Origin of the sequence: Amycolatopsis samaneae (assembly GCF_039541975.1) — a bacterium.
In the GTDB taxonomy this organism is placed as follows: Bacteria; Actinomycetota; Actinomycetes; order Mycobacteriales; family Pseudonocardiaceae; genus Amycolatopsis; species Amycolatopsis samaneae.
Window position 1 is genome coordinate 1 of the sequence record NZ_BAABHG010000004.1, and the last position, 56,165, is coordinate 56,165.

Sequence of the window (56,165 nt, forward strand, 5' to 3'; positions counted from 1 at the left end):
CCGCTTGCCACCTCGATCCACCCATTCCCGTGAATCAGGCTGCCCTCAGCTTCACCGAACTGCTGTGACAATTCAGCGTCAGAGGCCTTTCACCTCCACTCGGATACTCACGCGCCTCATGGCGCACAAAAACAATGTGATGCGCCGTGCATTGGTAGGCGGGTGCTTCGCAGGCGGGGAAGGCGCATCCGCGGTCGCGGTGGTTGAGGGCGCGGCGGATGGCGGGGGTGACGAGCCGCTGCGCCCGCCCGACGTCGAGGGGTTCGCTGTGCGTGCCGAGAACCATGGGGATGATTTTGGCGTCGCAGGCCAGTCGTCGGGCTTGGGTGGCGGTGATCTCGCCGAGTGGGTCGAGGGTGGCCTGCCCGATGCCGGTGCGTAGTTCCTCCAGGCCGACGGTGACGACGATGTGGGTGGCTTCCCCGGCCTGGGTCGGCAGGTCGGGATGTTCGGCCCACATGCGGACGAGTTCGGAGAGGGCGTGTCCGCGTCGTTCCCACGGCGACCGGGTGTCGCGGCCTTCGGTTTCGGTGGCGGGCCGGGGTTTCGCCAGCGGATCCATCATCGCTTGTAGCCGTGCGGAGGTCTCGTCGTCGACGCGGGCCTTGATCTGGTGTCCGCCGTCGCGGTGCGGGGCGATGGAGAACTCGGGCCGGAAGGGTTTCGGGTCCGGGTTCTTCGGCTCCGGCCCGTCCGGATCGAGCTGAGCCAGCAACCGCGCCCCGGCCTTGTCGATCTCCCGGGTTCCGGCCGTGCGGGCGAGTTCGGCGAGGATCTTCTCCGCCTCGTCCCGCTCACCCTCCGGCAGTGCCTTCGGGAGTTTCCCCAACACTCGGAGGATGCTGTCGATCTGTGCGGCACCGACCGCGCCCTCCGCCGCCGCGAGCGCCGTCGCAGGCGCGGCGGGCGGTTGCTCACCGGCGGTCAGATCCCGGGTGCCGTTCAACGCCACCGCCCGCGCCGCACGGGCTTTCGCCTCGGAGAACGGAAGCTGCAGCGTCTCACACAACAACCGCGCCAGACTCCCATACCCGGTGACCTCCCGAACGCCCCGGCGTTCCAGCTCGGCCAGGATTTCTCCCTGCCGCGCCGCCAAACGTCGCTGCTGCCGTTCGGTGCGGACGAGTTCGGACAGCAGGCAGTCGGCATCCTCGCGCCACCACTCGGTGCGCGATGCCTGGGTGCCGATGCCGGTACTCACACCATCGACACTACCGACATAGTCGAACGCATGTAGCTACACGATAGCGTGAACATCGGGCGGAGGACCCGGCGGACACACGCCCGCGCCGCCGCACTTTTCCTGCGTAGCAAAGAAATTCCCGGTGCTCCCGGCCCCCGCCGTAGTCAGCCCGCGAACTCTCCGCGTTTCGTCACGCGGTTGGGATCAGAGGTGCGGGGCCATCTCGGTCCTTTGTGGACTCCGACGCTGCGCAGGGGCCCTTGAGGGCTGAACGCCGCGAAGGACCCCTTCACGGCGTTCAGCGCCGGTAAGGAGTCCTTCACAGCATCACGGTGGTGGGGGTGTCGGAACGCGTGCGTCCTGAACGGGCCGTTCGGGACGTTCAGCGCCCCCATCGCGTCATTCGAGACGTCCCGAAAGCAGTAGCGGCGGCGCCCGTTCCCAGGGACGCCCCGGGCGCACTCACCGCACCGAGGGACGCCCCCGTCGCACCCAGCGCACCAACGGCGTCCCTCGGCACACCGGCCACCTGCCCAAGCGCCCCACCCTCACCGAACAACCACCACCGAAACGCTGTGAAGGACCCCTTCAGAGCATGAGGTGCGCTTCGAGAAACCTCAGTGAGAACGCTTCAGTACCACGGTGTTGGCGATGGCCCCGGTATGCGTGTTGATCGTATGGCTGCCGTCGAGGTCGTCAGGGCCGGGATGACGGACGAGAGCGCCGCAGATCCGGCCGTCGACCAGGAACGGTGACAGCACACAGGGCAGCCGCGTCGCTGCCCGGCACCCCGAATCCGGCGCGAAGAACGACATCGTGGTCCGGTCGGCGACCACCCGGCGCTGGAGGACGACGGTGTCCACACTGGACCTTTCGGCCAGCAGAGCCCGCCAGGTGCCACTGTCCACATCGGACCCGAACACCACGCCGTTCCCGCTGGATCCGGTGGCCGGCTTGAGAACCAGGTCCCCCTGTTCCCGTACCGCCGTCCGGAGCACGCCCGCGCGCCGGGAGGAGAGCTGGCCGGGGCCCGTCCACACCGTCCACGGGACGTGCGCCAGCACCAGGTCCCGATCGTGCCGGCCCAGCAGCGGAAGGTCCTCGTGGAGCCAGGCCAGCACCTGCTTGCTGCTGAGCAGGCGCATCGTCTCCGGGAAAAACAGCCGTACGGTGCCCGCCGCCTGCGCGCGGCCGATCGCCTCGACGCCGCCCGCGTCGTCCACGACCCCGGCACTGACGAACCAGTTGAACACGACGTCGACTCGCCGGCCGTCGGCGTACAGCCGGCCGTGCGCGCCGGTGCGCACCCGGCTGAGGTCCGCCACGACGACGTCGACGCCGCATCGCCGCGCGTCCTCCACGGTCGGGCGGAGATAGGCGCGCAGCGCGCGCCGGGTACCGAGCTTGCGTGCCTGCCCGCCCGTACTGCGCCAGGTCGGCACCAGTACCCGGGCCGGGGGCGGCGCCACCTGCCTGAGCAGCGCCGAACGGGCTCGCAGCACCGGCCGCGCCGCGACGAGCGGCTCCCCCGCCCAGAGCCGGACGTACGCGGCGGCCATCCGGTCGAGGGCGGGGATACCGTAGAGGGGGATCGCGATGTTCAGTTCCACGAACCGCGGGATTCCTTGGCAGAGCAGCACATCCGGGCGGGCGATCGGCACCGGCGCCGCGTGGGTCAGCGGCTGCGCCGGATCCAGCAGACGCAGCGATCGCCGGTCGGCCATGACCGCGCACAGTTCGCCCGCCGTGGCGGCGCGGCGGCGGCAGCAGTCCACCGCGAGACGCAGCAGGCGCGACGTCACGGTGCCGAGCGCCGCGTAGGCCGCCGCGTCGAGGACGAGCGGGCGCGAGGGCTGCCAGACGCGGCCGCGCTGCCAGCCCTCCTCGGCACCGAACGGCCAGCGTCCGGCCGCGACACGCCGGGCGAGGAACTCCGCCCGGCGGTCGGCGGACAACGTTTCCCAGCGGTCGCCGAGCACGGCGCTCATCCCGGCGGGCCCATCGCCGCGACCCGGGTCCGGTCGCCGACGGCGGTGAGGCCGACGACCCTGGTGGCCATGGTCAGCAGCGAGGGACGATGCGTGGTCATCACCACCGTCCGGCCGGCGACGAGCCTGGCCAGCGCGGCGACGACGAGTTCCTCGGCGTCGCGGTCCAGGCCGGAGGTCGGCTCGTCGAGCAGCACGATCGGCGCGTCGGCGAGCAGGGCGCGCGCGATGCCCACGCGCTGTCGCTGTCCGCCCGACAGCCCGACACCGCGATCACCGACCCTGGTCCGCAACCCGGCGGGCAGGTCGTCGGCGAAGTCGGCGACCCGCGCCGCCCGCGCGGCCCGCACGACGTCGGCGAGCGCGGCGTCCGGCCGGGAATAACGGATGTTGTCGGCCAGTGTGCCCGCGAACAGGAAGGTGTCCTGCAACACGGCGGTGACCTGCCGGTGCAGCCACTGCGGCGGCAGGTCACCGGTCGCGCGGCCGTCGATCCGCACCACCCCGCCGGTCGGCAGGTACAGGCCGGAGACCAGCGCCAGCGCCGTCGACTTCCCGACACCGTTGGGCCCGGTGAGTGCGATCCGCTCCCCCGCGCCGATGCTCAGGTCGAGCCGGCGCAGCGCGACCCGGTCGCCGTGTTCCATGCTGACACCGACGAAGTCGACGCGGCCTTCGGCCCGCCGGGGCGGCCTCGGCCCGCGCCGAGGGGCCGGCCGGTGCGTGACCGTCGGCTCGTCGAGGATCGCGATGATCCGTTCCGCCGAGGCGTGCCCCTGCGCGAAGACCATCGACACCTTCGACAGTGACCGCAGCGGCGTCACCATGCCCGCCAGGTAGCTCATCGCCACCACCAGCTGACCGATGCTCCACTGTCCACTCAGGACACCCATCCCGCCGACCCACAGCAGGGCCGCGACGCAGACGGCGGTGGCCGACTCCAGCAGGGGCACGCGGCGGGCCTGGATGTCGGCGGCCACGAGCCCCTCCCGCAGCACACCCACGCTCCGGGTGGCGAAGTGCTCGTCGTGCAGTTCGTGACGGCCGAAGGTGTGCACCGTGCCGATGCCGTGCAGGACCTCGGTGACCACCGCGGCCAGCCTTCCCTCGGCCTCCCGCTGGCCGCGGGCCGCCCGGTGGCCGCGCCGGTGGTTGCGGGCGCCGGTCAGGTAGACCACCGGGATGCACCCGAGGCCGATCAGCCCGAACCGCCAGTCCAGCAACAGCAACGCCACCGCGTAACTGCCCGCCGCGAGCACACCGGGGCACAGCATCGAGAACAACACCACCAGGCTTTCCTTGATCCGATCGCAGTCGGTGATCACCCGGCTGGTCGATTCCCCGACGGCCTGACGGTCGTGGTAGCTCATGGGCAGCCGCTGCAGATGGGCGAAGGTCTCGCACCGGATCGACGAGCTCATCCGCTCACCGACCGCGTTCAGCACCCGATCGCCGGCGTAGTCGAAACCCGCGGACACCAGCGCCACCAGCACGACGGCCCCGGCGGCGGTGGTCAGCATGGCCGTGGTGCCGGTGCCGAACGCGTCCAGCAGCGGCGCCAGCGGATTGTGTGATCGGCTGCCGCCGAGCACCCGGTCGATGACGGCCGCGACCGGCCACGGCGTGGCGAGGTCGGCGGCCATCTCCCCGAGCCGGAGCGCGAACCCCGCCACGAGCATGCCGCGATGCCGGTTGCCGAACCTGCCGAACAGCCTCGACACCGGCCCGCGTGGCCACGGTGCCCTCATCGGCCGCTCGCCGCGGGACGCAGCGCCCGGAACCGTTGGCGCAGCTCGACATTGCTCGCGTCCAGCCCGATGCCGTGGTCGGCCATCGCGGCCAGTACCACCGGCGCCAGCCCGCAGTCCGCGGCGACCACGGCCCGCAGCAGCTCGCTGAACTGCGTGCGGCGGAACCGTTCGTCGGGCTGTCGCGCGGAGCGGGCGCCCAGCCCCGCCAGGCCGAGCAGCACCATGCGCAGGAAGCGTTCGGCGTCCCCGCTCGGCACCCGGAGGTAGGCCGTCCACAGCGCCGAGGCCCAGATGGTGCCGTTGGCGTGCGCCAGCCCACCGGAACCCGGCCGCAGGTAGGCCATCGTCCAGCGGCGCTGCAGCAGGCGCCGTCGCGGATCCGAGGCGGGCAGATGGGCGCGATGCCAGCGGTACAGGTCCGGCGTGCCGAGCATGAACGCCGCCAGGAAGTCCGCGGTGCCCTCGTCCAGCGCGACCTTGCCGTTGTGCTGGTCGTCCGCGTGCCGCCACCGGTTGACCCGGAAATCGGCGGTGTGCCGGCAGATGTGGTGGCCGACCTCGTGCAGCACGATCGCCGTGTTGTGCGCGGGCGCGTGGAAATACGCGGCGCCGCGGCCGGTCGTGGGCAGGTACCGCTGTCCGCCACCGAGGTGGACCTCACCGGCCGCCGCCAGCGGGGACGACTCCGCCGGGGACGCCGCCCCCGGCAGCCGGTAGTGGCCACCGCCCCAGCGCCGGGACGGCGAGTCATGCAGCCCGATCCGCAGCGACAGCCGGGGCAGCGGCCGTTGCAGTACGTGGGCCGCGCGCCGCAGCAGTAGCTGCGCCCAGAAAGCGGCGTTGCCGAGGCCGAAGGCCCGCGCCTGCCGATCCGCCCGCGCCGTCGCCAGCGGGCCGCCGCCCGCCGCCGGATCGAAGACGAAATCGTTCCCGCACAACAACTCCCCGCCACGCTCATCGCGCACGGTCACCTCCGCGCAGGCCAGTTCGGCGTGGCCCGTCACGGTCGCGTCCAGCTCGGCTTCGCCGAGCCGTCCCGGACCGGAATGCCCGTCCGGCCGGTACACCGCGATCCGGATCACGCCGCCCCCGCCACGAGTTCCACCGCGCTTCCCCCGGCGAGCTGCCCCGCCGACAGCACCGGCAGCCCGGTGGCCGCGGCGGCCTCACGCGCCCCCAGCGCGCTCGCCGTCACCAGGCCGCTGACGGCCACGACCCGGACACCCAGCTCGGCCAGCAGATCGGCGCCCGCCCGCGCCGCCAGCGCGTCCGCGACGGAAAGCACCGCGCCGCCGCAGAAGCCGGGCAGGGCCGCGGCGAGCCCCCGGGTCTCCGGCTGCAGCAGGCCGTCCGCGATCTCCAGCACGATCGCGTCCGCGCCGTCGTGCCCCAGCGCGTCCCGCATGGCGACCATCGCCGCTTCGAGGCGCGCGGCGGGATAGCCGAAGGTCGAGGCCATGCCGAAGTCGAGGAAGTCGACGACGTGCCGCGCGCCGGCGTCGCAGTACGCCCACCGGTCCTTGCCGCTGCCCGAACCGGTGACCTTCGCGGCCCCAGCCACCAGCCCCGCGCGGGTCCAGCCCTCGACGAGCGCGGCGGCCGTCGTCGTCTTCCCCGAGTTCATCGAGGAGCCGACCACCACGAGGACCCGCGAGACCGGCACGGGTGAGCCCGGCGGAGGCGTGGGCCGCGCGAAATCGTCCAGGGACAGCGGCCGGTCGTCCGCGCCGGTCAGCGCGCCCAGCACGGCGAGCTCCGTCGGCGGGTCAACCCCGGTGCGCCGGGACACGGCGGTGCCGATCACCCCGCCCGTGGTCAGCAACTGGGCCCTCGGCCCGGGACGGTGGTAGCCCTCGTAGGCGTCGGTGGCGTAGCGGTTGCCACAGGCCCCCACCACGAGGTCCCCCGGATACAGCCGGACCCGCCTGCCGCTGGGGTCCTCGAGCCGGTCACGGCCCTCCACGCCGGTCACCTCGGCCACGATCAGGTCACCCAGTCCCGGCGGTTCACTGAGCCCGGTCAACCCGCATTGCCGAGGGTGATCGACCCTCCTGGTGACGTAACTCCATTTCGCGGCACACAGACTTTTCATCAGCGCTCCAGCAAGAGACGGTCTCGTCCGACGAGACCGGTGCGTCAACGGCGAATGTGTCGGCGTTTCGGGGCGTGGGATGACGAAGCCGCTATTAATTCCTCTCTCGCCGGTACCACCGGTACCGGCGCTTCCGGAGAATTGTTCGACAGGATCGGCGCGAACCACAGATACCGATCGGGGTTTTTCGCCGCGGCTGTCACACTTTCGCAGCATCTGCGAGCCGGACAATTCCGCACGGCGCGGAGAGGTCGCCAACAGTGTCAGGGATGGCGCCGGGATCGTTGCGGGAGCAGGACAACGCCGGCGCGGCCGGAAACCTTCGACAGTACAAAGTCTTTCGGGCGCAACCTCTCGGCAGCAACACACTGTGGGCATCACTACCAAGATCCGGACAATCGGCAGCATACCACAGACACCCCGCCACCGAGGCCGGCGAAGACGCGGACACTACCTTCGTCGGACACCCGGACGCGCCAACGTCAACACTTCCGAGACGGTGAAAGAATTCTTGTTGCCTCCGGCCCGAATCCATCGAAACTGACCCGTTCGTGGGAGAATTCCCCCATCCGGTCAACCAGACCGCTTCGCTTCGTACCGGAGAACGGATTCGTCCACGCGGCGGCGGATTCCCAGAGTGCGGGACGCGGATGTCCCGAACGCTCCGTTGAGGACGGTGAACGTCGCGCACGAAGCGTCCGGGACACCGGTGACGCGGCCGCGGGGTCAGTTCACCAGCACGATCTTCCCGCGGGCGCGGCGGCTCTCGCTCAGTTCGTGCGCGGCCGCGGCCTCGGCGAGCGGGAACTCGGCCGCGATCGGCACCCGCAGCCTGCCCTCCCCGGCGAGCCCGGCCGCGACCTCCAACCCGTACGGCGCCATCGCGTCGGCGGACCCGACCGCCGAGTCGTCGGCCGGCGCGCTGTGCGACAGGTGCACGCCGTGCGAGGCCGCGTCGAAGTCGGCGATCGTGACCACCCGCGAGGCGTCCCCGGCGATGGCGACGAGGTCGGGCAGTGCCCCGCCCGCACAGTCGAACACCGCGTCCACCCCGCCCGGCGCCAGCGCGCGGACCCGCTCCCGCAGCCCCGGACCGTACGTCGTGGGCTCCGCGCCGAGCGAGCGCAGGAGGTCGTGGTTGTGTTCCCCCGCCGTGCCGATCACCGTGGCGCCGCGAGCGGCCGCCAGCTGGACCGCGATCGTGCCGACCCCGCCGGCCGCGCCCTGCACCAGCACGGTGTGCCCGGCCCCGGCCGCGAGCAGGTCGAGCACCCTGGTGGCGGTCTCCACGTTGCCCGCGGCACCGCCCGCCTCCGCCCAGCTCCACGCCGCGGGTTTGGGCGCCCACATGCCCAGCACCGCGTGGTCGGCGTTGGCCCCGCCGGGCGGCACGGTCATCGGGATCATGCCGAACACCTCGTCGCCGGGCGCGACACCCGTGACGCCGGCGCCGATCTCGTCCACCACCCCCGCCGCGTCGACACCTGTCGTGTGCGGAAACGGCGTGGCCACGATGCCGGCCAGCCGTCCGGCCCGGAGGTAGGTGTCCGCCGGGGTGAGCCCCGACGCCCGGACGGCGATCCGGATCTCGCCGGGCCCGGCGTGCGGTTCCCCGACCTCCGCGACACGCAGGACGCCGGGCGGGCCGAATTCGGAAAACTGAACAGCTCTCATGAACCCGACGCTAACCAGGCATCCCCGTTCCGAGGTTAAAGTGAGAAAGGTGACGGCAGAAGTGATCACCCCGCTGCGTTCGGACGCCAGCGACAACCGGATGCGCATCCTCGTCGCCGCCCGTACGGCCTTCCTGGCCGAGGGCCTCGACGTGCCGGTCCGCGAGATCGCCCGGCGTGCCCAGGTGAGCGTCGCGACCGTCTACCGGCGCTTCCCGACCAAGGAGGCGCTGTTCACCGAGGCGTTCACCGAGCAGATGTCCCTGTGCTCGGAGATCGTCGGGGACGCGCTGGCGGAGCCCGACCCCTGGCGCGGGTTCAGCATGATGATCGAAAGGGTCATGGAGGCGAACGCCCGCGACCGGGGTTTCCGCGCGTTCCTCGCGCGTCTTCCCGAGGCGATCGGCCGCGCCGCCGACCGCGACCACACCCTGCGCATGGTGCTCGACCTCGTCCGGCGTGCGAAGGAGGCGGGCGAACTGCGGCCGGACATCGTGCTGGAGGACATCGTGCTCGCGCTGATGGCGAACGAAGGCATCCGCGCCTCCTCGCCCGAACAGCGGGCGGCGGCTTCACGTCGCTTCGCGGGCCTGATCCTCCAGTCGTTCCGCGCGCACTCGGTCCCGGCGCCGCTCCCGCCGCCGGTCCGCCTCCCGCTGCCGGTCCTCTGAGGACGTCATCGGTCCACAAAGGACAAGCTCGCCGTGCTCAGCGACTTCCTCGGCCCGTACCGGCGGGCATGAGGACGGTGGAGGTGAACGGACCGGCGTGCGCGGCGGCGTGGCCGACCGCCTCGTTGACCTCGTCGAGGCCGAACCGGGTGATCCGCTCGGCGCCGAGGTCCAGCGTGCCCGATCCGGCGAGCCGGATGATGCCCGTGTTCGCCGTGCGCGGGTACATCCACTGCCCCCGCACGGTGATCGAATTGCGCATGATCCACGGGTACGGCAGGGCGAAATCGTCGCCGCCGAGCATGCCGACGCCGCCCATGAGCACGACCCGGCCGTACTCGCGCACGGTCATCGCCGCCACCCTCGTCACCGCGCTGGGCGCGCCCGGTGGCAGCAGGTCCAGCACCACGTCGACCGGGCCACCGGCCGCGGCGGACATCGCGGCCCGGTCGGCGTCCTCCTCGCCGGTGAGCCCGACCGGGCACACGCGGGGGCCGAACCGGTCCGCGAGCCGGTCCAGCACGGCCCGGTTCCGGCCGGGGGCGACCACCCGGCCCGCCCCCATCGCGAGCCCGACCGCCACCGCCCGGCCGCCGAGGTTCCCCGTCGCCCCACTGATCAGCAGCGTCTCGCCCGCTGCGAGCCCGCCCGCGAGCAGCCCGCCGTAGGGGATGGCGTACACGCCCAGCGTGGCCCAGCGGGCGGGATCCTCCGCCGCCGACGCGGGCAGCGGGTACACGTTCTCGGTCGGCAGGCGCGTGAACTCCGCGAACGACCCGTCGTGCCACTGCCGGGAGAGCCGCAGGCCACCCTCACCACGCGAACTCCAGCCCTGCAACGTGATGTCCGGGGTATGGGCGTCGTCGCGGGCCCGCACCGTCAGATCGCACAGCACCAGGTCACCGGCACGCAGTTTCGTGGCGTCCCGGCCGATGCGCGCGATCCGGCCCACACAGCCGGCGCCGGGCACCACCGGCGGTTCGAGCGGGTAGTTCCGCTTGCCGCCGAACACTTCCCCGGCGTACGGGAACACACAGGTCGCGAGAACCTCGACCACCACCTCACCACCACCGGCCTCGACGTCGGGTACCTCCCCGACCGTCAACGGGCTGCCGAACGCCGTCAGTACCGCTGCTCGCATCTCGATGTCCTCCCTGTCGATCCGCCTTCGACGGTAGAAGCGCACCTGCCATGCGCCAAGCGAAGATCTGGCATAGCTGGTATGCGTGGTACGCATGGACGTGTCGAGTGCCAGCCTGCGGGTGCTGCGCCAGGTCGCCGAATCGGGGAGCTTCACCGCGGCGGCGGTGCGGCTCGGCTACACGCAGTCGGCGATCTCCCGTCAGGCAGTGGCCCTCGAACGGGCCGTGGGCGCCACCCTGTTCGACCGGCGCCCCGACGGCGTGCGGCTCACCCCGGCCGGGCTGACGCTGCTGCGGCACGCCCGCGCGATCCTGGACTCCGTCGCCGCGGCCGAGCACGACCTGACCGGCACCACCCCGCGGGTCGAGCGCGTCCGGCTCGGCGTCGTCCTGAGCGCGGGCGCGGCTCTGCTGCCCGCCGCGCTCACCCGGCTCGCGGCGGCCGATCCCCGGATCCGGGTGAGCACGCGCGAGGGCACCACGCCCGGCCTGGTCCGGGCGCTGCGCGCGGGCTCGCTCGACCTCGCCGTGCTGACCTCGCGCCCGCCGCACCGGCCGCCGGACGGCGAATCGCCGCGTCTGCACCTGGAAACCGTCGAGGACACCGAACTGTTCGTCGCCGCGGCGAGCACCGGCGCGTTCGCCGGGCGCGCGTCGGTGCACGTCGACGAACTGGTCGGCGCGGACTGGATCGCGACGCCCTCGCCGGGTTCGGAACCGACGCTGGGTGTCTGGCCCGGCCTGCCCGGGCGCGCCCGCGTCGTGCACAACGCCCGCGACTGGCTGACCAAACTGCACCTCGTCGCGGCCGGTCTCGGTGTCACCACGGTCCCGGCCGGGCTGGCGCCGGTGCTGCCGCCCGGGGTCACCCTGCTGCGGGTCGACGGCGCGCCCCGCGAAATCCGCCGGGTCCTCGTGGCGCGGCTCCCCGGCCGGACGGCACCGGCGATCACCGCGGTCACCGCCGCGCTCACCGGTCCGTAGTGCGCGGCGGCCCCGGTCAGCGGCCGTTCAGGCGCAGCGTCGCGACGGCGCCGACCGTGACGTGGCCACGCCATTCGAGCGACGCGGCGGCCGAGTAGCTGGTGAAGTCGACGACCCAGCCACCGTCCTGCCGCTGGCCGCGTTCCACCCGGTCGAGATCGTCCGACACCGCTTGGGGATCGAGGAGGCGGCGGACCGGCCGTCCGGGTTCGGGCGCGTAGCCGAGCGGGTGAATCGCCTCGCCCTCGGCGCCGCCGACCACGGCGAGCGAGCCGTCGGCCGGCACGAACCGGCCGAGGTGGTCGAGCAGTTCGTGGGCCTCCGGGTGCGTGTCGGACGCGACGTCGAGGAACTGGAGCGCGAAGGAAAGCACGTACGCGAACGGGATTTCGTCGATGCGGCGGATCGCGTCGAAGCAGTACCGCGTCACCTTGCCCAGCCACGGATGGTCCCGGACGGCCTCGTCCCAGCGCGCGACGCGGTGGGCCTGCGCGGCGACCGCGGCGGTGATCTGCAACGACGACTCCGTGGGGTCCGCCGCGATCCAGAACGGGGCGCACGCCGCGGGATCGCGCACCGGGAGCGCGAAGGGCAGCCCGCCGTCGGGCAGGGTGACCGTGTCCAGCCAGTCGAGCAGGGCGGTGGCGTGCGGCGAGGTCAGCGGACCGGCGTCGGCCATCGCCTCGAACGCGTGCAGCGCGCCGCCCGGCTGGCTTTCCGGCGCGCGCAGGTCCGGTTCGAGGCCCCAGCCATAGCCGCCGTCGGGATTCCGGTAGCCCTCCAGTCCATTGAGGACGGACAGGCGGGCGGCGTCGTCACCGGTGGTGACGGCCTCGAAGCGGCGTCGGTCGAGAACTCGCGCGTGCGCCGCCATGAACGATTCCGCGCGGCCGAGGTTGATGCTCATGGAGAAGACCCTGGCACCACCGGGCCCGGCCCGGCTTGAACGAAACGGCCAAGCCGCGGGAAACTACCCGGCCCGGGTGAGCGCGGCGGGAGTCCGGCCGGTGAGCGACCCGCACTCGCGGGTGAAGTGGGCCTGATCGGCGTAGCCCGCCGTCGCCGCGACCTCTCCGAGCGGTAGTCCAGCGCGCGCCAGGTGCAGGGCGTGCTGGAAACGGTGGATCCGCGTGAGCGTCTTGGGCCCGTAGCCGAAGAGCCGGTTGCTGAGCCGGCGCAGCGACCGCTCCGAGAGGCCGTGCAGCTCCGCCGTTTCCCGGACGTCCCTGCCCTCGCGCGCGGACCGGTCGAGCGAGGCCGCCGTCCGGAGCACGGAGCGCTCCGGGTCCGTCCTCGTCCACAGCGCGAGGAAAACCCGTTCCAACGCGTCGGCCGGGTCGTCCTCGAAGGACCATCCGTCGTTCCCGGGCGGCCGGACGAGCTCGGACAGCTCGACGCGCCGGTCGGTCAGTTCGGCCGTGGCCACGCCGAGCAGCGCGTGGGCCACGCCGGGCGCGAACCGGAGGCCGTGGGTCACCTCGCCGTCGGACACCGGCACCACCGTCGCCCCGGTGTCCGGGCCGGCCACGACGAGCCGGTTCTGGAACCACATCAGATCCAGCACGCCGTCGGGGACCACGCGCTGCTCCGGCCCGTCCGCGGTCACGCGCCACAACGTCGCGCCGGTCCTGGCGCCCCGCCTGGTCGCGTAGCTCCCCATGGGCGTTCAGCCCATCGCCGCGCGGTAGGGGCGGAAGAACGCGCGCAGTTCCTCCGCGTAGAGCTCCGGTTCCTCGAAAGCCGCGAAGTGGCCTCCCCGCGCGGGTTCGGTCGCCCGCACGACGTTCGCCGTGCGGTCCAGCCACGCCCGCGGCGGGCGGACGAGGTCACCGGGGAAGATCGAAAAACCGGAGGGCACCTCGACCCGGCGGGCGAGCTGCGCGGGCGCGATCGCGGCGTTCGCGCGGTACATCCGCATCGACGAGCCGATCGTCCCGGTGAGCCAGTAGAGCGTGATGTTCGTGAGGATCTCGTCCTTGGTGAAGCTCCGCTCGATGTCACCGTCGCAGTCGCTCCACGCCCGCAGCTTTTCGACGATCCACGCCGCGAGCCCGGCGGGCGAGTCGGTCAGCCCGAACGCGGCGGTCTGCGGTTTCGTCCGGTGCATGGCGGCGTAGGCGCCCTCGGCCGCGCCCCACGCCGCGACACTCTCCAGCCAGGCGCGCTCCTCCGGGGTGAGCTCCGCCGGGTCGCCGGTGAACACGGGCACCCCGGCGTCGGTGCGGTGCACGGCGACGACCCGGTCGGCGTGGTCGAGAGCGAGGTAGCGGCTCACGTGGCTGCCGATGTCCCCGCCCGCCGCGCCGAACCGCGAGTAGCCGAGGACGTCCATCAGCTCCGCCCACAGCCCGGCGACCGCGATGGAGTCGAGAGGCGCGGCGGGACGGTCGGAATAGCCGAAGCCGGGGACGTCGGGCACGACCACGTCGAACGCGTCGGCCGGGTCACCGCCGTGCGCGCCGGGATCGGTGAGCAGCGGGATGACCTTGCTGTAGCGCCAGAACGAGTCCGGCCAGCCGTGGGTGAGCACCAGCGGCGGCACGGGCCCGGCCGGCGCGACGGCGCGGACGTGCGCGTAGTGGATCCCCAGGCCGCCGACCCGGACCCGGAAGCGCGGGAACCGGGCGAGCGTCGCCTCCTGGACAGGCCAGTCGAACCCGTCCGCCCAGTAGGCGACGAGCTCGCGGAGGTAGGCGAGGTCGGTGCCGAGCGACCATCCGGCGTCCTCCGGCGCGTCCGGCCAGCGCGTAGCCCGCAGCCGCGCGCGAAGATCCTCCAGCACCGCGGGATCGGTCCGCGGGACGAACGGTTCGGGTGTCTCCGGCATGAACTCAGTCTAGGACCGCGCCACGACACCGGCGGTCTCCCGCAGGTAGGAGTCCAGCAGGGCGAAGGTCGCCTCGGGCTGCTCGATGTGCGGCAGGTGACCGGCGTCCGCGATGACCTCGAACCGGCCGTCGCCGAACGCTTCGGCGTAGGCCGCGCCGTAGGCGGGAGTGACGATGCGGTCGCTTTCGCCCCACAGCACCAAGGTGGGCAGGGCGACCGACCGCAACCTGCGCAGCAGCTTCGGATCGTGCATGGAGGGGTCACCCGCGATCGCGCGCAGCGTGGCCATGTCGGCCTGTCTGCCCGCGAGCTGTTCCGGGGTGAGGCTCGCGGGGTCGACGTAGAAGCGTTGCGAGTCGTGCCAGGCGTACTCGGCCACGCCGTGGGCGTCCAGCGCGAAGAAGTCCCGGATCGGTTCGCCCTCGACGTGCACGCCGACCGCGTCGATCAGCACCAGGCCGGAAAGGACGCCCGCGGTGTCCCGCACGGCCATTTCGGCGGCGATCCAGCCGCCCACCGACGAACCGACCACCACGACGTCGCGCAGCCCCGCGTCGCGCAGGTACCCGAGGTAGGCGATGGCGAGGTCGTCGACGCCGGTCAGCCACGCGGGGCGGCCGGTGCCGCTCCAGCCGGGGTGGATCGGCGTGATCGTGCGCGTGGTGCGGGCGAGGTGCCCGGCGAGACCGGCGACGGTGGCCGGGCCCCCACCGCCGTGCAGGATCAGCGCGGGTCTGCCGGACCCGGCCTCGGAGATCGTGATGGCGAGGTCGTCCCCCAGGACGACGGTGTGTTCGGAAGTCATGCCGAACACTGTAACTAAGGATGTTTATTTAAACAAGCTTAGTTTTGGGCTAGACTCGGTCCGTGCACCACGAACTGCAGGAACTCGGCCGGGCGGTCAAGCAGGCGCAATACCGGCAACACCGGGCGGTGGACAGCGCCCTCGCGACGATCGGCACGACACTGGCCCAGTGGGACGCGCTGCGGGCGATCAGCCGCTCGCCCGGCGCGTCGGCCCGTTCGCTCGCCACGGCGACGTTCCAGAGCGAGCAGGCGTTCGGCACGCTCGCGGGAAGACTGCTGGCCCAGGACCTGATCGAGCGACGGCCGGGTCACGGCCGCCGGATCGAACACCACCTCACCCCGGCGGGCGAACAGGTCCTGAACGCCGGTCACGCGGTCGCCGACGCGGTACTCGCCGACTGCTACGCCGGTCTGTCCACAGTGGAACGCGCCGCCCTGCTCACCCTGCTTCGGCGCTTCACCGCCGACGAGGACACCTGAAATGCGACATAGTTCACGTCTGATTTGTCCGATTACCGGGGTCGCCCGCGCCGCCATGATGCGACGCATGACCGACAAGACGAACATCCCGGACTTCCCGATGCCCCGCGCGGCGGGCTGCCCGTTCGACCCCGCGCCGGAACTGACCACCGGCGCACCGATCTCCCGGGTACGGCTGTGGGACGGCAGCACGCCGTGGCTGGTGACCCGGTACGCGGACGTGCGCGCGCTGCTGGCCGATCCCCGGGTCGGCGTCGACGCGTCCCGGCCCGGCTTCCCGCACACCAACGCGGTGAGCCGGGCCCGCGACACGCGGATGAAGACGTTGATGCAGCTGGACGCGCCGGAGCACACGGCGCAGCGAAGGCTGCTGACCGCGGACTTCACGATCCGGCGGATGAACGCCCTGCGGCCGCGGATCCAGCGGATCGCCGACGAACTCGTGGACGACCTGCTCGCCGGGCCGCGGCCGGCGAACCTGGTGGAGGCGTTCGCGCTGCCGCTGCCGTCGCTGGTGATCTGCGCACTGCTCGGCGTGCCCTACGCCGACCGCGACTTCTTCCAGCGGGTGGCCCGCACGCTCGTGATGGACAAGCCCGACGCCGGGCGGGCCGTGGCCGCCAGCGAGGAACTGAACGCCTACCTCGAGGACCTGGTGACCGCCAAGGCCGCCGAACCGGGCGACGATCTGCTCAGCAGGCTGGCCGTCGAGCAGTTCCGGACCGGCGCGATGAGCCGGCGCGAGATCGCCGTGCTCGGCCAGTTGCTCATGGTGGCCGGGCACGACACCACCGCCGCCATGATCGCGCTCGGCGTCGCCGCGTTGTTCGCGCACCCGGAGCAGCTCCGCGCGGTCCGCGACGGCGGCCCCGACCTCGTCGCGAGCGCGGTCGAGGAACTGTTGCGCTACCTGTCGATCACCCACACCGAGGCCCGCCGCGTCGCGCGGGAGGACCTGGAGATCGGCGGCACGCTCATCCGCGCGGGCGAGGGCGTCATCGCGGTGAAGAGCACCGCGAACCGGGATCCCGCGGCCTTCACGGACCCGGACACCCTCGACGTCGGCCGCGCCACCCGGCATCACGTCGCCTTCGGTTACGGCTCGCACCAGTGCCTCGGCCAGGGACTGGCCAGAGTGGAACTCCAGGTCGCCTACCGCACGCTCTTCCGGCGGCTCCCCGCGCTGGCCCCGGCCGTCCCACCGGAACGCCTGGCGTACAAGGAGAACGCGATCTTCTACGGAGTGCGGGAGCTGCCCGTCACCTGGTGATCTCTTCACCGTGTGCGCGCTTTGCCGGTGGACGAGTTGCCCGGCGGGACCCGTGCGGTCATGGTGATACTGGTCCTTCGGCGATTCACCTGGGTCTGCGAGGACGCGACGGCATGACGGTTACCGGGCTTCACCCTGCGAATCGGGACGACGACGTGGCGGAAGCGCCCGAGGAGACCCGGGTCCCCGCGTGGGTGTGGTGTGGCGCGGCGGCGCTCTCCCTGGTCGCCGCCGCGTTCGTCATGTCCGTCGTGGTGCACTGGCTCGTACACGCCTGATCGCGTTACTCCCGGCACCCGTGTCCACAATGCACACGAAGGTCGGAACACCGCCGCGCCGGGCCTTCCGCGCGGGGCAGAATCGGCCCGTCAGAATTTTCGGCGCGCGGTGTCGTATCCGGCGACTCCCGTTCGACGCTCTGACGAGAGCAAGCCAGATCGACCAAGGAGTAACCATGCGCACCCTGATCGCCACCGCGTTCGTCTCGCTCGACGGCGTGGTCGAGGCCCCCGGCGGAGAGCCGGGCTACCGCAACGCGGGCTGGACCTTCAAGGACATCGAGTTCGACGGAGCCGCGTTCGAACTCAAGGGCCGCGAGCAGGGCGAAACCACCGCGATGCTGCTGGGCCGGGTCAGCTACGAGGCGTTTTCGCCGGTGTGGCCGGGCATGACCGAGGAGTTCGCCGGCTACAACGCGATGCCGAAGTACGTGGTGTCCACGACACTGAAGGACGAGGACCTGGTCTCCGGCTGGGGCGAGATCAGCATCCTGCGTTCGCTGGAGGACGTCGCCGCGCTCAAGGCGACCGAGGGCGGCCCGATCGGCATCCACGGCAGCGCGACCCTGCACCGCGCCCTGTCCGACGAGGGCCTGATCGATCGCTACCACCTACTGATGTTCCCGGTGCTGCTCGGGGCGGGCAAGCGGCTGTTCAGCGACAGCGACAAGGACAAGCAGAACCTCAAGCTCGTCGAGAGCGAGTCCTACTCCAACGGAATCCAGAAACTGGTCTACGACGTCATCCGCTGACCATCCTTCACGGCCCGGCAGAACATCGAGTGATCCGATCACTGGCACACGAGTTGAAGAGCGAAAACCCGTGCTTCCAGGGTGAATTCCCCACTGGTTCGCCAAGGATCCGGATCACCGTTGACACCGTTCCCGGCCCCTCCTACGTTCATCACCGGAAAGACATCGGATGTCCTGGCCGGGTGGCCCGCGTGGTCTCCCGGCTCCTCCGCCGACCGATGTGACCCCTGTCGATCCGCCGTCAGGAAGGACACACCGATGATGATCGACCCCGCGCGGCACCCCGGCGGAGTAACCAGGCGTACCGCCCTGCGCACGCTGGCCGTCTCCGCGCTCGCCACGCCGATCGTGCTCAGCCCCCTGGCCGCTGCGGCGCCCGCCCCGCTGTGGCACCCGGACCCGGCGAAGGACGGCACGAAGGCCTTCGAGGGCGTCGAAGCCGACCGCGGCCACCAGCACCCGGACCGCAGATACGTCTACGTCGAAGGCGACCACTACCGGTTCGACATCTGGGCTGATGACCGCGACACCACCGGTGGTGGCGACCGGCAGCGCACCGAGGTCAAGGGCATGGTGCAGAACGGCAGCGCGCTGAAGATGCGGGACGGCGAGAAGTGGACGATCTCCTACGAGATGTTCGTTCCGTCCACTTTGCACGGTACCAGTAAGTTCACGCACATCTTCCAGACCAAGACGCCCTCCACCAACGGCGGGCCGTGGGTCACCCTCGATCTCACCCGCGACGGCGGCCGGGAGCTGATCCAGGCCCGCGCGTACGCGAATCCCGGCTCCCCGTCCTTCGCCTCGGCCGCGCTGGACCCGTTGCGCGACAAGTGGATCACCGTGGAATGGACACTGACCCCCGGCGACAAGGGCGCGGCGGCCTGCGTCATCCGCGACGGCACCGGGCCGGACGCGCCGGTCGCCGCACGGGGCGGACGCACCGGCGTGAAGATGCCCGGCCAGGGCGACTACGTCCGGCCGAAATGGGGCATCTACCGCTCGGTCAAGAGCGCGAAGTCCGACATCCTCGACACCCATCTGCTCTTCCGCGACTTCCAGGCGAGCCGGGGTTAGCCACCCCGCCACAGTGTCCACTATGGATTTCCGGAGGCGTTCCTCCGGACGCACCACCACGCCGCGCTCCATCCGAAACCGTTCAATTCGAGGAGAAAGACATGGCTCGTCCCCTGACCAGGAGAGCAGGCGTGCTGTTCGCCGCGGGAATGGCCGGTGTGCTCGCCGCGGGCGGCGGCTACGCCGCGTCGGCCACCGGCCCCGCGCCGCGCACGCTGAGCGCGGCGTCCCCGGACCAGCTGACCGCGGCGCTGGCGCTGGCGCGGCCGGGTGACCGGGTCGAGGTGGCCGACGGTGCCTACGACGCCGGTCCGATCCGCGTCGGCCGCTCCGGCACCGCGGCCGCCCCGATCACGATCACCGCGGCCTCGCCGGGCCAGGCCCGTTTCACCGGCGCGGGCGGGCTGGACCTGACCGGCGCCTCCCATGTCGTGGTCCAGGGGTTCGTGTTCGCCAACGACGCGGGGCTGACCGTGCCGGGCGACGCCAAGGGTGACCGGGTGACCCGCAACGTGTTCCAGGGCAACCCCGGGAAGGCCGACCTGACCGTCAAGGCCGACGACACCGAGGTCGACCACAACACGTTCGAGAACCGGACCGAGGCAGGAGTGTTCCTCCAGGTCGTCGGACCGGGCGAGAAGGACATGGCGCAGCGGGTCCACGTGCACCACAACTACTTCTACAACCACCAGTTCAAGGGCACCAACGGCGGTGAGTCGATCCGCTTCGGGCTCTCCGGCAGGCAGCACGCCGACGCGCAGGGGAAGATCGAGTACAACCTGTTCGAGAAGGCCGACGGCGATTCCGAAGCGATCTCGGTGAAGTCGAGCCACAACGTGGTGCGGTACAACACCATCGTCAACAGCCGAGGCACGCTGTCCATGCGGCACGGGTGGAATTCGCGCGTCGAGGGCAACATCCTCATCGGCGGCACCACCGGCATCCGCTTCTTCGGCAACAACCACGTCGTCGTCAACAACGTCGTGACCGACACCGCGGGCACGGCGATGGAGTTCGGCGGCGGCGAGGTGCGCGACGACACCACCAGCGGCACCAACCACGACGCCGCCGACCACTGCCTGGTCGCCTTCAACACGCTGTCGGGCACTGGCGCGCTCATCTCCTACGGGAGCGGCAAGCCGTTCCCGCCCTCGGACGACACGCTCGCCGACAACATCCTGCTCGGCAAGGGCGCGGCCGCGGCGAAGGGCACCGGCACGTCGTCGCACTTCACCGGCAACATCCTGTTCGGCTCGCCCGCGGGCACCCTGCCTTCGGACGCGTACCGCACGGTCGACCCGAAGCTGGCGAAGGACGCGCACGGGCTGCCCCGACCGGCCGCCTCCAGCCCGGCGATCGGCAAGGCCACCGGATCGTTCCCGCAGGTCACGCTCGACATCGACCAGCAGGCCCGCCCCTCGGCGAAGGACGTCGGCGCCGACCAGTACGACAAGGCCACCCCGGCCCGGCCGCTGACGAAGGCCGACGTCGGGCCCGACGCGCCGTAGCAGCGGACACGTGGGCCGGGGCCGCCGTCGTGACGGCCCCGGCCCACGCCGTCCCGCCCGGGTTCCGGCGAAGCCGGTCCTCCGCGCCGCGAACGACGCGTAACGGACGTTGAGCATCCCGAACGGAGCGTTCGCGACGAGAGAAACCCGCGGGAAGCCCTGCACCAAATGAGTGAAAAAGCCACGGATTTACCACCCTATGGTGTGAATTAGCGCCCGTCGTGCGGTAAGGACGGAGCATGCGCCGCTTGGGGAGCAGCTTCGCGCTGTTGATGACACTGCTACTGGCCGCGAGCACCCTGGCCCCGGCCTCGGCCGCGCCGTCGGCCGAACGACGGCTGCTCACCGAGGGCATGGGGTCCTATCCCCGGCTCATCCGGCTGGCCCACGGCGGCCCGCTGCGCGACGGCCGGATCATCGCGGCGGTGACCAGCGAGGACGCCCGCGGCCGGTTCGCCCCGGTGTTCCAGAGCCTCGACGAGGGGCGCAGCTTCCAGCGGATCGGCGAGATCCGCGATCCCGAAGGCGCCGCCGGGATGTGCTGCGGCACGCTGTACGAGCTGCCGCGACGGGTCGGCGCGCTCCCCGAAGGCACCCTGCTCTGGGCGGCGAGCTACGGCCAGAACGCGGGTCCCGGGCGCCGGGTCGGGATCAAGATACTGGCCAGCGGTGACGGTGGCCGCTCATGGCGGTTCCTCGCCGAGGCGGCGCGTTCGCACAACCACGACGGCGTCTGGGAACCCGAGTTCACCGTGGACGCGGGCGGCACGCTCTGGCTGCACTTCGCCGACGAGACCGAGGCGCCGCGGTTCGCCCAGGTGCTCAACCGGGTCGCGTCCACCGACGGGGTGCACTGGGGCACGAAGCAGCGCACCATGGCGATCCCGCCGGACCGCGTCCGCCCCGGCATGCCGATCGTGCGGCGGCTGCCGGACGGCCGCTTCTACTTTGGCTACGAAATCTGCAATTTCGGCTCCCGATACTGCGATCCGTACTACAAGATCTCCGCTGACGGTGCGAACTTCGGCGACCCGGTCGCGCCGGGCGCTCAGATCGGTACCGCGAACGGTAATCACTTCGAGCACGCGCAGACGGTGACGCTGTTCCCCGGCGGGCCGAAGGGCACCCGCCTGCTGATGGTCGGCCAGATCTTCGTGGACGCCAAGGGGAATCCCCTGCCCGGCAACGGGAAAACCCTGCTGGCCAACGACAGTCTCGGCGAAGGACCGTGGTACGAGCTGCCCGCGCCGGTCGCGGTCGCCAAACCGGTCAACGACTGGTGTCCGAACTACAGCTCGACGCTGCTGCCGGTGGACGGTGGGAAGAACGTGCTGGAGATCGCGGCGGACTACGACAACGGGATCTGCCGCGCCTACTTCGCCAAGGGCCCCGCCGCCTGATTCCCGTTTCACGCCGCGTGCGCCCGCCTCACGCGTTAAGGTTTCACCAGATGTCACCTGAACGAGTGAGACACGGGCCACGGGGAGGCCACGATGCACGGTTCAGTCATCGGCCGCCGGACGATGTTCACCCTGGCCGGAGCGGCTGTCCTGGGAGTGCTCGGGACCGCTCGCCCGGCCTCGGCCGCCCAGGTGGTGACCGTCGGCGTCGGTGACCGGCCGGGCCCCGTCGCGGTGAACTCGGTGACCGGGAAGGTGTACGTCGCCAACTCCGCCGCCGGGACCGTTTCGGTGCTGGACGGCCGCGGCGTCGTCGCGACCGTGCGGGTCGGCGACGCGCCGGCCGGGGTGGCGGTGAACCAGGCCACGAACCGGGTGTACGTGGCCGGCCCGGCGGCGGGCACGGTCACCGTGCTCGACGGCGGGAACGACGGGGTGCTCGGCGTGGTCGGCGCGGGACCCGGCGCCTCCGCGCTGGCCGTGGACGAGGCGGCGAACCGGGTGTACGCGGGCAGCGCGACGAGCGGCTCGGTCGCGATCATCGACGGGGTCAGCAGCACCTTGATCGCCATCGTTCCCGGGCCCGGCAAGGGTTTTTCCGGGGTGAGCGTGGATCAGGGGCGGCACCTGGTGTACCTGGCCAGCCTGTACACCGACACCGTCGAGATCCTGGACACCGCGAGCGCGACCTTCACCGGGAGCGTCAAGGTCGGCAGGGGCCCGGCCGGCCTCGGCACGCATCCCGCGTCCGACCGGGTCTACGTCAGCAATTCCGGGATCCACCATCTGTCCATCGTGGACGGTGCGACCCGGGCCGAGCTGCCGCACGTGCTCCTGCGCAGCGAGGCGTCCTCGGTCGCGGTCCACCAGGCGACGAACACGGTATACACGAACGGCGGCCCGAACGGAGTCGTCAAGGTCGACGGCGCGCGCGGCCTGCTCACCGGGGAACTGTCGCTCGGCGTCAACCCCGGCGACGTCGCGGTCGACCAGCGCACCGGCACCGTCTACGTCACCGACCCGCTGCACGATCTCGTCGCGGTCATCACCGGCTTCTGAGCCCCCCGTTCCCTGGCTGCTCCGATGGTCCGTGAATGCCACATTGAGGGACTCTCACCAGGAGTGTCTGGGGCCGGGGTGTGCTGAAGGACGCCTTCGGTGCACTCAGCGCACTGAAGGCGTCCTTCAGCGCGGCCAACGCACTGAAAGCGTCCTTCAGCACCCGCGCACCCCACGCAAGGCCACCAGCATCACTCACCGCCCCAACACCCCGATCGGGACCCGGGCTTCGGCTCAGACGATGTCACGAATGCGACATTCGCGACGCTGAACGTCGACAATGCGACACTCGCGACACCAGCACACCCCAACCGCTGCCGTGAATGCCACATTGAAGGACTCTGATTCCCTCAATGTGGCATTCACGGACCTGCGGATCACTGGAGTCCACAGTGGACCTGAGCACGTCTCGGCGCGAGCATGGTTGCGCTTCGGGCTCGCACCGGCTATCCTGGCCTCACTCTCGTGGAAGTCGGCCGTCAGCCGCCCAGGGAGTCTCTCCGAACCGGAACCCTCTCTCAGGCCCGGTTCTCGTTCGCGGCCTCCGCTGAAGACGCCGCCCCACCACTGCTTTGGAGACCCACCATGTCTTTTCACGGAATCCTTGACCTGCAAGGAAAATCCTGGTTCGTCCGGGCCGGCTACGCCGCCGAGCCGGGCGACATCCCCCTGCCCGCCTCCGTCGTGCGCCGCTACGGGCTGCGCCGCGGCGACGAAGTCGAGGGCAGCACCACCGAAATCGACACCGTCAACGGTGCCGCCCCCGTCCCGGACCGCCCGGTCTTCGACCAGCTCGTCCCGGTGCACCCGCACGAACGGATCCTGCTCGAAACCGGGCCGCGACCGCTCACCACGCGGCTGATCGATCTCGTCGCCCCGATCGGCAAGGGCCAGCGCGCACTCGTGGTGTCCCCGCCCAAGGCGGGCAAAACCTCGGTGCTGCAAGCGATCGCGGACGGGGTCGCGCACAACGCCCCGGAATGTCACCTGATGGCGGTCCTCGCCGACGAACGCCCGGAGGAGGTCACCGACATGCGCCGCTCGATCCGCGGCGAAGTCGTCGCTTCTCCCTTCGACCAACCGCCCGCCCATCACATCGCGGTCACCGAACTGGCCGTCGAGCGGGCGAAAAGGCTTGTCGAGCAAGGAAAGGACGTCGTGCTGCTGCTCGACTCGCTCACCCGGCTCGGCCGTGCCTACAACCTCGCGGGCCGCCCCTCCGGCCGGATCCTCTCCGGCGGTGTCGACGCCTCGGCGCTGCACCCGCTCAAGCGGATCCTCGGCGCCGCCCGCACCATCGAGAGTGGCGGCTCGCTCACCATCATCGCCACCACGATGGTGGAAACCGGCTCCCTCGCCGACACGGTGTTCTTCGAGGAGCTCAAGAGCACCGGCAACTCGGAACTCCGGCTGGACCGCAAGCTCGCCGAACGCCGGATCTTCCCCGCCGTGGATCTCGCCGCTTCGAGCACCCGCCGCGAAGAACTGCTGATCCCGCCCGCCGAACTCGCCGTCCTCCACGGCGTGCGCCGCGCCCTGCTCGGCCGCGAAGGCCAGCACGCCACCGAACTCTTTCTCGAACAGCTCCGCAAAACCGGCTCGAACGCCGAATTCCTCCACCGCGCCTCCGCCTCCGTGCCCACCTCCCTGCCCCAAGCCGCCTGACGGCACACCGCCGCGAGGACCAGGGGCGCGGATCCGGGCGGAGCGGGAGCCGCTCCGCCGGAATCCGGTGCCGCTCAGAAGACCTCGGACAGTTTCCCGGTGGCGACGTCGAAAACGAAGCCGCGGACGGATTCCTTCCGGGGGATGAAGGGACTGGTGCGGATCCGGGCGAGGGACTGGCGGACGTCCTCGTCCAGATCGGTGAAGGCCTCCGACGCCCACCCGGGTTTCACGCCGACCTCCCGCTGGATCGAATTCCGGAAATCCTCGTCGGTGAAGGTGAGCATGCCGCAATCGGTGTGGTGGATGAGAATGATCTCCTCGGTACCGAGCAATCGCTGACTGATCGCGAGGGAGCGGATTTCGTCCTCGGTGACGACGCCACCCGCGTTGCGGATGACGTGTGCCTCGCCCTCCGCGAGGCCGAGGACCCCGTAGACGTTGAGGCGGGCGTCCATACAGGCGAGCACGGCGACGTGCTTGGCGGGCGGCAGGGGCAGCGGCCCGGTGAAGTTCGCGGCGTACTCGGCGTTGTTGGCAAGGAGTTCGTCGGTGACCGACATGATGATCCTTCCACGAGAAGAGTCGACGAGCCGAGTGGACCGCTCCGGCTACCGGCTCGCAATCGTGTCCACCAACTGGACGTCTCGCGGCTACCAGGCCACCGGCAGCGTTTCCGGGGAGCGCACGAGCGGGCGCGTCTTCCACACGACCTCACCGGCGGGGCGCAGCCGGGGCATCTTCGTCACCAGCGCGCCGAACGCCTCCTGTAGCTCCACCCTCGCCAGCTCGGCACCGGCGCAGTAACCCACGCCTTGGCCGAACGCGAAGCGCCGCAACAGTTCTTCCACGACGGCCGGGACCCGCGCGGGGTCGGCGCGCAGTTCGGCGAACCGGTCGGGGCGAGCCAGCAGCGCGTGGACGAAACCGGCGATCCGGGTCGCGGTCGTCTCGTGCCCACCGGCCAGGACGGCGAGGGCGACACTGGCCAGTTCCGGCTCGGAGAGCCGGTCGTGCCCGTCCCTCGCTTCGATCAGCGCGGTCAGCAGGTCGTCCGCCGGTGCGGTGCGGCGCTGGGTGATCAGGGTGGCGAGGTAGGCGCGCAGTTCCCCGATGCCCGCCTGAAACTCTTCGGCGGTCAGCGCGCTCGTGGACAGCACGACGTCGCTCCACACCCGCAGCAGCGGACGATCGCCCTCCGGAACGCCGAGCAGCTCACAGCCCACCACGACGGGAAACGGCAGCGCGAAGTTCTCCACCAGGTCGGCCGGGGCCCCACCGGCGATCATCTCGTCGAGCACGGCGCCCGCGAGCGCGCGCACCCTCGGCCGCAGCGCCTCGATCCGGCGCGCGGTGAACACCTTGGCCACCAGCGTGCGCAGCCGGGAGCCGTCCAGTGGCTCCCGGCAGGGTGGCGTGTCGCACGGATGACTGAGCGTGTCGGTAGTCGTCGTCATCGAGAAACCCCCTCGTCACTCGAAGCTTCCTCGAAGGTAAGGACGCTTTATGCGCAGCGTCAACGAAACCGGGAAACGCAGAGACGGACAGGTATCTCATTTGCCCGAACAGCCTTGCCCCGCACCGGAGTCCCCGCCACCCAAAGAGTCCTTTGTGGATGTTACGGCGTGAGGCCGCGGAGGATCACCGTCAGCTTGGCCAGCAACGTCTCCTCCAGCGAAGGCGACGCGGGCGTGTCCTGCCGGGCCCAGCGACCCAGCGCGCACAGATAGCTGTCGAAGATGACCTCGGCGGCCACCTCCGGATCCACCTCGGTGCCGAACTCACCGTTCCGCTGGCCGAGCCGGATGCTCGCGGCGAAGACCTCCGGCGGCCCTTCCCCGAACATCATGTCCATGCTGACCGGCAGCGTGACGGCGAGAGTGGCGCGAAGGTGCCGCTCCTCGGCGTTGAAACCGGCCAGCGCACTCAGGTACCCGGCCAGCTGCTCGGCGGCGGGCGCCTCCTGGAAGGCGGTTTCGTCCAGCAGCTGCCGCAGGCGTTCGCGCCGGTGCTCGACCCACGCGCGGACGAAGTCCTCCTTGCGCGGGAAGTAGTTGAACGCGGTCTGGCGCGCCACGTCGGCGCGCTGGGCGATCTCGTCGTAGGTCGTGGCGTCGAAACCCTGGGCGGCGAACAGCTCCAGCGCGGCGGTGAACAGGCGCTGCCGGGTCTGCCGCTTGCGGCGTTCGAGCCTGCCGGCGGGGGCCCGGTCGCCGGGCGTGGGTGTCGCGCTCACCCGCAAACCCTACCTCCCTCCGATCAGTTGTGGACTTGAGTCTATGTTTGTACTCTAATCCAAGAACGACGAAGCGGAGGAACGCCATGCCCATCCCGTATCGCACCGGTCTGCACCAGATCGCGCCCGCGACCTACGCCTATCTGCAACCGAACGGCTCCTGGGGCTGGAGCAACGCCGGCCTGGTCGTCGACGGCGACGAGGCGCTGCTCGTGGACACCCTGTTCACCGTCGCGCTGACCCGGCGGATGCTCGACGCCGTCGAGCAGGCCCTGCCCGGCGCGCGCATCCGCACCGTGGTCAACACCCACGGCGACGGCGATCACTGGTGGGGCAACCAGCTCCTGCCGGACGCGCGGATCGTCGCCTCCACCGCGGCCGCCGCGGAAATGCGCCACGCGGGCCCCCAGCCGATGCTGGCGGCGCTCGCCGCGGGCGGATCCGACCCCGGCGTGCGGGACCTCGTGGAGCTCTTCGCGCCGTTCGACTTCACCGACGTCACCCCGACCTACCCGGACGTCACCTTCGACGGGGAACTCGAACTGCGGGCGGGCTCCCGCACCGTGCGCCTGCTCGAAGTCGGTCCCGCGCACACCGAGGGCGACGTCCTCGTGCACGTCCCCGGCGACCGGGTGCTGTTCACCGGGGACATCCTGTTCGTCGGCGGCCATCCCGTCGTCCACAGTGGACCGGTCAGCGGCTGGATCCGCGCCTGTGACGTGATTCTCGGCCTGGACGTCGATCACATCGTCCCCGGGCACGGCCCGGTGGTCGGCAAGCCCGAGGTCGCCCGGTTCCGCGACTACCTGAACCGCCTGCGCGACCACGCCGTCGACACCCACCGGAAGGGACGCACCGCGCTGGAGGCCGCGCGGGAGTTCGACCACCGCGGCTTCGAGGACCTCGACGACCCCGGCAGGCTGGTGCTGAACATCGGCGCGGTCTACCGCGAGCTCAACGGCGACGGCACCCCGGCCGAACTGGAGCTGATGCCCCAGATGTCCGCGATCCGGCCGGAAGGGCGGTGACGGCGATGACCGTCCAGGACACCGCGCCCCGCATCGCCCCCGCGCCACCCGAGGAGGTCCGGCCGCTGCTGGGCGGGCTCCTGGGGCGACCGGGCACCCCCGACGGCCAGGACGGCCCGATGGCGGCGCATCTCGCCGCGCACCCCGTGCTCAACGTCCTCGCCACCATCGGCAACCATCCCGGCCTGCTGACCGGCCTCGCCCCGCTGCTCGAAGCGATCGGGACCGGGCTGCTCCCGGCCCGCGACCGCGAGCTGGTCGTCCTGCGCGTCGCCTGGCACACCAGGGCCCGCTACGAATGGGCACACCACGTGGTGATCGGCGCGGGCGCGGGACTGACCGAGCAGGAGATCTCCCGGATCCCCTCGGGCCCCGGCGCGCCCGGCTGGAGCGAGCACGACGCCGCGCTGCTCCGCGCCGTCGACGAGCTGAACGGGCCGTCGGCCGCGGTGTCCGAGGAGACCTGGGCGCGGCTGTCCGTCCGCTACGACCAGCGTCAGCTGCTGGAACTGCTGGCGTTGACCGGGACCTACACGCTGGTCGCCTACGTCCTCAACTCCTGCCGCGTCCGCGTCGACGACTGGCTCGGTGACCCGGCCGAGCTGCCCGCCGAGGGAAGTTCGGACATCGTTGGTTGACCCAGGCGCCCCGATCCGCACCGCTCGTCCGGCACTCCGCCCGCGCGTGACCACAATGGACTCACAGGTCGTCGTGGGAAAGGGAAGTGCCGGATGAGCGGGAACGCGCCGACGCACGGGGAACTCGCCTGGCTGGACGCGACGGCGCAGGCCGGGTTCGTCCGCCGGGGCGAGGTGACGCCACGGGAGCTGCTGGACGCGGCGATCGAGCGGATCGAAAAGCTCGACGGCGAGCTCAACGCCGTGGTCAGCACCCGGTTCGAGCGGGCCCGCGAGGAGGCGGCGGCGCCCGGGGACGGGCCGTTCCGCGGCGTTCCGATGCTGCTCAAGGACTTCCTCTGTCACACCGCGGGCGATCCGGTGCACGGTGGCCTGCGTGCCCTGCACGAGCGCGACTGGCGCGCACCGGCGGACTCCTACCTCGCCAAGCGGCTGCGGGACGCGGGATTCCTGTTCTGCGGCCGGACGAACACCCCGGAGCTGGCGACCAGCATCACCACCGAGCCGCTGCTGCACGGCGCGACGCGGAACCCGTGGGACCCGGCGCGCTCGCCCGGCGGATCCAGCGGGGGATCGGCCGCCGCGGTGGCCGCGGGCCTGGTCCCGGTCGCGCACGGCAACGACATGGCGGGCTCGATCCGGATCCCCGCGTCCGCCTGCGGGCTGGTCGGGCTGAAGCCGACCAGGGCGCGGACCAGCCTCGGGCCGCAGCTGGGCGAGCACTGGGCGCAGGTCACCCACGAGCACGTGCTGACCCGCTCGGTCCGCGACACCGCCGCCGTGCTCGACGTCACCGCGGGCGCGGCGCCCGGCGACCCCTACAGCGCGCCGCCGCCGTCCCGGCCCTTCCGCGCCGAGGTCGGCGCGGATCCCGGCCGCCTGCGCGTCGGTTTCCGCGTCACCGCACCGGGTACCGGCGAACTCGCCCATCCGGACTGTGTGGCCGCGGTGGAACGGACCGGCGCGCTGCTGGCCTCCCTCGGACATCACGTCGAGTCCACCGCGGCGGTCCCGCTGGACGCGCCGGGGATGTTCGACACCATGCCCGCCCTGCTGACCGCCGTGGTCGCCTGGGAGCTGGATGCCTGGTCGCACACGCTGGGCGAGGAAGTTCCTCTGTCCACTTTGGAGCCGATGAACGCGATGTTCGCGGAGGCGGGCCGCGCGGTCACCGCGACCCAGTGGCTGGCCGGGATGACCGCGGCGCAGCGCTGGTCCCGCGGCGTGGCCGCGCTCTGGGAGAACGAGCTGGACGTCCTGCTGGTCCCGACGATGCCCGCGCCGCCCGCCGAACTCGGCGAGCTGGCCCCGGACGCCGCGACACCGGAGGAGCTGGCCGCCGGTGTCGCCTGGCGGGCCGCCTTCACCGCGCCGTTCAACATCACCGGGCAGCCCGCGATCTCGCTGCCCCTGCACTGGAACGCCGAGGGCCTGCCCGTCGGCGTCCAGCTCGTCGCCGCCCAGAACCGCGAGGACGTGCTCATCCGTGTCGCCGCCCAGCTCGAACAGGCCGCGCCATGGGCGGGGCGCCGCCCACCGGTCGGCTGAACCGGGTGATCATGTCTCGAACGCTCCGTTCGGGACGTGCAACGTCCGCTACGGAGCGTTCGAGGCGGACACACGACCGCGCGGAAACGGCTCAGACGAGCAGGACCCGGCGCCCGCGGGTGTGCCCGGCCTGGATGTCGACGTGTGCCGCCACGGCGTCGGCCAGCGGGTACGCCTTCTCGACCGGGATGCGCAGCTTGCCCCGCGAGATGAGGTCGACGGCCTCGGCCAGCGCGTCCGGCACGCTCCCGGCCGCGCCGGAGAACCGGACACCGAGATCCGGCGCGCCGAGATCGGCGATGGAGACCACCTTTCGCGGGTCCCCGGTCAGCTCGACGAGTTCACGGACGACACCGGAGCCCGCCAGGTCGAGCGCCGCGTCGACCCGGCCGAGCCGACGCACCCGCTCCACCCAGCCCTCGCCGTACGTGGTGGCGAGGACGCCAAGGTCCCGCAGGTAGTCCTGGTTCGCGGCCCCGGCCGTGCCGATCACCGTGATGCCGCGCTCGCGGGCGATCTGCGACACCGCCGAGCCGACGCCGCCGGACGCGCCGCTGACCAGCAGCGTCTGCCCTGGCCGCACCCCGACCTCGCGGATGACGCGCAGCCCGGTCTCCACCACGGACGGATACCCGGCCGCCTCCTCGAACGACAGTCCCTCGGGCATCCGGGCCCATGCCGTCAGCACGGCGAACTCGGCGTAGGTGCTTATCCCCTCGCCGAACACGGCGTCGCCGGCCTCGATCCCCTCGACACCCGCGCCGACCTCGTCCACCACCCCGGCGGCGTCCAGGCCGAGCCCGGCGGGCAGTGCGGCCGGGCTCCCGCCGATGGCCTGGCCTTCCCGGATGCGCCAGTCGGCCGGATTCACCCCCGCCGCCCGCACCGCGATCCGGACCTGGCCCAGCCCCGCGTGGGGCTCTTCGGCGTCCACGAGCCGCAGGACCTCGGGGCCACCGAACTCGGCGAAGCTGATTTTCTTCATGCGATCCACCTCATAGTTTTGTTGATACAGAAGGGTTTGTGCGCCGGAGGGCGCTACCGGGCTCAGGCGCCGGGCGCGGTGGTGAGCATCCAGTGGCTGAAGGCGGCGTAGCGCTCGGCGGACTCGGCGGCCCCGATGGCGTACTCGACCGCGTCGGAGTGCTCGCGCACCTTCTCGAACCGGGCGCGGCGGGCGCGCTCGTACCGGGCGAGCGCCTCGGCGAGATCGCTCCCGTCCGCCAGTTCGGCACGCAGCACCCCGGCGTCCTCGATGCCCAGGGTGCCGCCCGCCGCGATGTGCGGGGACAGCCCGTGCGCGGCGTCCCCGATCAGCGCGACCCGGCCGGTGGTCCAGCGCGGCAGCTCGGGCACGCGCATGATCTGGTTCTCCAGCACGGATTCTTCGTCGGTGGCGGCGATCATCTCCAGCAGCTCGTCGTGCCAGCCGGACTCGGCCACGTGCCGGGCCCGTGACAGCGCCCGTTCCTTCTTGCTGCCCACGAGTTCCCCGGCCTCGAACTGCGCGATCCACCACATGGTCCGATCCCGCGCGACCCGCGTGTAGCCGCCCCGCGTCCGCGCGGAGCCGATGGTGACCATGGTGCCCTCCGGCCGCTCGGCACCGGCGGGCAGCACGGCCCGCCAGGCGTAGTTGCCGGCGTGCTCGACCGCCGTGCTGCCGGGTACCAGCGCGGCGCGCACGTCGGAGTACACCCCGTCCGCGCCGATCAGCAGATCCGCCCGCAGCGACGCACCGTCGGCGAGGTGCACCTCCACGTGCGTGTCGTGTTCGGTGAAGCCGGTGACGTGGACTCCCAGGCGGATCCGGTCCCTGCCGGCGGTGTCGGCCAGCAGGGTGGTCAGCTCCGGCCGCGGCACCATCAGGAACTGGTAGGCGCTCGCGTCGTAGCCCGCCGCGCGCATCGGGCGGCCGGTGGCGTCGTAGAACCAGGCGTCGACGTCCTCCCCCATGCGCCGGACGTCGTCGCCGACGCCGAGGGTGTCGAACTCCCGCAACGCGTTGGGCCACAGGCCGATCCCGGCCCCGGCGGCCCGTATCTCCGGCGCGTGCTCCAGCACGGTGACCTCGTGCCCGAGCAGCCGCAGCGAAGCCGCGGTGGTGAGCCCGACCAGCCCCGCGCCCACGATCACCGTGTGCATCGTTCTCGTCATACCATCGAAGCTAGCACTAACGGTTAGTGTTTAACAACAGGTAGGTTTTTGTGTCTGATAGCATCACTGGATGACCGCGCCGACCGGACGCCGCGAGCGCAAGAAAGCCGCGACCCGCCAGAAGATCGCCGACACCGCCCTGCGGCTGTTCCTGGAACGCGGGTACGACGCGGTGGGCATCCGCGACGTGGCCGCCGAGGCGGACGTGGCCGTCACCACGGTTTTCTCCCATTTCGCCTCGAAAGAGGCCCTGGTGTTCGAGCAGGACCAGGACTTCGAGCGCGGCCTCGTCCATGCGGTCACCGACCGGGCCCCGCACGAGCCGCTTCTCCCCGCGCTGCGCCGCGAGGTCCACGAGCTGGTGCGCCACTGCGCGGGCGAGGGCGCCGCCCCGGTCTGGCACATGATCACCACCTCGCCCGCCCTGCGGGAGTACGAGGAGTCGATGCGGCTGCGGCACACGGAATCGCTGGCCGCGGCCATCGCCGCCGCCCCCGGCTCGGCGCCGGGCCCGACGGCCTGCCGGGCGATCGCGCGGTTCGTGATCGACGCCTATTCGCTCTCCCGCGACGCGGACGATCCGGCGGCCGCGGTGGACGAGATCTTCCACATGATCGAAGCGGCCTGGACGGTCGCCTGTTCTTCTTCCCCCACCAGGGAAGGCGTCCGTCCGAAAAGGACGAAGGCCGCCCGCGGCTGAACGCCCGGCGCTACCGGACGGGCACCGTCACGAACCGGACCGCGACCACAGTTTCCTTGCCACGCCGAGGAAAGCCGCCCGCTCCCCGGCGGAAAGACCGGCGAGCAGCTCCTCCTCGCCCTCCTGGATCCTCGCCTGTGCCGCCCGGCGCACGCGACGCCCCGCCTCGGTGATCGCGAGCAGCCGCACCCGCCGGTCGGCCGGGTCCGGGTCGCGGCTGATGAACCCGGCTTCCTGCAGGGCTTCCAGCGTCCCGATGATCCGGGTCTTGTCCGCGCCGATGGCCTGCGCCAGCGCCGCCTGCGTCCGCACCGGACGATCGTCGAGCGTGCTGAGCACCGCGTAGCCCCACATGGTCAGCCCGTGCGCGTCGAGCACCGGCTGTTCCATCGCCATCAGCGCGCGCATCAGCCCGGCGAGCATCTCGCCGAGGTCCGGCCGTCGCTGTTCGGGCATGGGACGACGATACCCAGCGGTTCGTCGTTGACAAATGATAAGCAGACGCACATCATAAGCACATGCACATCAATGAACTCCGTGACCTCGACACGGTCGCGGTGCGCACCACCATCGCGCTCGTCTCCCAGGTGATCCCCGCCGACCTGGTCAAGCCCACCCCGTGCGCCGCGTGGACGGTGTACGGCCTGATCTCCCACATGGCCGCCCAGCACCGCGGGTTCGCCGCCTCCTCCACCGGGGACGGTGGCCTCGACCACTGGAAGCTCGTGTCCCTCGGCGACGATCCGGCCGCGACCTACCGGTCCGCGGCGGAGGCCGCCCTCACCGCGTTCGCCGTCGACGACCTCGCCGACCGGAAGTTCCCGCTCCCCGAGTTCGGCGCGGAGGCGGTGGTCCCCGGGCAGCAGGCGCTCAGCTTCCACCTTGTCGACTACGTCGTGCACGCCTGGGATCTCGCGAGCGCGCTCGGCCTGTCGGTGACCTTCCCGCCCGAGGTGCTCGCGGCCGCGCTGACGGTGGCCCGCAGCGTCCCGGACGGCGAGTTCCGGCTCGCCCCCGGTGCCGCCTTCGCGCCCGCCGTGCCCGAGCCGGGCGACGAAGGGCTCGACGACATCGTCGCCCTGCTGGGCCGCTCCCCCGCGTGGCCGGCGGCCGTGGCGGCCTGACGCGCCGTTCCTCCGGTCCGGCTACGCCGGCGAGTCCGGTGGCTGGTCGGCGGAACGGACGGAAACACCGTTGCGCCGCAACAGGGCCGCGGTCACCCCGAGCCCGGCCCGGCGCCCGCCGGTGAAGGTGCCGTCGTAGATCTCGCCGCAGCCGCAGGAGGGACTGCGCGCCATGAGCACCGCTTCGCCGATCCCGTGCTCCTGTGCCGTGACGAAGGCGAGCCGGGCACCCGCGATGAACCGCTCGGTGACGTCGGTCCCGTGGTCGTCGACGACGCGGGCGCGGCCGTCGAGCACCGCCTCGCCGTCACCGGCCACGATCTCGGCCGGGCGACGCGGGGTGTCCAGCCCACCGGCGACCTCCGCGCAGAACGGCACGGCCTCGCCCGACTCCACCAGCGCGACGAGGTCGGGCGCGGTCTTCGCCGCGCCGTCGTACCGGCACGGCACTCCCGCCAGGCACGCGCTCACCAGCAACTTCGCCATGCCCTCATGGTAGGGCGCGTGCTCAGCCCGTGGTCGCCACCACCACGGGCGGGGACGGCCGCCACCGCCGCCCGGATCCGCCGGGCTCCGGGACGGCGAGCGCCGCGCGGCCCGCGCGGGTCAGCGCGGCGGGCACCCGGTCCCCGATCCGCCCGGTGCGCGCGGGCCGGATCAGCCCGGCGTGCGCGAGCCGGTGCGCGGTCTCCTGGTCGCTGCAGGGCAGGCCGTCGACGAACAGGTCCGGCTCACAACTCAACGACACCAGCGCCCGCCCCGCCGCCACCGCGCTCAGCATGGCGACGACCCGGCAGGTGATCTCGACCGTTCGTACGCGTTGTCCAGACATGTCGTCCCCTGTTCACAGGTTCGGCATGTCCCCGGCGTTTTCGCCCCCGCGCCACCGAGAGTATGCGGTGCGCCGACCGCGTGTCCAGGGCCCGACCCGTCCGTGGATCAGCCGTGACGTGACCGCCGCCGAGCCGACACCACCAACGCGAATCCGCTGAGCAGCAGGAAAAGCATGCCGAGGAACAGGTCACCGAGCGGCGTGCCGGTCGAGGCCAGCGGCGGCGGTGTCCCCGGGGTGCCGGGCCCCGGCGGTGTCACGGGCGGTGGCTGGTCCGGCGTGACGACCCGGGTGTCGGTGCCGCAGCCCGGTTCGGCGCTGGTGACGCAGTTGGTCCCCGGGTTCGGGGAGACCACGACGTTGCGGAGGCGACGTTCGTCGGTGAGCCCGGTCTTCACGGTGACCGAGTAGGTGACGGTGACGGTCTGGCCGACCGCCAGCGGTCCGTGCCAGATCAGCCGCGCGCCGCTCTGCTCGACGGTGCCGTCCGTGGCCTTCGCGTCCTGGTTGACGACGGCGTCGTCGAGGACGTCGGTGAGATCGTCGATGAAGGTGGCGTCCGGGTAGGCCTCGGCGCCGGTGTTGACCACGTCGACCGTATAGGTGACCTTGTCCCCCGGCTTCGCCGTGGCCGCCCCCGCCCGCTTCGTGATCGTCATGGCGCGGACCGGGGTTTCGGTGCCGCAGGCGGGATCCCGCTCGGCGCGCGCGTCCGGCGGCGGGCAGTTGGTGTCGTCCGGACTGGCCACGGCGTTGCGCAGGACCTTGTCGCCCGCCGGGGGCTGCCCGACCGTCACCGAGTAGGTGACGACGACTTCGGCGCCCGCGGCGACGGTGCCGGTCCAGTGCAGGCGCGGCCGGTCGTAGGTGACCGATCCGCCGGTCGCCTTCGCGTCGTCGCGGTAGGTGGCGTCGTCGAGGACCTCGGTCAGGTCATCGGTGAACGACGCGTCCGTCGCCGGCGCCTCGCCGAGGTTCCGCACCCGCACCGTGTAGGTGACCTTCCCGCCCGGTGTCGCGCTCTTCGGGTCGGCGGTCTTGACGATCCGCAGGTGCGGTTTCGGCAGCACCACCCGGCAGTCCGGATCGGTGGAGCCCTCCGGGCAGTTCGAGCCGGGCCCGGTGACGACGTTGGCGAGCCGGTGGTCACCGGCGTTGGTGACGGTGACCGAGTAGGTGACGGTCGCCTTGGCGCCCTTGGCGAGCGTGCCGGTCCAGCGCAGGTCCGGCCGCGCGAAGACGACGGTGCCGGAGTCCGCGCGCGCGTCGTCGTTGTAGGTCGCGTCGTCGAGGACCGCGGAGAGGTCGTCGGTGAACGACGCGTCCGGGTAGGGCGCCTCACCGGTGTTCTCCACCGTGATCGTGTACGTGACCCGGTCCCCCGTCTTGATTTCCTCGGGGGTGCCCCGCTTCGTGATCTTCAGCGCGGGCAGCGGCGTCTCGGTTCCGCACGCCGGGTCGGTGCTGCCCGGTGGGCAGTTCGTGTCACCCGTGCCGGTGACCGCGTTCTTCAGCTTCTTGTCGCCCTGGGGCGGACTGCCGACCGTGACGGTGTAGGTGATCGTGACCGTCGCCCCGGCGTCGACATCACCGGTCCAGGTCAGCTTCGGTGCCTGGTAGGCCACCGACCCCGCCGTGGCGCGCACGTCGTCGTTGTAGGTGGCGTCGTCGAGGACACCGGAGAGGTCGTCGGTGACCGACGCGCCGGTGTACTTCGCCGTACCGGAGTTGGCCGCGGTGACGGTGTAGGTCACCGTGTCACCCGGTTTCGGGTTCGCCGGGCTCGCGGCCTTCTTGATGGTCAGCTGCGCGATCGGCGTCACCGGGCGACATTCCGGCCGGTCGGATCCCGGCGGGCAGCTCGAATCGGGCGGCCCGGTGATCACGTTGGCGAGCCGGTGGTCGCCGCCGGGCGGCGTGCCGACGGTGACGGAGTAGGTGATGGTGACCGTCGCGCCCGCGGGCAGGTCGTGCGTCCAGGTCAGGGTCGGCCGCGTGTAGGTGACGGCGCCGCCGGTCGCGGTGGCGTCGTTGTTGTACGTCGCGTCGTCCAGCACGCCGGAAAGGTCGTCGTCGAACCGCGCGCCGCGATAGGTACCGGTACCGGGATTGTGCGCGGTCACCGTGTACGTGACCTTCTCACCGGGCTTCGCGGTCGCCGGAGAAGCGGTCTTGGTCAACCGCAGTTCCCCGATCGAGGTGTCGGTGCCACAGTCCGGATTGCTGTTACCGGGCGGACAGAGCGAGCCCTCCGGACCCGTCACCGCGTTGCGCAGCCGATGATCCCCGGCGGGCGGCGAGCCGACCGTGACGGAGTACGTCACCGTCACGGTGGCGCCCTTCGCGACATCGCCGGTCCAGTGGAACCGCTGAGCCCCACCATCGAACGAGGTCGTACCCGAGGTGGCCGTGGCGTCGTTGTTCCACGTCGCGTCATCGAGAACACCGGAAAGATCGTCAGTGAACGACGCACCGGGGTACGGCGCTTCGCCGGTGTTCCGCACCGTCACCGTGTACGTGACCTTCTCGCCGGGTTTGACGTCGGCCTTGTCCACGGTCTTCTTGATCTCAAGAGCGCCGAGGCCGGTCTCGGTCCCGCACGCGGGATCGGCACTGCCCGGCGGACAGTTCGTGTCGCCCGTGCCGGTGACCGCGTTCTTCAGCTTCTTGTCACCCTGGGGCGGACTGTCGACCGTGACCGAGTAGGTGATCGTGACCGTCGCCCCGGCGTCCACATCACCGGTCCAGGACAGTTTCGGTGCCTGATAGCCGACAGACCCGCCGGTCGCGGCGGCGTCGTTGTTGTACGCGGCGTCGTCCAGCACCCCGGACAGATCATCCGAGACCGACGCGCCGGGGTACTTCGCCGTGCCGATGTTGGCCACGGTCAGGGTGTAGGTGACCTTCTCGCCGGGCTTGGCGTCCGTCCGGTCCACGGCCTTCTTGATTTCGAGGGCGGCGACCTTCGTCTCGGTCCCGCACGCGGGATCGGTACCGCCCGGCGGACAGTTCGTGTCGCCCGTACCGGTGACCGCGTTCTTCAGCTTCTTGTCACCCCGGGGCGGACTGCCCACGGTGACCGAATAGGTGATCGTGACCGTCGCCCCGGCCGCGACGTCACCGGTCCAGGACAACCTCGGCGCCTGATAGCCGACTGACCCGCCGGTGGCACTCGCGTCGTTGTTGTACGTCGCGTCGTCCAGCACGCCGGACAGGTCGTCGTCGAACCGCGCGCCGCGATAGGTGCCGGTGCCGGGATTGTGCGCGGTCACCGTGTAGGTGACCTTCTCACCCGGCTTGGCCACACCCGGCGAAGCGGTCTTGGTCAACCGCAACTCCCCGATCGCCGTATCGGTGCCACAGTCCGGATTGGTGTTACCGGGCGGACACGGCGACCCCTCCGGACCCGTCACCGCGTTACGCAGCCGATGATCCCCAGCGGGCGGCGAACCGACCGTCACCGAATACGTCACCGTCACCGTCGCGCCCTTCGCGACGTCACCGGCCCAGTGGAACCGCTGGCCCCCAGCATCAAACGACGTCGTACCCGACGTAGCCACGGCATCGTTGTTCCACGTCGCGTCATCGAGAACACCGGAAAGATCGTCAGTGAACGACGCACCGGGATACGGCGCCTCACCGGTGTTCCGCACCGTCACCGTGTACGTGACCTTCTCACCCGGCTTGGCATCCGCCCGGTCCACGGACTTCTTGATCTCAAGGGCGGCGACCTCGGTCTCGGTCACGCAGCCGGGATCGGTCGGGTCCGCGCAGTTCGTCCCCGGCGGGCTGGTGACCGCGTTGCGCAGCACGTGATCCCCGCGCGGGGGCGCGTTCACCTTGACTGTGTAGGTGATCGTCACGGTCTGCCCGGCGGGGACGTCACCGGTCCAGGTCAGCTTCGTGGTGCCCTGGTCGTACGACGGCTGGCTGGGCGCGGTGGCGCCGCCGATCCGGGCGACGGCGTCGTTGCCGTAGGTGGCGTCGTCGACCACGCCGCTCAGGTCGTCGGACAGCGTGACCCCGGGCTCGGTGAGGGCACCGACGTTCTCGGCGGTGATCGTGTAGGTGACGGTATCGCCGGGTTTCGCCGTGGTGGGCGCGGCCGATTTCCGGATCACCAGGCCGGAGATCGGTTCGTCGGTGCCGCAGGCCGGATCGGTGCTGCCGGTGCCGCAGTTCGAGCCGTCGGGACCGGTCACCCGGTTGACGAGACGCCGGTTCCCGGCGGGAGGGTCGCCGACCGTGACGGTGTAGGTGATGGTGACCGTGGCGCCCTTCGGGACGTCGCCGGTCCAGCGCAGTTTCCGGCCGGCCGCGTCGTAGGACACCACCCCGGTGGCGGCCCCGTCGGCCTTGCGGGCGCGGGCGTCGTTGTTGTACGCGGCGTCGTCGACCACATCGGACAGATCGTCGGTGAGCTCCGCGCCGGTCCAGTCGGCCTGGCCGTCGTTGGTCGCGGTGATGGTGTAGGTGACGACGCCGCCGGGCCCGGGTTTCCCGGGGGAGGCCTGCTTCGCGATCTTCAGCGCGGCGATCGGGACCTCGGACGAGCAGGCCCGGTCCTTCGCCGGTTGCGCGCAGTTGCTTTCCGGCACGGTCACCACGTTGCGCAGTCTGTTGTCCCCTGTGGACGGAGACTTCACGGTCACCGAGTACGTCATGGTCACCGTGGCGCCGGGCGCGATTTCGCCCGTCCAGCCGAGTTTCTTCCCCGCGCTGTCGTAGCTCGGCTGCGTCGGCGTCGGCGCTCCGCCGGTCGTGGTCGCCGCGTCGCCGTTGTACGTGGCGTCGTCGAGGACGCCGGACAGGTCGTCGGTGAGCCGGGCGTCCGGCGCGGGACCGTCGCCCTTGTTGGCCACGGTCACCGTGTACCGCACGGTGTCGCCGGGTTTCGCGGTCGACGGGCTCGCGGTCTTGCGCACGACGAGGTTCGCGGTCAGGTTCGGCGCGATCGAGCAGCTGGCCAGGTCGGTGATCGGCCAGGTGCCCCCGGACTCGGAGGTGATCCGCCCGACCTGGTTGTCCTGCGCGTTGCCACCGGCGACCTGCACCGACTCGCCGGTCGCCGGGTCCACTTTGTACAGTGCGCCGCCGAGGTAACCGAGGTAGATCGAGCCGTGGTGGTAGGCCATCCCGTAGTTGTTGAAGCCGTTGGACGACCCGGGTCCGGTCACGTGCACGGCCTGCGTGGTGGTGCCGGTCGCCGGATCCAGCCGGTAGATGTAGGTCGAGCCGCCGTAGCTGATGCCGTAGTAGGCGCCGCCGGCGTCGTCGACGAACAGGTCCGGCACGATGGACCCGCCGAGGAAGACCGGATCGTTCGCGGGCACCGGGGTCAGGTTGTCGCCCCGCGTCCAGATCGTGGTGTCCCCGCTCGCGAGGTCCATACCGAACAGCTTCGGCACGCCGCCGTTCTGCGCGCCGAACAGCATCCCGGTGTTCGGGTCGGCGGTGATCCCGCCCCAGTTGGCCCCGGCGGGCAGTTCCCGCGTCGCACCCCCGGCGATCTCGTCGGTGACGGTGTCGGTCCCGGAAACGTGTTTGTAGAGCGTCCGGTTGGCGGAGGTGTAGTGCGAGTAGAAGGCGGCGACCCGCCCGGTGTCGGGATCCTTTCCGAGCGCCATGTTGCTCGACCAGTAGTCCGGCGGGCCGCCGCCGGTCCGCTTGGTGATCACCGTGTTGTCGATGGTCGCGTCACCGGCGGAGTCGTTGACGAACTGCATCCCGGAGCGGTAGTTGCTGTAGTACAGGTGCTCGCAGTCGAAAGTGGACGGTGTGTGCTCACCCTCGACCGGCCACGACGCGGTCTGCGCGGCGGCGGGCGTGGCCGCGCCCACCAGCGCGGTGGACGCCGCCACGGCCGCGGCGAGCAGCTGTATCGCGATCCGGCGCGGCGTGGAAATGTGACGACCACGCGCCGGGATCACCATTTCACCAGCACAGGCCGATTCCGCATGATCGCATCAAATCAACGCCGACCATTCCGGACAACTCGAAGCCCGCCCGCCCGGAACAAGTCACCCGACCGAGGTATTCACGCGTATCCCCCTGGCGCGGGAACTACCGTGCTGCCGCGTGCGCGCGCCGTTCGGTCAGATGATCCGCCACGGACGAGACGACGACCAGGGACAACCAGACATACCGTCCCCAGGAAGGGTGAATGAAGCTCACCGGGATGGAAAGCAGGAACACCCCGGCCGCGGTGAGGCCACCGACGATCATGGACCGCCCCGAGCGCTGGGGCACGCCCGGACGGTTCAGGTCGGCCCGTGCGGCGTGCGCGGCCATGGCCGTCAGCACCAGCGCCAGTGCGGCGATCACGATCGCGAAGAACACCGGACCCAGCACGAAGGCGGAGTCCTCACTGTCCAGCCGGGTGGCGAACGGCGACACCACGATGAAGAACAGCCACAGCATGTTCAGTCGCAGCAGCTTCGGGGAAACCACATACACACCGCGGAAGAACCGGTGGTGATTCAGCCAGAAGAAGGCGATGACCGCGAATCCGACCAGGAAGTTCAGATATTCCTTCGGCAGTAACTCCAGAAAGGAATGCCACACCTCGGTGTCGGTCTTCCCGTGCGGCACCGGAAGGTCCAGCGCGAGCAGCGTGATCGCGATCGCGACGACCGCGTCGGAGAAGAAAATCAGGCGCTCACGGAGGTACTGCCGATCCTCTTCGTCACTGAAATACGGAGAGTGTTCGCCGGCCGGTTGTTCGTCGTCCACCACGGGAAAGCAGTTTGCCAGGCACCGGCACCACTGTCACTTCAAGGTACTTTTGGGACAAAATCGTGGACCCGAAGCACCCTTCCGGGCGGCGAATCCTGCCCTGACGCCCCGTATCACCCGGTTGTGGGAGTGGCGCCGTCCTCCGGCTCGCGGGCCTTCGGGCGCAGCGTGCGGCAGGCCAGTTCGACCGCGAGGCGGTCGTCCGGGTCGCGGAGGTTGACGCCGAGCATCTTCTGCGCGCGGGCGATCCGGTCGGCGACGGTGTTGCGGTGCAGCCCCAGCGCCGAGGACGCCGCCACCACCGAGGACTCGTGTTCGAGGTAGGCGTCCAGGGTGGACAGCAGCGTGTCGTGCTCGGCCAGCGGGGCCAGCAGCGTGGTGGCGAGCGCGCGGGCGGTCCGCGACCGGGTCCACACGCGCACCAGCCTGCCCACCCCGAGCGCGTCGATGTGCACGACGCGGGAGCCCGCGTCCAGGCTGTGGTCCTCGACCACGGCGGGGTCCACCGAGAGCGCGGCCTCGCGGGCCTCGTCCACGGTGCGGGCGAGCCCACCGATCCCGGGGTGCGTGCGGCCGACGCCGCCGGCGATCCCGGCGCCGGTCCCCAGCCGGGTGAGCACGAGCCGGATCGAGGAGATCAGCGACTTCACGTTCTGCGGCGAGGAGTCGAAGCTCGCGGTGTGCCAGGCGACCCAGCCGTCGGACTGCTCCACCAGCGGCCCGTCGACGTCGTTTTCCCGCAGCAGGCGCACGATCTCGTCGCGGTCGGTGAGGGTGTCGGCCGACGGGTCGTCGAGCCGGCGCAGGTAGACGGCGGTGTGCCAGCCGTCCAGCCGCCAGCCGAGGATGGCGGCCCGGTGCCGGACCACCGTCCCGGCCTCCTCGCGCACCCGCAGCAGATCCGCCAGCAACGTGGTGCGCGCACGGGCGTCGCGTTCGGCGGCGAGCCGCTGGGTGGCCAGCCAGGACACCGCCCACGGCTCCGCGATCGCCAGCACGGCCTGCGCGATCGCCACCCGCGCCGGGGTCGGGCTGGTCAGCGCCGCGGTGAGCCACAGCGGCGCGGCCGTGGTCGACACCGGCTGGACGACGTGGGTGAGCTCGTCCTCGACCACCACCTGCGGCAGCGTCAGATCGCGCCGGAAGGAGGACGGCGAATGCGCGCCGTGCACGAGCGCGCCGTCCGGGCTCAGCATGCTGACCGGGGCGCGCAGCACCTTCGCCGCCGCGTCGGCCACCGCCTCCAGGCTGTCCGGATGCCCCCGCATCCGCCGCACGAACTCGAGCACCTGTTCGGCCCGCGTCACCTCCGGGGTGGCGACCAGCTGCGCGAGCCGGAGCGCCACGTCGTGCGCGCTCGCCCCGGCCGGCAGCAGGATCAGCGGCAGGCCCAGCCGTTCGGCGAGCAGCAGGCTGGTGGCCAGCGGGCCGCGGCCCCCGCCGGGCAGCACCAGCCCGGCGACACCGGCCAGCGCGCAGCGCCGGATCCCGGCCTCGACCTGCCAGCCCGCGGCGTCACCGAGCGCGGTGACCACGATGAGGTCACCCGGCCCGAGCCCGGTGGCGTCGACCCCGGGCCGCACCCGGACCCGCTGCACCACGACGTCGCCGGTCGCGCCGCCGACCACCTCGGCGCCGTCGAGGACCGGATGCGCCACCAGCTGGCGCAGGGCGAGGGGATCCGCGGGCTCGGTCACCGCATTCGACCTTTCGTACGACGTACCGGATCGGCGTCGAGGCCGAAGGCCCTCGGCGCGACCCTGGGCAGGATGTCGGGATGCCACAGCCGGTCCGGCACCGGCAGGGCCAGCAGCACGACCTCGTGCCCGCGCCGGACCTCGCCGGTCTGGATCACCTGCAGGCTGTGCGTGTCCAGCAGGCAGATCACGTCGGGCGTGGTGGCGACCACCTCGCCGTCGCGCAGCACCATCGCGTACTCGTTCTGCATTTCGACGCGCAGCACCTGCGCGCCGTCGGTGGTGCGCACCGCCACCGAGCCGTTGCCGAAGCCCTTGCCCGGATACCGGTACACCTCCAGCACCGTGCCCTGGCCGAGGTGCTCGGCGCCCAGCCGCTCGGCCAGCTCTGGGCCGTCGAGACCGGCGGCGGCGCCCGCGCGGTAGCGCCTGCCGAGCCCGATCGCGGCCCGCACGGTGCCCCGCAGCGCCACCCGGCGGTAGGTCTCCGCGCTCAGCGGCGGATACGCGAGCGCGGCCCAGCCGCCGAGCCCGGTCAGCGCGCCGCGCATCACGCGTTCGGCCGTGCGTGGCTCCACGCCGTCGATGACCATCGCGGCGCCGTGCGCCTCCGCGCACACCCACGCCCCGGTCAGGTCCGGGCCCGGGTCCATCACGGTCTGGTCCAGCCGGGAGAACGCCCGGCCCATCAGGTCCGCGTCCACCACCGGTTTCCCGGTCTGCGCCGCGGCGATGAACGGGAACAGCGCGTTGCTGCCGCCGACCTCGACCACGCCGATGGCGTCGATGTGCACCCCGTGGTAGCGCTCGGCGACGGTGACGCACCGGCGCAGTTCGTCGCCCGCCGGCAGCTTTTCGATCCCGACCGAGGCGGTGGACCCGGCGACCGCCACGGTCAGCACCCAGCCCTCGGCGAGCGTGTCGACGGCGACCACCTCGACCCCGGCGCCCCCGCTCATCTCCCGCGCCAGCCACAGCGCGCCGAGCCGGGGCTCCCCGCCGCCACCCGAGCCGAGCAGGCTCGCTCCCCACCGCAGCGCGTCCACGTCGTCCACGCTGAGCGCCTGCCCGGCAGGCGCGTCGCTCATGCCAGCTCCTCCACCCCGGTGAAATCGGCGTCGATCCCGAACGCGCGCGGGCCGAACACCGCGAGTGCCTCCGGGGTGCGCATGATCGGCGGCGCGGCGATCGCGAACACCGTGACCCGCAGCCCGTAGCGCAGGGCCTCGGTGGTGATCGGCTCGGCGGTCTCCGCGTTCAGCACGGTGATCAGATCGGGCACGATGACCCGGATCCGGCCGTCCACCCTGGCCACGAGGTGCTCGTTCTGGAAGGCGAGTTCCAGCACCGAATTGTCCACAAAGGACTCGATGGTCGCGGTGCCGCGCGCGAACCCGCCGGTGGTCCGGCGTTCGACGTCGACGATCCGGCCGCTGAAAACCGGGGTGGCGTAGGCGTAGGCGGTCTCCTTGAACAGCTCGGTCAGTGCGGCGAAAGGATCACGATACCGCTCGCGGGACTCTCGCAGGCACCGGCCGATCCGCAGGGCCAGCGAGAGGGTGCCCGGGATGGCCGTGCGCCGCACGTCGGCGGCGCTCATCGCGAACTGCGCGATGCTCACGGTCCCGCCCAGCCGGACCGTCACCCCGCGCGCGAGCCGCTCCAGCCGGACGTTGTCGGTGCCGGTGTCGAGCACGCCGCGTTCGCCGTGCGAACCGCTGAACGCCAGCGGAGAACCGGAAATCCCGTACACGCCGAAGGTCTGCATCTGTAGTTCGGGGAACGCGCGCCCCATGCCGTCCGCGTCCACCACCGGCAGCCCGAGCTGCGCGCCGACCAGCAGCGGCACCATCGAGTTGGACCCGCCGCACTCGACCGGCATCGTGGCGTCGGCGCGGCGGCCGAGGTGCCGCTCCAGCATCCGGAAGGCCGTGCTCGCCTCGTCCCCGTTGGGCAGTTTCTCCACCCGGACGGTCGGCGCGCCCATCCCGGCCGCCGGGATCACCAGCGCGTCGTCGGGCAGCTCCCCGACGTCCAGCAGCGAGACCGTGCGGCCACGCAGGTACTCCCGCCGCACCAGCAGCCTGCCGAGGTAGGGATCGCCGCCCCCGCCGGTGCCCAGCAGCGCGGCGCCGGTGGCGATGTCGGGCAGTTCCGCCGCCTGGATCTCCCGCACTACGCCACCCCGTCGGTGCTGTCGGTGCCGAGCACCAGGTCGCCGACCGCCTTCACCCGGACCCGGGTGGCGTTGCCGGGCAGGTAGGCGATCGGGATCTCGTCGATGTCCACGATCCGCACCCGGCCGGGATCCGCGCCGCCCGCCACGGCCCGGTCGACCGCCTCCTGCTTCGCCGCGTCCAGCACGGCCTCCCGGCGGCCCGGCTCGATCGGGTAGATCCGGTCCACCTCGCCGCCGACCTGCGCGATGGCGGCGCCGATCGCGTTCGCCACCGCGAAGTGCTCGGTCCGGTGCACGGTGCCCGCGCCCTCCAGGGTGTCGGGCACCAGGATCCCGCCGCCCCCGACGACCACGACCGGCGGACGCTCGCGCGAGCTGCGCATCCGGTCGACCGTGCGCGCGACCTTGGTTTCGATGTCGGCGAGGACCGCGGCGACGAAGTCCTTCGCCAGATGCCGGACGCGGCCGCGCTCGCCGATGTCGAGAATGCCCGCGGCGACGGCGATGTCGGTCGCGGTGAGGGTGTCCCCGCCGAACACCAGCGCCCGGTCGGTGAGCCGGTAGCCGACGCTGTCCGGGCCGACCGCGACGTCGGCCGCGCCGGTGCCGTGCACCAGCGAACCGCCGCCGAGCCCGATCGAGAGCACGTCGGGCATCCGGAAGTTGGTCCGCACCCCGGCGACGACGACCTCGGTGGCCGCCTCGCGGGGAAAGCCGTGCCGCAGCACGCCGACGTCGGTGGTGGTGCCGCCGACGTCGACCACCGCGCAGTCGGTCAGCCCGGACAGGAAGGCCGCGCCGCGCATGGAGTTCGTCGGTCCGGAGGCGAACGTCGCGACCGGGTACCGGCGCGCGTAGTCGACCTCCATCAGCGTGCCGTCGTTCTGGCTCAGGTACAGCGGCGCGGTGATGCCCGCGCCGTGCACCGCGGCGGCCAGCCCGTCGACGATCTGCGCGGCCATCTCGCGCAGCGCGGCGTTGATGATCGTGGCGTTTTCCCGTTGCAGCAGGCCGAGTCTGCCGATCTCGTGGGAGAGGCTGACGTCCAGTTCGGGGGCCTCGGCGGCCAGGAGCTCGGCCGCGCGCAGCTCGTGCTCCGCGCTGACCGGGGAGAACACCGAGGACACGGCCACACTGCGCACCCCGTGGGAGAGCATGTCGTGCGCGGCGCGGCGGATCTCGTCCTCGTCCAGATCGGCGATGTCCTGGCCGTCGAACTCGACCCCGCCGTGGCACAGGTAGGACCGGCCGCCGACGGCGGTCACCAGCGAGTCCGGCCAGTCGACCATCGGCGGCAGCGCCGCGGTCGCGGGCAGCCCGAACCGCAGCGCCGCGGTCGGCGCGAGCCGGTTCGCCTCGACCAGCGCGTTGATGAAGTGCGTGGTCCCGATCATCACCGCCCGCACGTCCTTCGGGTCCACTTCGGACTGTTCACGCAGCACGCGCAGCGCGGCCACGATGCCGGTGGTGACGTCCTCGGTGGTCAGGCACTTCACCGTGGCGACGACGCGGTCGCCGTCCATCACGATGGCGTCGGTGTGCGTCCCGCCGACGTCGATGCCGATCCGCAGACTCATGTTCCGGCAAGCTCCCCCGAACGACGCCGCCGGGTGACCCGCTCGGCGATGAGATACAGCACGAACCCGGCGACCAGCGCGTTGATGCTGGGCAGGCCGACCGTGACGAACTTGCCGACCAGCGTGGCCGCGGCCCAGCAGACCAGCGTCGCGGGGACCCACGCGGGCGCCCCGGTGCGCAGTTGCTCCGGGCCCGCGGCGGAGAGCCCGGCCCGCCAGCGTCTGGCGAAGTAGTACTCCGCGATCATGATCCCGGGTATCGGCGGGAAGACGATGCCGAGCAGGGTCAGGAAACCCGTGTAGCTGCCCAGAATCCCGGCCGCGGCGAGCAGGCTGCCGAGCACGCCCACCACCAGCGACACCCTGGCGCGGTCGAGCCTGCGCCCGAACACCGTCTCGGCGAAGTTGACCAGGCCGAGCGAGGAGACGTAGAGGTTCCAGTCGTTGACCTTCAGCGCGGCGGTGACGATCACCAGCAGGCCCAGCCAGCCGGTGGACGAGGTGACGATCGCGATGACGTCGTTGCTGCGCACCGCGTGCGCCAGCAACACCCCGATCGACCCGATCACCCACTCGCCGAGGGTGATGCCCACGATGGTCTGCTTGACCACGTCGCCGGGCGAGCGGTTGAACCGGGTCATGTCCGGGGTGACCACCGCGCCCACCATGAACTGTCCCGCCACCAGCGTGACCGCCTGAAGCACGCTCAGGTGCGGGCCCGGCGCGGGCCCGCTGACCAGTTCGCCGAGGTCGTGCCTGCTCAGTTCGGCCACAATGGACACTCCGGCGAGCACGAGGAACGCGGGCACCGCGACGTAGGCCGTCCACGCCATCCACCGGAAGCCGTAGGTGACGATCACCGTCACGACCAGCCCGAAGACCAGCGACCACACCCAGGTCGGCAGGAATCCGACGAGCCGCGCGAGCCCGCTGCCCGCGATCCCCGACTGGACGCCGAACCAGCCGGTCGCCGACAGCCCGATCGCCAGCCCGACGACCGCCGCGCCCCCGCGCCCGAACCCGGTCCAGCGCGCCAGCACCGACGTCGAAAGTCCTTCGCGCTGGCCGATCACGCCGACCGCGATCGCGATCAGCTCCAGCACCACCGCGCCGAGGGTGAAGGCGAGGAACGCCTGCCAGAACGGCATGCCGAAGCCCAGTGTGGCGCCCAGCAGGAACTGACTCAGCGCGGACATCTGGCCGAAGCGCTGGACCGCCACCGAGAACCACGGATACCGGGCCTCGGCGGGCACCCGGGTCAGCGCGTAGTCGTCGCGACCCACGGAGTTCGCCATCCGGTGATCCTTCCCCTTCTCACCACCTGCGAGCGACGCCGGATAGTACTCAGGTCGACACGGCGCGTCCATGGGCCATCGGCCCTCTTTCGGGGGAACGGGCAGGCGGACCGCCCAATCCCGCTGAGCGGAACACGGACGGATCATGGCGTTTCCCGTAGTGTCCCAGTGCTCCCGTCGGCGGAACGGCCGGATGTGCGATCCGCCCAGTGCCACCCGCCCGGATGGGCAACTCGCACGTAGCCGCATCGGCATCGAATGGCTACCGTCGGTCATCCAGTGCAGTGTTTTCCGGGCAGTGCTCCGGTGTTCGCCCGGTGTTCGTCCAGTGGGGAGGGGGAGCGGCCATGTGGCTCCCGCGCGGATGGCGCGCCGCGATCCACCGCGGCTTCCGGCGCCCCGCCGCGCCGCGCCCGCCGGAGTTCCGGGCGGGTTCGCTGTGCACGACCTGCGGCAAGCCGCTGGACGATGGCGCCACGGACTGGCTGACCGGGCTGTCCGATCGCGGCACCTGGCACCGGCGGGCGACCGGCGTGCTGACCACGGCGCGGACGCACGGCCAGGCGATGGCGCTGCTCATCGCCGACCTGGACTGGTTCAAGTGGATCAACGACGTGCACGGGCACCTCGCCGGTGACGACGCGCTCCGGCACGTCGCCCGGCTGCTGCGCGCGGTCACCAGGGAACAGGACCTGGTGGCCCGCTACGGCGGCGACGAGTTCCTGGTGCTGCTGCCCGGCACCGGGATCACCGACGCGGTCGCGGTGGCCCGGCGGCTGAACCTCGCGCTCAACGCGGCGAGCGTCGCGACCACCAGCGTCCGGGCCGGGGAGACCGACCTCACCGGCCTGACCGCCTCCATCGGACTCGCCGCGTGGTCGCCCTCGGACGGCTTCGGCCTCAGCCTGGACCGGCTCCTGCTGGCGGCGGACGCGGCGCTGCTGGCGGCCAAGCGCAACGGGCGCGGACAGAGCTGTCACGCCGTCCGGGCCGACCGTCCGTTCGGTAAGGGTGTCACCTGGAGCTACGACCAGGTCGTGCGCGCGAGGCCGCCGGAAACCACCTCGATCCTCGCCGAGCCGGACCCACCGGTCTCTCCGGTCTCGCCCGTCTCGCCGGTCTCCTCGGCCGAAAACGGGCACGATTTCGGGACGCCGCACCGAGTCGCGAGCAGGCAGCGGCGCTAGCACCCGGGCCCCGACCCCGGATGCCACGGGCGGTGTCCCGATCAGGGCCGAAGGGGGCTTTCCTCGCGCCAGGGGAGAGGAAAGCCCCCTTCGGCCCGGCCTTCACGGAAACCGAGGGACGCCTTCGGTGCGTTGGGCGCGCCGAGGGACGCCCTCGTCGCACTGAGCGCACCAAGGGCGTCCCTCGGTGCCGCGCGGGACGGTCACGGTCTGGCGAAGAGCAGGCCGAAACCCGCCAGTGACAGGAGGATCGCCAGTGTCGTGAGGCCGAGGAGCCCGGCGACGAGGGCGAGCCCGAGCGCGCGGACACCGAACCGCCGCAGCAGCGACGTCAGGTCCTTCTCCCCCTGTCCAGCCAGGGCCGGGGATTCGCGCGTCGGGTCCATGAGGCGAGTATTGGCCAGGCCCGCTATCGCGTCCAGCGCACAGTTTTGCTGGTATTCAGCTCTAAAATCGATCAATGCCGTTGACTGTCCTTTGTGGACTTTTGTGCTATGAAGGACCCCTTCAGGGCGTCAGGCGTGGGGACCGGACAGGTACCCCAGAACGTCCACAATGGAGTCAAGCACCCGGCACTGCTAGCATTTCCGGGTGACCGCCACCCCGTCCGGCCAGGATTTCGTCGACGAGATGATCGCCGCCATCTCCTCCCTCCATCCTGCGGCGACCCTGGAGGCGAAGGCGTTGGCCCACCGGCTGCGCCGGGTGGCACACCGGCTGGAGACCGAGCTCAAGCGCGAGCTGGCACCTCACGACATCGAGCTGTGGGAGCTGGAACTGCTCGCCTGCCTCATTCGCGCCACGCCCGGCCACCGGCTGTCCGCGGGCTCGCTGATGCGGCAGATGCAGCTGACCTCGGGCGCGGTCACGAACCGGGTGAACCAGCTCGAACGCAAGGGCTGGGTGACCAGGGAGCCCGATCCCGACGACCGCCGCTCGGTGGTCGTCGCCCTCACCGACACCGGCGCGCGCCGCGCGGAGCACGTCTTCGGCACCAAGACCGAGGCAGAGAACGCGCTGCTCGCGGCGCTCCCGCCCGCGCGGCAGCAGCGGATGAACGAGGACCTGCGCACCCTGCTCGTCGCGCTGGAAGACCGGGCCTAGAGCACCTCCATGTCACCCACCGTGATCACGCCTTGACGTGGTCTCTTAACGTTCATTATCTTAGTTCCATGCATTCTGGGACTCCTCGATCGAGCCGCCGGGAGCACTGGGGCAGAGCCGCGATCTTCGCGGGCCTGACTGCCGCCCTCCCCTCGGTGTGGCACACCATCACGCACATCACCGACGACACCTACCGCGCGCCCGAGGCACGGCACGGCGAAGGCCACGTCCAGTACCACCTGGCCCGCGAAACACTGATCACCGCCGGCGCGCTCGGCACCGTCGTGGTCGCCACGACGGCGGGCAGCGGACGCGGACGCGCGTTGTGGCGCGCCATGGCACTTTCCTCGGCGGGGTTCGCCGCCGCGATGTGGTCCGGCGGTCCGGTCACCGGTACCTGGGCGCCGAACCGTCAGGCGCTGCTGGTCCATGTCGGCTCCACCACCGGGCTCGTGCTCGGCACCCTTCTCCTGCGGCCGCGACGGAGCCGGTCATGACCGCGCACACCGACGTCGTCGTGGTGGGCGCCGGTCCGGTCGGCCTGTTCACCGCGGCACTGCTGGACTCCGCCGGGGTCTCGGTGCGCGTGTTCGAACGCAATCCCGGGGCGAGTGTGGTTTCGAAGGCGATCGCCATGCAGGCGCGCACGCTGGAAACGTTCGCCACCCTGCGGGTCGAGGACGGGAAGCGGCTCACGGATCTGCTGCTGCCGCTGGGCAGACCGGTGCCGCGCACCCATTTCGCCACGCTGCCGACGATGCTCGAACTCGGCGGGTTCGAAAGCGCTTACCCATACATGCTTTTCATACCCCAGAACGAAACCGAGCGCGTCCTCGCCGAGCATCTCGCGACGCGGGGCGTCCCGGTGCACTACGGACGCGAGGTCGGCTCCTTCACCCAGGACACCGACCGCGTCGTGGTGTCCGCCGACGGGGAAACCTGCGAGGCGCGGTATCTGGTCGGCGCGGACGGCGCGCACAGCACGGTCCGGAAGGCGGCCGGGATCGGTTTCCCCGGCACCGGCCCCTCGAACATCGGTTTTGTCGCCGACGTCGAACTCGTCGACGCCCCGGAGCGCAATCTCACGCTGTGGAGCCACGAAACCGGCTCGGTCACGATCTTCCGGACGCCAGGGGGTTACCGCGTTTTCGGCATGGAACCCGGCGACACCGGCCTCAGCCCGGAAGAGGTCGCGGCACGCAGGCAGCGGCCGCCCGGCCTCGACGATCTCCGGGCGACGTTGGTCCGCATCGCGGGCACCGATTTCGGGCTGCGCTCGGCGAGCTGGCTTTCGCAGACCACCGACTCGACCCGGCACGCCGACCGTTTCCGCGCGGGCCGGGTGTTCCTCGCCGGCGACGCCGGGCACGTGCACCTGCCCGCGGGCGGTCAGGGCATGAACGTGGGTTTGCAGGACGCGGCGAACCTGAGTTGGAAGCTCGTCGCCGAACTACGCGGCTGGGCGACGCCGTCGATCGTCGACGGCGCGGCGAGTTACCAGGCCGAACGGCTGCCGATCGCGGTACGGCTGGGCGAAAACACGCTCGCGCAGTCCGCGCTGATGACCACGTTCACCCCCGCCGGTGGCGCGCTGCGCACGATGACCAGCGACCTGATCGCGACGTCGCCGTCGCTGTCGGCGGAGCTGGCGGGCTGGGTGAGCGGGCTGCGCGTGCGCTACCCGGTGGCCGGGGACGCCCATCCGCTCGACGGGCTGCCCGCCCCGGATCTGCCGCTGGCGGACGGAAAACTCGTGCACCGGCTGGAAATCGACCGGTTCCTGCTGGTCGATCTCACCCCGGACGGGCGCTTCGGCGCGCTCGCCTCGCCACGGCTCGACGTCGCCGTGGGCCCGCCTCGCGCCGGGGTGGCCGCCGCGCTGGTCCGCCCCGACGGCTACGTCGCCCGTGCCTGGGCGGAGGCCGAGGTCCCGGAGGTCACCGCGGCGGTTCTTGCCTGGCTGGGCACCGCACCCGCGCCGTTAGGGCAGTAACGGTCTCGGAGGTTGGACGGCCGCGGCGGCCGTGGGCAGGCTCGGGAGCACATCGAAGGTCCGCGCGCGGCACGCCCCGCCGGGCCCACCCGGACCCGGCCCGCCGCGGCCTGTCCGCCCGAGGAGGAACACCGTGCGTCCCCTGATCGTCCTGCACGGGGCGTGGCACCGGCCCGCCCATTTCGACGACGTGGCCGAGCGCCTGCGCCGGGAGGGCGCCGACGTCACCGTGCCCGACATCGGCGGCCTCCCGCTCGCCGAAAGCACCCGGCTGGTCCAGGAGATCGTGGACCGCGCCACCGAGCCGCCGGTGGTGCTCGCGCACTCCTACGGCGGCATGACCGCGAGCGGCCTGCGCGGGGCCGGGCACCTCCTGTACGTCGCCGCCTTCGTGACCAAGGCGGGGGAAAACATCCAGTACTGGATCAAACGGGTCGAGCAGGAGACCGGCCGCGAGGCCGCGCCGATGGCACTGACCGTGGACGACGCGGGCCTGACCCACCTCGAACCCGGCCCCGTCCGCGAGAACCTGTACGCCGACTGCACCGACGCCGTCGCCGACCGCGCGATCTCGTTGCTGCGCCCCGAACCCGTCACGATGTTCACCGGCTCCGCGCTCGCGGCGGCGTGGGAGGACACGCCGTCCACCTACCTCGCCTGCACCGAGGACCGGGCGATCGTGCCCGACATGTTCGCCCACTTCGCGAAGCGCTGCGACACCACGGTGACCTGGCAGACGAGCCACAGCCCGTTCCTCAGCCGACCGGACCAGTTCGCCGCACTGGTCCGCGAACGGCTGTAGCGGCCATCCACTGTGGACGCCGCTGCCCCGGCGGGGTTGCCAGGACAGGGGATTTCAGGCAACGCCTTTGCCCGCCCGGTCACTCCTGCCCCACAGGAGGGAAAACCGGACGCACCCAACGTGCAGAATCCTGGTGATCACCGGCGTCCCGGCGCTTAGCTGGACTCATCCGCCGAGTGCGAAAGGAACTCTCCGATGAACGAGTTTCCCGAAATCGACACGTTCCTCGACGTCGACGACGTCCTGGCCCGGATCACCGCCGAACAGGACGCGATGCTCGTCGCGGAGGAGCGCGCCGCCGTCTTCGAGCGTAAGGCCGGCTGACCACGCGCTCCCCCGCGACGCTCAGTTCACGAAGCTGTCGAACATGCCGGGCTCGTAGGACCCCGCCGGATTGCGCACGATCACGTTCATCCGGTTGGCCGCGTTGATCAGCGCGAGGAGGCAGATGAGCGCGGCGAGCTGGTCGTCGTCATAGTGCTTGCGCACCTGCGCCCAGGTCTCGTCGGACACGCCGTGGTGCAGGTCGGCGAGCCGGGTGCCCTCCTCGGTGAACGCCAGCGCCGCGCGCTCGGCCTCGGTGAACACGGTGGCCTCACGCCACGCGGCGACCAGGTTGAGCCGGACCGGGGTCTCCCCGGCGGCCGCGGCGTCCTTGGTGTGCATGTCGGTGCAGAACCCGCAGCCGTTGATCTGGCTGGCGCGCAGCGAGACCAGCTCCTGCGTCGACTTCGGCAGCGGCGACTGGGCGATCACCATGCTCGTGTTGGCGAACCGCTTGCCGAACTTCGCGGCGATCTCGTTCTCGAACAGGTTGAACCGGGCTTCCATGGCTTCGTCCTCACTCGTGGTGTTTGCTTCGGCTGACCACCAGATGCCGCCGCCCCGGATCCTGTGACAGCACGGCGGCGTGACGTAGGCCATAGCGGCCGGGTGTCACAAACCGGCGGGCGGCGGCATCTGGTGCGTGACACAGTCAGTGCGCGGAGATGGGAGAACGGCCATGAACGAACACGGGGAGTCCGCGACCGAGGTGTTCGTCGCCCACCGCAACCTGCTGTTCACGGTCGCCTACGAGATGCTCGGCTCCGCCGCCGACGCCGAGGACGTCCTGCAGGAGACCTGGCTGCGCTGGGTCGACGTCGACCTCGCCACGGTGGAGAACCGGCGCGCGTACCTGGTCCGGATCGCCACCCGGCAGGCGCTGGGCAGGCTGCGCACGCTCAGCCGCCGCAAGGAGTCCTACGTCGGCCCGTGGCTGCCCGAGCCGCTGCTGACCTCGCCCGACGTGGCCGAGGACGTCGAGCTGGCGGACAGCGTCTCGATGGCGATGCTGCTCGTGCTGGAGACGCTCGCGCCGGTCGAGCGGGCGGTGTTCGTGCTGCGGGAGGTGTTCGACTTCGGCTACGACGAGATCGCGAACGCCGTGGGCAAGACCCCGGCCGCGGTCCGTCAGATCGCGCACCGGGCGCGGGCGCACGTCGCGGCGCGCAGGCCGCGCGGGGCGGTGTCGGCGGGCGAGAGCCGCGACGCGCTCGAAGCGTTCCGGCGGGCCCTCGTAACGGGGGATCTTCAGGGACTTGTCGACATTCTCGCCCCGGACGTCGTGCTCCTTGGCGATGGTGGCGGTGTAGTGCAGGCCGTGCCTAGGCCGATCGAGGGTGCCGACAAGGTGGCGCGGCTGCTGGGCGCCGGGCTGCCCCGGCTCGCCGGGCGGGTCTCGGCCGAGCCGGTGCAGGTCAACGGGCACCCGGCGCTGGTCGTCCGTATCGACGGGGAGCTGGACAACGTCGTGGCGATGCGGTTCGACGACGGGCTCATCAGCGGCCTCTACGTCGTCCGCAACCCCGAGAAGCTGTCGCGCGTCGGGCAGGAGACCGCTGTCAGCCGGTGATCTCGCGTACCCGGACGGTCGGTTCGCGTACCTGGACGGACGACTCGCGTACCTGGAGGGTCGGCTCGCGTGCCTGGAGGGACGACTCGCGTACCTGGAGGATCGGCTCGCGTGCCTGGAGGTCGGCTCGCGTACCTGGGCGGACGGCTCGCGTACCTGGAGGGTCGGCTCGCGTGATTGGGCGGAGCACTCGCGTGATTGGAGGGCGCACTCGCGTGATTGGAGGGCGCACTCGCGTGATTGGGGGGCGCACTCGTGGTCGCGACGCGACCTTCGGCTGGGGGCACGTCTCGAACGCCAGGTCCGTGAATGCCACATTGAGGGACTCTGAGTCCCTCAATGTGGCATTCACGGACCTTCGGGAGCCCAGGCCGGAAACGTGGGGTGGGTGGGGTGAGGGTGGGTAGAGGCAGCGCGGGCGGGGAGTGTGGCTTCCCGCCCGCGCTGGGGTTGGTTCGGCTCGGCACTGTACCGGGGTGCCGCGGCCTCTTTTTTCTTGTCAGTCGGTGGTGACGGTGTCGAGGAAGGCTCGCCATGCCGTACCCGGCACGGCGAGCTGACCACCCTCGCGATCCTTCGTGTCCCGCACACCGACCTCGGCCGGGTGTACCGCGACCTCCACACAGTTCCTCGTGTCCTCGTCACTCCGGCTGGACTTCCGCCAGCCTCCCCGGGGGGTCTTTGTTCGTATCATCCACTCCTCATTTCCTTGATGACATCGGCGAGGAACGCACTTGATTCTTTTGCGCTCAACGCCACCTGTAACACGGTTTCCACCGCCTCTCGGAAGACCGCCACGTCTCGTTTGGTGTGCAGGATCAGGCCACCCC

Annotated in this window: 53 protein-coding genes (1 of these 53 running past the window's edge); 23 read left to right on the top strand and 30 right to left on the bottom strand. The window is 71.4% G+C overall.

Annotated elements, in window-relative coordinates; all coding sequences use genetic code 11:
- Positions 1–34 precede the first annotated feature (34 nt).
- From ABD987_RS10715 to ABD987_RS10740, 6 genes are all read right to left on the bottom strand, one after another.
- Positions 35–1,201: an HNH endonuclease signature motif containing protein gene (locus ABD987_RS10715; RefSeq protein ID WP_345389958.1), complete on the bottom strand. Its 1,167-nt coding sequence runs from the start codon at positions 1,199–1,201 to the stop codon at positions 35–37.
- 599 nt (positions 1,202–1,800) lie between these two features.
- On the bottom strand, positions 1,801–3,171 hold the full coding sequence (locus tag ABD987_RS10720) for a hypothetical protein (RefSeq protein WP_345389961.1): 1,371 nt from the start codon (positions 3,169–3,171) through the stop codon (positions 1,801–1,803).
- Positions 3,168–4,919: an ABC transporter ATP-binding protein gene (locus ABD987_RS10725; protein WP_345389964.1), complete on the bottom strand. Its 1,752-nt coding sequence runs from the start codon at positions 4,917–4,919 to the stop codon at positions 3,168–3,170. The genes ABD987_RS10720 and ABD987_RS10725 overlap by 4 nt, the downstream gene beginning before the upstream one ends.
- A complete protein-coding gene (locus ABD987_RS10730) occupies positions 4,916–6,004 on the bottom strand; it encodes a hypothetical protein (RefSeq protein ID WP_345389967.1) in 1,089 nt (362 codons plus the stop codon). The genes ABD987_RS10725 and ABD987_RS10730 overlap by 4 nt, the downstream gene beginning before the upstream one ends.
- Positions 6,001–7,014 (bottom strand): DUF1611 domain-containing protein, encoded by a 1,014-nt coding sequence (locus ABD987_RS10735; protein ID WP_345389970.1) that lies wholly within the window; start codon positions 7,012–7,014, stop codon positions 6,001–6,003. The genes ABD987_RS10730 and ABD987_RS10735 overlap by 4 nt, the downstream gene beginning before the upstream one ends.
- Positions 7,015–7,740: 726 nt before the next feature.
- Entirely contained in the window at positions 7,741–8,688 is a 948-nt protein-coding gene (locus ABD987_RS10740; protein ID WP_345389973.1) for an NADP-dependent oxidoreductase, read from the bottom strand.
- Between the two features lie 49 nt (positions 8,689–8,737).
- On the opposite strand from ABD987_RS10740, the gene ABD987_RS10745 reads away from it, so the two are divergent.
- Complete coding sequence (locus ABD987_RS10745) at positions 8,738–9,358, top strand: TetR/AcrR family transcriptional regulator (RefSeq protein WP_345389976.1); 621 nt, start codon at positions 8,738–8,740, stop codon at positions 9,356–9,358.
- A gap of 37 nt (positions 9,359–9,395) precedes the next feature.
- Here the strand turns inward: ABD987_RS10745 and ABD987_RS10750 are convergent, their stop codons facing one another.
- A complete protein-coding gene (locus ABD987_RS10750) occupies positions 9,396–10,499 on the bottom strand; it encodes an alcohol dehydrogenase catalytic domain-containing protein (RefSeq protein ID WP_345389979.1) in 1,104 nt (367 codons plus the stop codon).
- A 94-nt stretch (positions 10,500–10,593) separates the two neighbouring features.
- Here ABD987_RS10750 and ABD987_RS10755 point away from each other — a divergent pair, with 94 nt between their 5' ends.
- Entirely contained in the window at positions 10,594–11,484 is an 891-nt protein-coding gene (locus ABD987_RS10755; protein WP_345389982.1) for a LysR family transcriptional regulator, read from the top strand.
- Between the two features lie 16 nt (positions 11,485–11,500).
- Here the strand turns inward: ABD987_RS10755 and ABD987_RS10760 are convergent, their stop codons facing one another.
- The 4 genes from ABD987_RS10760 to ABD987_RS10775 form a co-directional block, all read right to left on the bottom strand.
- Positions 11,501–12,391: a prenyltransferase/squalene oxidase repeat-containing protein gene (locus ABD987_RS10760; protein ID WP_345389985.1), complete on the bottom strand. Its 891-nt coding sequence runs from the start codon at positions 12,389–12,391 to the stop codon at positions 11,501–11,503.
- 63 nt (positions 12,392–12,454) lie between these two features.
- Positions 12,455–13,144, bottom strand: a complete 690-nt coding sequence (locus ABD987_RS10765; RefSeq protein ID WP_345389988.1) for a helix-turn-helix domain-containing protein — start codon at positions 13,142–13,144, stop codon at positions 12,455–12,457.
- Positions 13,145–13,150: 6 nt separating this feature from the next.
- Positions 13,151–14,311: an epoxide hydrolase family protein gene (locus ABD987_RS10770; RefSeq protein ID WP_345389991.1), complete on the bottom strand. Its 1,161-nt coding sequence runs from the start codon at positions 14,309–14,311 to the stop codon at positions 13,151–13,153.
- A gap of 9 nt (positions 14,312–14,320) precedes the next feature.
- On the bottom strand, positions 14,321–15,118 hold the full coding sequence (locus tag ABD987_RS10775) for an alpha/beta fold hydrolase (RefSeq protein ID WP_345389994.1): 798 nt from the start codon (positions 15,116–15,118) through the stop codon (positions 14,321–14,323).
- A 62-nt stretch (positions 15,119–15,180) separates the two neighbouring features.
- On the opposite strand from ABD987_RS10775, the gene ABD987_RS10780 reads away from it, so the two are divergent.
- From ABD987_RS10780 to rho, 9 genes are all read left to right on the top strand, one after another.
- Complete coding sequence (locus ABD987_RS10780) at positions 15,181–15,600, top strand: MarR family winged helix-turn-helix transcriptional regulator (RefSeq protein WP_345389997.1); 420 nt, start codon at positions 15,181–15,183, stop codon at positions 15,598–15,600.
- A 67-nt stretch (positions 15,601–15,667) separates the two neighbouring features.
- Complete coding sequence (locus ABD987_RS10785; protein ID WP_345390000.1) at positions 15,668–16,870, top strand: cytochrome P450; 1,203 nt, start codon at positions 15,668–15,670, stop codon at positions 16,868–16,870.
- Positions 16,871–17,025: 155 nt separating this feature from the next.
- On the top strand, positions 17,026–17,148 hold the full coding sequence (locus ABD987_RS10790) for a hypothetical protein (RefSeq protein ID WP_345390003.1): 123 nt from the start codon (positions 17,026–17,028) through the stop codon (positions 17,146–17,148).
- 176 nt (positions 17,149–17,324) lie between these two features.
- Positions 17,325–17,900: a dihydrofolate reductase family protein gene (locus tag ABD987_RS10795; protein WP_345390006.1), complete on the top strand. Its 576-nt coding sequence runs from the start codon at positions 17,325–17,327 to the stop codon at positions 17,898–17,900.
- Positions 17,901–18,158: 258 nt separating this feature from the next.
- Positions 18,159–18,977, top strand: a complete 819-nt coding sequence (locus ABD987_RS10800) for a hypothetical protein (RefSeq protein WP_345390009.1) — start codon at positions 18,159–18,161, stop codon at positions 18,975–18,977.
- Between the two features lie 101 nt (positions 18,978–19,078).
- Positions 19,079–20,485, top strand: a complete 1,407-nt coding sequence (locus ABD987_RS10805) for a polysaccharide lyase 6 family protein (RefSeq protein ID WP_345390012.1) — start codon at positions 19,079–19,081, stop codon at positions 20,483–20,485.
- Positions 20,486–20,724: 239 nt separating this feature from the next.
- Complete coding sequence (locus tag ABD987_RS10810; RefSeq protein ID WP_345390015.1) at positions 20,725–21,885, top strand: exo-alpha-sialidase; 1,161 nt, start codon at positions 20,725–20,727, stop codon at positions 21,883–21,885.
- Positions 21,886–21,978: 93 nt separating this feature from the next.
- Positions 21,979–22,944, top strand: a complete 966-nt coding sequence (locus tag ABD987_RS10815; RefSeq protein WP_345390018.1) for a YncE family protein — start codon at positions 21,979–21,981, stop codon at positions 22,942–22,944.
- 585 nt (positions 22,945–23,529) lie between these two features.
- Entirely contained in the window at positions 23,530–24,609 is a 1,080-nt protein-coding gene (rho, locus tag ABD987_RS10820) for a transcription termination factor Rho (RefSeq protein ID WP_345390021.1), read from the top strand.
- A gap of 74 nt (positions 24,610–24,683) precedes the next feature.
- Here rho and ABD987_RS10825 read toward each other — a convergent pair whose 3' ends face one another.
- From ABD987_RS10825 to ABD987_RS10835, 3 genes are all read right to left on the bottom strand, one after another.
- On the bottom strand, positions 24,684–25,172 hold the full coding sequence (locus tag ABD987_RS10825) for a beta-class carbonic anhydrase (RefSeq protein ID WP_345390024.1): 489 nt from the start codon (positions 25,170–25,172) through the stop codon (positions 24,684–24,686).
- A gap of 90 nt (positions 25,173–25,262) precedes the next feature.
- On the bottom strand, positions 25,263–26,066 hold the full coding sequence (locus ABD987_RS10830; RefSeq protein ID WP_345390027.1) for a cytochrome P450: 804 nt from the start codon (positions 26,064–26,066) through the stop codon (positions 25,263–25,265).
- Between the two features lie 161 nt (positions 26,067–26,227).
- Positions 26,228–26,845 carry a TetR/AcrR family transcriptional regulator gene (locus tag ABD987_RS10835; protein WP_345390030.1) on the bottom strand — a complete coding sequence of 206 codons (618 nt, stop codon included), beginning with the start codon at positions 26,843–26,845 and terminating at the stop codon, positions 26,228–26,230.
- An 86-nt stretch (positions 26,846–26,931) separates the two neighbouring features.
- Between ABD987_RS10835 and ABD987_RS10840 the strand changes: the two genes are divergently transcribed.
- The 3 genes from ABD987_RS10840 (at position 26,932) to ABD987_RS10850 (ending at position 30,059) form a co-directional block, all read left to right on the top strand.
- Positions 26,932–27,873: an MBL fold metallo-hydrolase gene (locus ABD987_RS10840; protein ID WP_345390033.1), complete on the top strand. Its 942-nt coding sequence runs from the start codon at positions 26,932–26,934 to the stop codon at positions 27,871–27,873.
- Positions 27,874–27,878: 5 nt separating this feature from the next.
- Positions 27,879–28,511, top strand: coding sequence for a carboxymuconolactone decarboxylase family protein (locus tag ABD987_RS10845; RefSeq protein WP_345390036.1), 633 nt, complete (start codon positions 27,879–27,881; stop codon positions 28,509–28,511).
- A gap of 93 nt (positions 28,512–28,604) precedes the next feature.
- Positions 28,605–30,059 (top strand): amidase, encoded by a 1,455-nt coding sequence (locus tag ABD987_RS10850; RefSeq protein ID WP_345390039.1) that lies wholly within the window; start codon positions 28,605–28,607, stop codon positions 30,057–30,059.
- Positions 30,060–30,150: 91 nt separating this feature from the next.
- On the opposite strand, the gene ABD987_RS10855 is transcribed toward ABD987_RS10850, so the two are convergent.
- Both ABD987_RS10855 and ABD987_RS10860 read right to left on the bottom strand, forming a co-directional pair.
- Positions 30,151–31,044 carry an NADP-dependent oxidoreductase gene (locus tag ABD987_RS10855; protein ID WP_345390042.1) on the bottom strand — a complete coding sequence of 298 codons (894 nt, stop codon included), beginning with the start codon at positions 31,042–31,044 and terminating at the stop codon, positions 30,151–30,153.
- Between the two features lie 62 nt (positions 31,045–31,106).
- Complete coding sequence (locus ABD987_RS10860; RefSeq protein WP_345390044.1) at positions 31,107–32,216, bottom strand: FAD-dependent monooxygenase; 1,110 nt, start codon at positions 32,214–32,216, stop codon at positions 31,107–31,109.
- A 70-nt stretch (positions 32,217–32,286) separates the two neighbouring features.
- Here ABD987_RS10860 and ABD987_RS10865 point away from each other — a divergent pair, with 70 nt between their 5' ends.
- Positions 32,287–32,916, top strand: coding sequence for a TetR/AcrR family transcriptional regulator (locus tag ABD987_RS10865; RefSeq protein ID WP_345390046.1), 630 nt, complete (start codon positions 32,287–32,289; stop codon positions 32,914–32,916).
- A 27-nt stretch (positions 32,917–32,943) separates the two neighbouring features.
- Here ABD987_RS10865 and ABD987_RS10870 read toward each other — a convergent pair whose 3' ends face one another.
- Positions 32,944–33,372 (bottom strand): MarR family winged helix-turn-helix transcriptional regulator, encoded by a 429-nt coding sequence (locus tag ABD987_RS10870; RefSeq protein WP_345390049.1) that lies wholly within the window; start codon positions 33,370–33,372, stop codon positions 32,944–32,946.
- A 62-nt stretch (positions 33,373–33,434) separates the two neighbouring features.
- Here ABD987_RS10870 and ABD987_RS10875 point away from each other — a divergent pair, with 62 nt between their 5' ends.
- Entirely contained in the window at positions 33,435–34,040 is a 606-nt protein-coding gene (locus tag ABD987_RS10875) for a TIGR03086 family metal-binding protein (protein ID WP_345390052.1), read from the top strand.
- A 21-nt stretch (positions 34,041–34,061) separates the two neighbouring features.
- Here the strand turns inward: ABD987_RS10875 and ABD987_RS10880 are convergent, their stop codons facing one another.
- From ABD987_RS10880 to ABD987_RS10920, 9 genes are all read right to left on the bottom strand, one after another.
- Complete coding sequence (locus ABD987_RS10880) at positions 34,062–34,526, bottom strand: 2-thiouracil desulfurase family protein (protein WP_345390055.1); 465 nt, start codon at positions 34,524–34,526, stop codon at positions 34,062–34,064.
- A 22-nt stretch (positions 34,527–34,548) separates the two neighbouring features.
- Positions 34,549–34,872, bottom strand: coding sequence for a hypothetical protein (locus ABD987_RS10885; RefSeq protein ID WP_345390058.1), 324 nt, complete (start codon positions 34,870–34,872; stop codon positions 34,549–34,551).
- Positions 34,873–34,979: 107 nt separating this feature from the next.
- Positions 34,980–40,805, bottom strand: coding sequence for a DUF7927 domain-containing protein (locus tag ABD987_RS10890; RefSeq protein WP_345390061.1), 5,826 nt, complete (start codon positions 40,803–40,805; stop codon positions 34,980–34,982).
- Between the two features lie 130 nt (positions 40,806–40,935).
- Positions 40,936–41,607, bottom strand: a complete 672-nt coding sequence (locus tag ABD987_RS10895; RefSeq protein ID WP_345390063.1) for a TMEM175 family protein — start codon at positions 41,605–41,607, stop codon at positions 40,936–40,938.
- 113 nt (positions 41,608–41,720) lie between these two features.
- Complete coding sequence (locus ABD987_RS10900) at positions 41,721–43,304, bottom strand: helix-turn-helix domain-containing protein (RefSeq protein WP_345390066.1); 1,584 nt, start codon at positions 43,302–43,304, stop codon at positions 41,721–41,723.
- Positions 43,301–44,392, bottom strand: a complete 1,092-nt coding sequence (locus ABD987_RS10905) for an S-methyl thiohydantoin desulfurase family protein (protein WP_345390069.1) — start codon at positions 44,390–44,392, stop codon at positions 43,301–43,303. Before ABD987_RS10905 ends, ABD987_RS10900 begins: the two co-directional genes overlap by 4 nt.
- Entirely contained in the window at positions 44,389–45,480 is a 1,092-nt protein-coding gene (locus ABD987_RS10910; RefSeq protein ID WP_345390072.1) for an S-methyl thiohydantoin desulfurase family protein, read from the bottom strand. The genes ABD987_RS10905 and ABD987_RS10910 overlap by 4 nt, the downstream gene beginning before the upstream one ends.
- The gene (locus tag ABD987_RS10915) at positions 45,480–47,054 is read right to left on the bottom strand and encodes a hydantoinase/oxoprolinase N-terminal domain-containing protein (RefSeq protein WP_345391577.1); all 1,575 of its coding nucleotides are present in this window, start codon (positions 47,052–47,054) and stop codon (positions 45,480–45,482) included. Before ABD987_RS10915 ends, ABD987_RS10910 begins: the two co-directional genes overlap by 1 nt.
- A 2-nt stretch (positions 47,055–47,056) precedes the next feature.
- A complete protein-coding gene (locus ABD987_RS10920; protein ID WP_345390075.1) occupies positions 47,057–48,355 on the bottom strand; it encodes a purine-cytosine permease family protein in 1,299 nt (432 codons plus the stop codon).
- A 347-nt stretch (positions 48,356–48,702) separates the two neighbouring features.
- Here ABD987_RS10920 and ABD987_RS10925 point away from each other — a divergent pair, with 347 nt between their 5' ends.
- Positions 48,703–49,542 (top strand): GGDEF domain-containing protein, encoded by an 840-nt coding sequence (locus ABD987_RS10925; RefSeq protein ID WP_345390078.1) that lies wholly within the window; start codon positions 48,703–48,705, stop codon positions 49,540–49,542.
- A gap of 203 nt (positions 49,543–49,745) precedes the next feature.
- Here the strand turns inward: ABD987_RS10925 and ABD987_RS10930 are convergent, their stop codons facing one another.
- The gene (locus ABD987_RS10930) at positions 49,746–49,928 is read right to left on the bottom strand and encodes a hypothetical protein (RefSeq protein ID WP_345390081.1); all 183 of its coding nucleotides are present in this window, start codon (positions 49,926–49,928) and stop codon (positions 49,746–49,748) included.
- A 205-nt stretch (positions 49,929–50,133) separates the two neighbouring features.
- Between ABD987_RS10930 and ABD987_RS10935 the strand changes: the two genes are divergently transcribed.
- The 5 genes from ABD987_RS10935 to ABD987_RS10955 all read left to right on the top strand — a co-directional run bounded on the left by ABD987_RS10935 (position 50,134) and on the right by ABD987_RS10955 (position 53,765).
- Entirely contained in the window at positions 50,134–50,646 is a 513-nt protein-coding gene (locus ABD987_RS10935) for a MarR family winged helix-turn-helix transcriptional regulator (RefSeq protein ID WP_345390084.1), read from the top strand.
- Between the two features lie 68 nt (positions 50,647–50,714).
- A complete protein-coding gene (locus ABD987_RS10940; RefSeq protein ID WP_345390087.1) occupies positions 50,715–51,143 on the top strand; it encodes a hypothetical protein in 429 nt (142 codons plus the stop codon).
- Entirely contained in the window at positions 51,140–52,639 is a 1,500-nt protein-coding gene (locus ABD987_RS10945) for an FAD-dependent monooxygenase (RefSeq protein WP_345390090.1), read from the top strand. The genes ABD987_RS10940 and ABD987_RS10945 overlap by 4 nt, the downstream gene beginning before the upstream one ends.
- A gap of 133 nt (positions 52,640–52,772) precedes the next feature.
- Entirely contained in the window at positions 52,773–53,441 is a 669-nt protein-coding gene (locus ABD987_RS10950) for an alpha/beta hydrolase (protein WP_345390093.1), read from the top strand.
- A gap of 195 nt (positions 53,442–53,636) precedes the next feature.
- Entirely contained in the window at positions 53,637–53,765 is a 129-nt protein-coding gene (locus tag ABD987_RS10955) for a hypothetical protein (RefSeq protein ID WP_345390096.1), read from the top strand.
- A 21-nt stretch (positions 53,766–53,786) separates the two neighbouring features.
- On the opposite strand, the gene ABD987_RS10960 is transcribed toward ABD987_RS10955, so the two are convergent.
- A complete protein-coding gene (locus tag ABD987_RS10960) occupies positions 53,787–54,272 on the bottom strand; it encodes a carboxymuconolactone decarboxylase family protein (protein WP_345390099.1) in 486 nt (161 codons plus the stop codon).
- Positions 54,273–54,444: 172 nt separating this feature from the next.
- Between ABD987_RS10960 and ABD987_RS10965 the strand changes: the two genes are divergently transcribed.
- Positions 54,445–55,335, top strand: a complete 891-nt coding sequence (locus ABD987_RS10965) for an RNA polymerase sigma-70 factor (RefSeq protein ID WP_345390101.1) — start codon at positions 54,445–54,447, stop codon at positions 55,333–55,335.
- 499 nt (positions 55,336–55,834) lie between these two features.
- Here the strand turns inward: ABD987_RS10965 and ABD987_RS10970 are convergent, their stop codons facing one another.
- Together ABD987_RS10970 and ABD987_RS10975 are read right to left on the bottom strand one after the other, a co-directional pair.
- Positions 55,835–56,029, bottom strand: coding sequence for a DUF397 domain-containing protein (locus ABD987_RS10970; protein WP_345390104.1), 195 nt, complete (start codon positions 56,027–56,029; stop codon positions 55,835–55,837).
- Positions 56,026–56,165: the 3' portion of a helix-turn-helix domain-containing protein gene (locus ABD987_RS10975; RefSeq protein WP_345390106.1), read on the bottom strand. The gene runs 727 nt beyond the window's last position; only the last 140 of its 867 coding nucleotides appear in the window; its start codon lies beyond the right edge, outside the window; its stop codon occupies positions 56,026–56,028. The genes ABD987_RS10970 and ABD987_RS10975 overlap by 4 nt, the downstream gene beginning before the upstream one ends.

Excerpts from the sequence above, each read along its gene's own strand:
- ABD987_RS10720 (WP_345389961.1), bottom strand. The coding sequence starts at position 3,171 with ATGAGCGCCGTGCTCGGCGACCGCTGGGAAACGTTGTCCGCCGACCGC.
- ABD987_RS10725 (WP_345389964.1), bottom strand. The coding sequence starts at position 4,919 with ATGAGGGCACCGTGGCCACGCGGGCCGGTGTCGAGGCTGTTCGGCAGG.
- ABD987_RS10735 (WP_345389970.1), bottom strand. The coding sequence starts at position 7,014 with ATGAAAAGTCTGTGTGCCGCGAAATGGAGTTACGTCACCAGGAGGGTC.
- ABD987_RS10740 (WP_345389973.1), bottom strand. The coding sequence starts at position 8,688 with ATGAGAGCTGTTCAGTTTTCCGAATTCGGCCCGCCCGGCGTCCTGCGT.
- ABD987_RS10750 (WP_345389979.1), bottom strand. The coding sequence starts at position 10,499 with ATGCGAGCAGCGGTACTGACGGCGTTCGGCAGCCCGTTGACGGTCGGG.
- ABD987_RS10755 (WP_345389982.1), top strand. The coding sequence starts at position 10,594 with ATGGACGTGTCGAGTGCCAGCCTGCGGGTGCTGCGCCAGGTCGCCGAA.
- ABD987_RS10760 (WP_345389985.1), bottom strand. The coding sequence starts at position 12,391 with ATGAGCATCAACCTCGGCCGCGCGGAATCGTTCATGGCGGCGCACGCG.
- ABD987_RS10765 (WP_345389988.1), bottom strand. The coding sequence starts at position 13,144 with ATGGGGAGCTACGCGACCAGGCGGGGCGCCAGGACCGGCGCGACGTTG.
- ABD987_RS10770 (WP_345389991.1), bottom strand. The coding sequence starts at position 14,311 with ATGCCGGAGACACCCGAACCGTTCGTCCCGCGGACCGATCCCGCGGTG.
- ABD987_RS10775 (WP_345389994.1), bottom strand. The coding sequence starts at position 15,118 with ATGACTTCCGAACACACCGTCGTCCTGGGGGACGACCTCGCCATCACG.
- ABD987_RS10785 (WP_345390000.1), top strand. The coding sequence starts at position 15,668 with ATGACCGACAAGACGAACATCCCGGACTTCCCGATGCCCCGCGCGGCG.
- ABD987_RS10795 (WP_345390006.1), top strand. The coding sequence starts at position 17,325 with ATGCGCACCCTGATCGCCACCGCGTTCGTCTCGCTCGACGGCGTGGTC.
- ABD987_RS10800 (WP_345390009.1), top strand. The coding sequence starts at position 18,159 with ATGATGATCGACCCCGCGCGGCACCCCGGCGGAGTAACCAGGCGTACC.
- ABD987_RS10805 (WP_345390012.1), top strand. The coding sequence starts at position 19,079 with ATGGCTCGTCCCCTGACCAGGAGAGCAGGCGTGCTGTTCGCCGCGGGA.
- ABD987_RS10810 (WP_345390015.1), top strand. The coding sequence starts at position 20,725 with ATGCGCCGCTTGGGGAGCAGCTTCGCGCTGTTGATGACACTGCTACTG.
- ABD987_RS10815 (WP_345390018.1), top strand. The coding sequence starts at position 21,979 with ATGCACGGTTCAGTCATCGGCCGCCGGACGATGTTCACCCTGGCCGGA.
- rho (WP_345390021.1), top strand. The coding sequence starts at position 23,530 with ATGTCTTTTCACGGAATCCTTGACCTGCAAGGAAAATCCTGGTTCGTC.
- ABD987_RS10825 (WP_345390024.1), bottom strand. The coding sequence starts at position 25,172 with ATGTCGGTCACCGACGAACTCCTTGCCAACAACGCCGAGTACGCCGCG.
- ABD987_RS10830 (WP_345390027.1), bottom strand. The coding sequence starts at position 26,066 with ATGACGACGACTACCGACACGCTCAGTCATCCGTGCGACACGCCACCC.
- ABD987_RS10840 (WP_345390033.1), top strand. The coding sequence starts at position 26,932 with ATGCCCATCCCGTATCGCACCGGTCTGCACCAGATCGCGCCCGCGACC.
- ABD987_RS10845 (WP_345390036.1), top strand. The coding sequence starts at position 27,879 with ATGACCGTCCAGGACACCGCGCCCCGCATCGCCCCCGCGCCACCCGAG.
- ABD987_RS10850 (WP_345390039.1), top strand. The coding sequence starts at position 28,605 with ATGAGCGGGAACGCGCCGACGCACGGGGAACTCGCCTGGCTGGACGCG.
- ABD987_RS10855 (WP_345390042.1), bottom strand. The coding sequence starts at position 31,044 with ATGAAGAAAATCAGCTTCGCCGAGTTCGGTGGCCCCGAGGTCCTGCGG.
- ABD987_RS10860 (WP_345390044.1), bottom strand. The coding sequence starts at position 32,216 with ATGACGAGAACGATGCACACGGTGATCGTGGGCGCGGGGCTGGTCGGG.
- ABD987_RS10865 (WP_345390046.1), top strand. The coding sequence starts at position 32,287 with ATGACCGCGCCGACCGGACGCCGCGAGCGCAAGAAAGCCGCGACCCGC.
- ABD987_RS10870 (WP_345390049.1), bottom strand. The coding sequence starts at position 33,372 with ATGCCCGAACAGCGACGGCCGGACCTCGGCGAGATGCTCGCCGGGCTG.
- ABD987_RS10875 (WP_345390052.1), top strand. The coding sequence starts at position 33,435 with ATGCACATCAATGAACTCCGTGACCTCGACACGGTCGCGGTGCGCACC.
- ABD987_RS10880 (WP_345390055.1), bottom strand. The coding sequence starts at position 34,526 with ATGGCGAAGTTGCTGGTGAGCGCGTGCCTGGCGGGAGTGCCGTGCCGG.
- ABD987_RS10885 (WP_345390058.1), bottom strand. The coding sequence starts at position 34,872 with ATGTCTGGACAACGCGTACGAACGGTCGAGATCACCTGCCGGGTCGTC.
- ABD987_RS10890 (WP_345390061.1), bottom strand. The coding sequence starts at position 40,805 with ATGGTGATCCCGGCGCGTGGTCGTCACATTTCCACGCCGCGCCGGATC.
- ABD987_RS10905 (WP_345390069.1), bottom strand. The coding sequence starts at position 44,392 with ATGAGCGACGCGCCTGCCGGGCAGGCGCTCAGCGTGGACGACGTGGAC.
- ABD987_RS10920 (WP_345390075.1), bottom strand. The coding sequence starts at position 48,355 with ATGGCGAACTCCGTGGGTCGCGACGACTACGCGCTGACCCGGGTGCCC.
- ABD987_RS10925 (WP_345390078.1), top strand. The coding sequence starts at position 48,703 with ATGTGGCTCCCGCGCGGATGGCGCGCCGCGATCCACCGCGGCTTCCGG.
- ABD987_RS10930 (WP_345390081.1), bottom strand. The coding sequence starts at position 49,928 with ATGGACCCGACGCGCGAATCCCCGGCCCTGGCTGGACAGGGGGAGAAG.
- ABD987_RS10940 (WP_345390087.1), top strand. The coding sequence starts at position 50,715 with ATGCATTCTGGGACTCCTCGATCGAGCCGCCGGGAGCACTGGGGCAGA.
- ABD987_RS10945 (WP_345390090.1), top strand. The coding sequence starts at position 51,140 with ATGACCGCGCACACCGACGTCGTCGTGGTGGGCGCCGGTCCGGTCGGC.
- ABD987_RS10955 (WP_345390096.1), top strand. The coding sequence starts at position 53,637 with ATGAACGAGTTTCCCGAAATCGACACGTTCCTCGACGTCGACGACGTC.
- ABD987_RS10960 (WP_345390099.1), bottom strand. The coding sequence starts at position 54,272 with ATGGAAGCCCGGTTCAACCTGTTCGAGAACGAGATCGCCGCGAAGTTC.
- ABD987_RS10965 (WP_345390101.1), top strand. The coding sequence starts at position 54,445 with ATGAACGAACACGGGGAGTCCGCGACCGAGGTGTTCGTCGCCCACCGC.
- ABD987_RS10970 (WP_345390104.1), bottom strand. The coding sequence starts at position 56,029 with ATGATACGAACAAAGACCCCCCGGGGAGGCTGGCGGAAGTCCAGCCGG.